General features: G+C 68.6%; 55 protein-coding genes and 2 pseudogenes (2 of these 57 running past the window's edge). 23 read left to right on the top strand and 34 right to left on the bottom strand.

Annotation, left to right across the window (positions count from 1 at the left end; all coding sequences use genetic code 11):
- Positions 1-259, bottom strand: partial view of a DUF6284 family protein gene (locus QFZ76_RS28135; protein WP_307676335.1) — the 5' portion only. Its footprint begins 5 nt before the window's first position; only the first 259 of its 264 coding nucleotides appear in the window; the start codon lies at positions 257-259; the stop codon falls past the left edge of the window.
- A 590-nt stretch (positions 260-849) separates the two neighbouring features.
- Between QFZ76_RS28135 and QFZ76_RS28130 the strand changes: the two genes are divergently transcribed.
- Both QFZ76_RS28130 and QFZ76_RS28125 read left to right on the top strand, forming a co-directional pair.
- The gene (locus tag QFZ76_RS28130) at positions 850-1,644 is read left to right on the top strand and encodes a GntR family transcriptional regulator (protein ID WP_307676334.1); all 795 of its coding nucleotides are present in this window, start codon (positions 850-852) and stop codon (positions 1,642-1,644) included.
- Positions 1,641-2,315, top strand: coding sequence for a YdcF family protein (locus QFZ76_RS28125; RefSeq protein WP_307676333.1), 675 nt, complete (start codon positions 1,641-1,643; stop codon positions 2,313-2,315). The genes QFZ76_RS28130 and QFZ76_RS28125 overlap by 4 nt, the downstream gene beginning before the upstream one ends.
- A 175-nt stretch (positions 2,316-2,490) precedes the next feature.
- On the opposite strand, the gene QFZ76_RS28120 is transcribed toward QFZ76_RS28125, so the two are convergent.
- The 4 genes from QFZ76_RS28120 to QFZ76_RS28105 form a co-directional block, all read right to left on the bottom strand.
- On the bottom strand, positions 2,491-4,815 hold the full coding sequence (locus QFZ76_RS28120) for a S8 family peptidase (protein WP_307676332.1): 2,325 nt from the start codon (positions 4,813-4,815) through the stop codon (positions 2,491-2,493).
- 37 nt (positions 4,816-4,852) lie between these two features.
- Entirely contained in the window at positions 4,853-5,917 is a 1,065-nt protein-coding gene (locus tag QFZ76_RS28115; protein ID WP_307680152.1) for an AAA family ATPase, read from the bottom strand.
- Positions 5,918-6,146: 229 nt separating this feature from the next.
- Entirely contained in the window at positions 6,147-6,521 is a 375-nt protein-coding gene (locus QFZ76_RS28110; protein ID WP_307676331.1) for a CU044_2847 family protein, read from the bottom strand.
- A gap of 838 nt (positions 6,522-7,359) precedes the next feature.
- Positions 7,360-8,148, bottom strand: a complete 789-nt coding sequence (locus QFZ76_RS28105) for a hypothetical protein (RefSeq protein WP_307676330.1) — start codon at positions 8,146-8,148, stop codon at positions 7,360-7,362.
- 209 nt (positions 8,149-8,357) lie between these two features.
- On the opposite strand from QFZ76_RS28105, the gene QFZ76_RS28100 reads away from it, so the two are divergent.
- Entirely contained in the window at positions 8,358-8,603 is a 246-nt protein-coding gene (locus QFZ76_RS28100; protein ID WP_307676329.1) for a hypothetical protein, read from the top strand.
- 337 nt (positions 8,604-8,940) lie between these two features.
- A complete protein-coding gene (locus QFZ76_RS28095) occupies positions 8,941-9,294 on the top strand; it encodes a hypothetical protein (protein WP_307676328.1) in 354 nt (117 codons plus the stop codon).
- Positions 9,295-9,488: 194 nt separating this feature from the next.
- Here QFZ76_RS28095 and QFZ76_RS28090 read toward each other — a convergent pair whose 3' ends face one another.
- Complete coding sequence (locus QFZ76_RS28090; protein WP_307676327.1) at positions 9,489-10,067, bottom strand: hypothetical protein; 579 nt, start codon at positions 10,065-10,067, stop codon at positions 9,489-9,491.
- Positions 10,068-10,648: 581 nt separating this feature from the next.
- Between QFZ76_RS28090 and QFZ76_RS28085 the strand changes: the two genes are divergently transcribed.
- Positions 10,649-11,683: a protein NO VEIN domain-containing protein gene (locus tag QFZ76_RS28085; protein WP_307676326.1), complete on the top strand. Its 1,035-nt coding sequence runs from the start codon at positions 10,649-10,651 to the stop codon at positions 11,681-11,683.
- 377 nt (positions 11,684-12,060) lie between these two features.
- On the opposite strand, the gene QFZ76_RS28080 is transcribed toward QFZ76_RS28085, so the two are convergent.
- From QFZ76_RS28080 to QFZ76_RS28020, 13 genes are all read right to left on the bottom strand, one after another.
- Positions 12,061-12,762 (bottom strand): HNH endonuclease, encoded by a 702-nt coding sequence (locus QFZ76_RS28080; protein ID WP_307676325.1) that lies wholly within the window; start codon positions 12,760-12,762, stop codon positions 12,061-12,063.
- 1,309 nt (positions 12,763-14,071) lie between these two features.
- Positions 14,072-15,238, bottom strand: a complete 1,167-nt coding sequence (gene xerC / locus QFZ76_RS28075; protein ID WP_307676324.1) for a tyrosine recombinase XerC — start codon at positions 15,236-15,238, stop codon at positions 14,072-14,074.
- Positions 15,238-15,426, bottom strand: a complete 189-nt coding sequence (locus tag QFZ76_RS28070; protein WP_307676323.1) for a helix-turn-helix domain-containing protein — start codon at positions 15,424-15,426, stop codon at positions 15,238-15,240. The genes xerC and QFZ76_RS28070 overlap by 1 nt, the downstream gene beginning before the upstream one ends.
- Positions 15,423-16,802, bottom strand: coding sequence for a replication initiator protein RepSA (gene repSA, locus QFZ76_RS28065; protein WP_307676322.1), 1,380 nt, complete (start codon positions 16,800-16,802; stop codon positions 15,423-15,425). Before repSA ends, QFZ76_RS28070 begins: the two co-directional genes overlap by 4 nt.
- Complete coding sequence (locus tag QFZ76_RS28060; protein WP_307676321.1) at positions 16,795-16,983, bottom strand: hypothetical protein; 189 nt, start codon at positions 16,981-16,983, stop codon at positions 16,795-16,797. The genes repSA and QFZ76_RS28060 overlap by 8 nt, the downstream gene beginning before the upstream one ends.
- 88 nt (positions 16,984-17,071) lie before the next feature.
- Entirely contained in the window at positions 17,072-17,377 is a 306-nt protein-coding gene (locus QFZ76_RS28055) for a SpdD-like protein (RefSeq protein ID WP_307676320.1), read from the bottom strand.
- A gap of 23 nt (positions 17,378-17,400) precedes the next feature.
- On the bottom strand, positions 17,401-17,556 hold the full coding sequence (locus QFZ76_RS28050; RefSeq protein ID WP_307676319.1) for a hypothetical protein: 156 nt from the start codon (positions 17,554-17,556) through the stop codon (positions 17,401-17,403).
- A gap of 11 nt (positions 17,557-17,567) precedes the next feature.
- Positions 17,568-17,759 carry a mobile element transfer protein gene (locus tag QFZ76_RS28045; protein ID WP_143614700.1) on the bottom strand — a complete coding sequence of 64 codons (192 nt, stop codon included), beginning with the start codon at positions 17,757-17,759 and terminating at the stop codon, positions 17,568-17,570.
- A gap of 5 nt (positions 17,760-17,764) precedes the next feature.
- Positions 17,765-17,947 (bottom strand): hypothetical protein, encoded by a 183-nt coding sequence (locus tag QFZ76_RS28040; RefSeq protein WP_307676318.1) that lies wholly within the window; start codon positions 17,945-17,947, stop codon positions 17,765-17,767.
- Between the two features lie 23 nt (positions 17,948-17,970).
- On the bottom strand, positions 17,971-18,639 hold the full coding sequence (locus tag QFZ76_RS28035; RefSeq protein ID WP_307676317.1) for a DUF2637 domain-containing protein: 669 nt from the start codon (positions 18,637-18,639) through the stop codon (positions 17,971-17,973).
- 80 nt (positions 18,640-18,719) lie between these two features.
- The gene (locus tag QFZ76_RS28030; RefSeq protein WP_307676316.1) at positions 18,720-20,075 is read right to left on the bottom strand and encodes an FtsK/SpoIIIE domain-containing protein; all 1,356 of its coding nucleotides are present in this window, start codon (positions 20,073-20,075) and stop codon (positions 18,720-18,722) included.
- Positions 20,076-20,077: 2 nt separating this feature from the next.
- Complete coding sequence (locus QFZ76_RS28025) at positions 20,078-20,431, bottom strand: hypothetical protein (protein ID WP_307676315.1); 354 nt, start codon at positions 20,429-20,431, stop codon at positions 20,078-20,080.
- Between the two features lie 139 nt (positions 20,432-20,570).
- Positions 20,571-21,350, bottom strand: coding sequence for a GntR family transcriptional regulator (locus QFZ76_RS28020; protein ID WP_307676314.1), 780 nt, complete (start codon positions 21,348-21,350; stop codon positions 20,571-20,573).
- An 18-nt stretch (positions 21,351-21,368) separates the two neighbouring features.
- Here QFZ76_RS28020 and QFZ76_RS28015 point away from each other — a divergent pair, with 18 nt between their 5' ends.
- Positions 21,369-21,833, top strand: coding sequence for an NUDIX hydrolase (locus QFZ76_RS28015; protein WP_307676313.1), 465 nt, complete (start codon positions 21,369-21,371; stop codon positions 21,831-21,833).
- A gap of 398 nt (positions 21,834-22,231) precedes the next feature.
- The gene (locus tag QFZ76_RS28010; RefSeq protein ID WP_307676312.1) at positions 22,232-22,687 is read left to right on the top strand and encodes a hypothetical protein; all 456 of its coding nucleotides are present in this window, start codon (positions 22,232-22,234) and stop codon (positions 22,685-22,687) included.
- 1,088 nt (positions 22,688-23,775) lie between these two features.
- Here the strand turns inward: QFZ76_RS28010 and QFZ76_RS28005 are convergent.
- Both QFZ76_RS28005 and QFZ76_RS28000 read right to left on the bottom strand, forming a co-directional pair.
- Positions 23,776-23,910, bottom strand: a complete 135-nt coding sequence (locus QFZ76_RS28005; RefSeq protein ID WP_307676311.1) for a hypothetical protein — start codon at positions 23,908-23,910, stop codon at positions 23,776-23,778.
- Between the two features lie 38 nt (positions 23,911-23,948).
- On the bottom strand, positions 23,949-25,097 hold the full coding sequence (locus tag QFZ76_RS28000; protein WP_307676310.1) for a hypothetical protein: 1,149 nt from the start codon (positions 25,095-25,097) through the stop codon (positions 23,949-23,951).
- Positions 25,098-25,775: 678 nt separating this feature from the next.
- Between QFZ76_RS28000 and QFZ76_RS27995 the strand changes: the two genes are divergently transcribed.
- On the top strand, positions 25,776-26,108 hold the full coding sequence (locus QFZ76_RS27995; RefSeq protein ID WP_307676309.1) for a hypothetical protein: 333 nt from the start codon (positions 25,776-25,778) through the stop codon (positions 26,106-26,108).
- Between the two features lie 580 nt (positions 26,109-26,688).
- Entirely contained in the window at positions 26,689-27,246 is a 558-nt protein-coding gene (locus QFZ76_RS27990; protein WP_307676308.1) for a DUF5994 family protein, read from the top strand.
- Here the strand turns inward: QFZ76_RS27990 and QFZ76_RS27985 are convergent, their stop codons facing one another.
- A complete protein-coding gene (locus QFZ76_RS27985) occupies positions 27,247-27,657 on the bottom strand; it encodes a DUF5994 family protein (RefSeq protein WP_307676307.1) in 411 nt (136 codons plus the stop codon).
- Positions 27,658-28,267: 610 nt separating this feature from the next.
- Here QFZ76_RS27985 and QFZ76_RS27980 point away from each other — a divergent pair.
- Both QFZ76_RS27980 and QFZ76_RS27975 read left to right on the top strand, forming a co-directional pair.
- The gene (locus QFZ76_RS27980) at positions 28,268-28,621 is read left to right on the top strand and encodes a hypothetical protein (RefSeq protein ID WP_266436114.1); all 354 of its coding nucleotides are present in this window, start codon (positions 28,268-28,270) and stop codon (positions 28,619-28,621) included.
- 255 nt (positions 28,622-28,876) lie between these two features.
- On the top strand, positions 28,877-29,032 hold the full coding sequence (locus QFZ76_RS27975) for a hypothetical protein (protein WP_307676306.1): 156 nt from the start codon (positions 28,877-28,879) through the stop codon (positions 29,030-29,032).
- A 34-nt stretch (positions 29,033-29,066) separates the two neighbouring features.
- On the opposite strand, the gene QFZ76_RS27970 is transcribed toward QFZ76_RS27975, so the two are convergent.
- Positions 29,067-29,666 (bottom strand): CGNR zinc finger domain-containing protein, encoded by a 600-nt coding sequence (locus QFZ76_RS27970; RefSeq protein ID WP_307676305.1) that lies wholly within the window; start codon positions 29,664-29,666, stop codon positions 29,067-29,069.
- Between the two features lie 91 nt (positions 29,667-29,757).
- Between QFZ76_RS27970 and QFZ76_RS27965 the strand changes: the two genes are divergently transcribed.
- The 4 genes from QFZ76_RS27965 (at position 29,758) to QFZ76_RS27950 (ending at position 36,536) form a co-directional block, all read left to right on the top strand.
- Positions 29,758-30,534, top strand: coding sequence for an MBL fold metallo-hydrolase (locus tag QFZ76_RS27965; protein ID WP_307676304.1), 777 nt, complete (start codon positions 29,758-29,760; stop codon positions 30,532-30,534).
- Positions 30,535-31,051: 517 nt separating this feature from the next.
- Positions 31,052-35,014 (top strand): WD40 repeat domain-containing protein, encoded by a 3,963-nt coding sequence (locus QFZ76_RS27960; protein ID WP_307676303.1) that lies wholly within the window; start codon positions 31,052-31,054, stop codon positions 35,012-35,014.
- A gap of 170 nt (positions 35,015-35,184) precedes the next feature.
- Positions 35,185-35,772, top strand: a complete 588-nt coding sequence (locus tag QFZ76_RS27955) for a UTRA domain-containing protein (RefSeq protein ID WP_373464364.1) — start codon at positions 35,185-35,187, stop codon at positions 35,770-35,772.
- Positions 35,769-36,536, top strand: a complete 768-nt coding sequence (locus tag QFZ76_RS27950; RefSeq protein ID WP_307676302.1) for a glycosyltransferase family 2 protein — start codon at positions 35,769-35,771, stop codon at positions 36,534-36,536. The genes QFZ76_RS27955 and QFZ76_RS27950 overlap by 4 nt, the downstream gene beginning before the upstream one ends.
- Positions 36,537-36,545: 9 nt before the next feature.
- Here the strand turns inward: QFZ76_RS27950 and QFZ76_RS27945 are convergent, their stop codons facing one another.
- From QFZ76_RS27945 to QFZ76_RS27935, 3 genes and pseudogenes are all read right to left on the bottom strand, one after another.
- Positions 36,546-36,722, bottom strand: a complete 177-nt coding sequence (locus QFZ76_RS27945; protein WP_373464363.1) for a ferredoxin — start codon at positions 36,720-36,722, stop codon at positions 36,546-36,548.
- 64 nt (positions 36,723-36,786) lie between these two features.
- A pseudogene (locus tag QFZ76_RS27940) lies at positions 36,787-37,790 on the bottom strand (IS5 family transposase).
- A gap of 104 nt (positions 37,791-37,894) precedes the next feature.
- Positions 37,895-39,142, bottom strand: coding sequence for an amidohydrolase family protein (locus tag QFZ76_RS27935; protein WP_307676300.1), 1,248 nt, complete (start codon positions 39,140-39,142; stop codon positions 37,895-37,897).
- A gap of 119 nt (positions 39,143-39,261) precedes the next feature.
- Between QFZ76_RS27935 and QFZ76_RS27930 the strand changes: the two are divergent.
- A pseudogene (locus QFZ76_RS27930) lies at positions 39,262-39,732 on the top strand (nucleotidyltransferase family protein).
- A gap of 144 nt (positions 39,733-39,876) precedes the next feature.
- Positions 39,877-41,289 carry a serine/threonine-protein kinase gene (locus tag QFZ76_RS27925; protein ID WP_307676299.1) on the top strand — a complete coding sequence of 471 codons (1,413 nt, stop codon included), beginning with the start codon at positions 39,877-39,879 and terminating at the stop codon, positions 41,287-41,289.
- On the opposite strand, the gene QFZ76_RS27920 is transcribed toward QFZ76_RS27925, so the two are convergent.
- Entirely contained in the window at positions 41,241-42,014 is a 774-nt protein-coding gene (locus QFZ76_RS27920) for an NAD(P)H-dependent oxidoreductase (protein ID WP_307676298.1), read from the bottom strand. The two genes, QFZ76_RS27925 and QFZ76_RS27920, sit on opposite strands and share 49 nt — an antisense overlap.
- A gap of 121 nt (positions 42,015-42,135) precedes the next feature.
- Here QFZ76_RS27920 and QFZ76_RS27915 point away from each other — a divergent pair, with 121 nt between their 5' ends.
- Positions 42,136-42,981 (top strand): helix-turn-helix domain-containing protein, encoded by an 846-nt coding sequence (locus QFZ76_RS27915; protein ID WP_307676297.1) that lies wholly within the window; start codon positions 42,136-42,138, stop codon positions 42,979-42,981.
- A 3-nt stretch (positions 42,982-42,984) separates the two neighbouring features.
- Here QFZ76_RS27915 and QFZ76_RS27910 read toward each other — a convergent pair whose 3' ends face one another.
- Positions 42,985-43,704: a TIGR03943 family protein gene (locus tag QFZ76_RS27910; protein ID WP_307676296.1), complete on the bottom strand. Its 720-nt coding sequence runs from the start codon at positions 43,702-43,704 to the stop codon at positions 42,985-42,987.
- The gene (locus tag QFZ76_RS27905) at positions 43,701-44,756 is read right to left on the bottom strand and encodes a permease (RefSeq protein WP_307676295.1); all 1,056 of its coding nucleotides are present in this window, start codon (positions 44,754-44,756) and stop codon (positions 43,701-43,703) included. The genes QFZ76_RS27910 and QFZ76_RS27905 overlap by 4 nt, the downstream gene beginning before the upstream one ends.
- A 200-nt stretch (positions 44,757-44,956) precedes the next feature.
- Between QFZ76_RS27905 and QFZ76_RS27900 the strand changes: the two genes are divergently transcribed.
- Positions 44,957-46,888 (top strand): NAD(P)-binding protein, encoded by a 1,932-nt coding sequence (locus QFZ76_RS27900; protein ID WP_307680150.1) that lies wholly within the window; start codon positions 44,957-44,959, stop codon positions 46,886-46,888.
- An 83-nt stretch (positions 46,889-46,971) separates the two neighbouring features.
- Here QFZ76_RS27900 and QFZ76_RS27895 read toward each other — a convergent pair whose 3' ends face one another.
- Complete coding sequence (locus QFZ76_RS27895; RefSeq protein ID WP_307676294.1) at positions 46,972-48,792, bottom strand: prolyl oligopeptidase family serine peptidase; 1,821 nt, start codon at positions 48,790-48,792, stop codon at positions 46,972-46,974.
- A 132-nt stretch (positions 48,793-48,924) separates the two neighbouring features.
- Here QFZ76_RS27895 and QFZ76_RS27890 point away from each other — a divergent pair, with 132 nt between their 5' ends.
- On the top strand, positions 48,925-49,299 hold the full coding sequence (locus QFZ76_RS27890) for a nuclear transport factor 2 family protein (RefSeq protein ID WP_307676293.1): 375 nt from the start codon (positions 48,925-48,927) through the stop codon (positions 49,297-49,299).
- 52 nt (positions 49,300-49,351) lie between these two features.
- The gene (locus tag QFZ76_RS27885; RefSeq protein ID WP_307676292.1) at positions 49,352-50,146 is read left to right on the top strand and encodes an SURF1 family protein; all 795 of its coding nucleotides are present in this window, start codon (positions 49,352-49,354) and stop codon (positions 50,144-50,146) included.
- Positions 50,147-50,259: 113 nt separating this feature from the next.
- Here the strand turns inward: QFZ76_RS27885 and QFZ76_RS27880 are convergent, their stop codons facing one another.
- The 4 genes from QFZ76_RS27880 to QFZ76_RS27865 form a co-directional block, all read right to left on the bottom strand.
- Positions 50,260-51,297, bottom strand: a complete 1,038-nt coding sequence (locus tag QFZ76_RS27880; RefSeq protein ID WP_373464541.1) for a hypothetical protein — start codon at positions 51,295-51,297, stop codon at positions 50,260-50,262.
- Between the two features lie 119 nt (positions 51,298-51,416).
- A complete protein-coding gene (locus tag QFZ76_RS27875; protein ID WP_307676290.1) occupies positions 51,417-52,091 on the bottom strand; it encodes a SigE family RNA polymerase sigma factor in 675 nt (224 codons plus the stop codon).
- A 396-nt stretch (positions 52,092-52,487) separates the two neighbouring features.
- Complete coding sequence (locus QFZ76_RS27870; RefSeq protein ID WP_307676289.1) at positions 52,488-53,558, bottom strand: aspartate-semialdehyde dehydrogenase; 1,071 nt, start codon at positions 53,556-53,558, stop codon at positions 52,488-52,490.
- Entirely contained in the window at positions 53,558-54,838 is a 1,281-nt protein-coding gene (locus QFZ76_RS27865) for an aspartate kinase (RefSeq protein ID WP_307676288.1), read from the bottom strand. Before QFZ76_RS27865 ends, QFZ76_RS27870 begins: the two co-directional genes overlap by 1 nt.
- A gap of 221 nt (positions 54,839-55,059) precedes the next feature.
- Here QFZ76_RS27865 and QFZ76_RS27860 point away from each other — a divergent pair, with 221 nt between their 5' ends.
- Together QFZ76_RS27860 and QFZ76_RS27855 are read left to right on the top strand one after the other, a co-directional pair.
- Positions 55,060-55,755 (top strand): response regulator transcription factor, encoded by a 696-nt coding sequence (locus QFZ76_RS27860; RefSeq protein WP_307676287.1) that lies wholly within the window; start codon positions 55,060-55,062, stop codon positions 55,753-55,755.
- Positions 55,752-56,398, top strand: partial view of a HAMP domain-containing sensor histidine kinase gene (locus QFZ76_RS27855; RefSeq protein ID WP_307676286.1) — the beginning only. The gene runs 706 nt beyond the window's last position; only the first 647 of its 1,353 coding nucleotides appear in the window; it begins with the start codon at positions 55,752-55,754; its stop codon lies beyond the right edge, outside the window. Before QFZ76_RS27860 ends, QFZ76_RS27855 begins: the two co-directional genes overlap by 4 nt.

Genomic DNA, 56,398 nt, shown 5'->3' with positions numbered 1-56,398 from the left:
CCCCGACCCCCGACGCCGTTGCCGACAGGTTGGTCAGCTCCACCCGGGCGGCCAGCGCCCGGCGGCGGGACCGACGCAACCGGCGCTGGTCCAGCTCGGTCGGCGTGCGGTCGATGGTGGAGACGTACGCGTCCAGCAGGTCGATGTCCGCGAGGATGACCGGCATCTCGGTCTCGATCGCGTCCAGCTCAGCATCCGTCGGCTCCAGCCAATCAGCGAACGCGGTAACAGCTTCCTGAACAGTGACGATGTGGCTCATTGGGTCGTGGTTCCTCTCGCAGGGTGAACGGCCCGAACAGCACCCCCGGAGGGCCAACTCCGGGGGTGCCCGCCGTTGCAGGGAATCCGCGCTTCATGCGCGGTGTGGCCGCGGGTCAGCGGCCGGAGTGCCCCGGACCGGACTTGAACCGGTCGATGCCTTCGGGGCCCGCGATCTTTGCCCTTGTGTCACCTGTGCGCGGATGGATCACGTGTCCGCTCCGTGAGGGGCGGCATGGGAAAAGGTGCGTGCTCAGTCGCACAGGCAGGGCCTACGGCTTATCGCTGTTGCCTGATCCCGGGTGACCAGAGGACGGGTCTTGTGACGCCCCTCCGCAGATCTCTTGCTCGGAGGCGCCGACGCGTCATGGCGCCGGGCAAGCTCTTCAGTTTTCAAGGAACCAGCAGTTCAGGGCCCCATACGAAGCGAGCAATCCCGAACCGCACACGACCTGGAGGCAGCCCGAAGAGGACCCTCCGGCTCGCAGTCCTAGGACTGCGAGCGGCTTGAGAAGAAGATGACACGCAGTCCTGGGACTGTCAACAGTCCTAGGACTGTGTTTCACTGGTTCGCGTCGAGAGGAGTTCTGCGTGGCACCGAAGTGGCGCGAGCTGGCGGACAGGTTCGCGGAGCAGATCAAGAGCGGTCAGTTGCCGCCGGGCGTCCAGTTGCCCCAGATCAGAGAGCTAGTCGAGGCGGGGGAAGGCTCAAAGGAGACAGTCCACAAGGCCTACAAGGCCTTGGAGGCTGAAGGCCTTGTGACGTCGACGCGCGGACATGGCACCGTCGTGCGTCCGCGCGCTGCGCTCAAGCGGCTGGGTATCGCCCGGTACGACAAGGCGAAGTGGCGCGACGGTGACGAAGTTGCGTTCATCGCCGACCGCGTCGCATCGGGACGTGCGTACAAGCGCAACGAGCAGACGCAGACAGTGAGCCGTGTCGAGGCAGACAGCCTCGTAGCGGAGGGGCTCGGTGTCCCGGTCGGTTCCGAGGTGTACGCACGCGCCCGACTCGTGAAGGAAGGGGTGCAGCCGACTCACACCCTGACCAGCTACTACAGGCCGGAGCACGTCGAGGGGACGCGCATTGTCGACCCCACCCCGGGGCCTGCCGGCCGTGGCGGCGGGTACCGGGTCCTCTACGACGCCGGATACGAGATCGACCACATGAGAGAGGCCCTGTTCGCCCGCGTCCCGACAGCGGACGAGGCGCAGCTCCTACAGCTCCCCGCCAGTGAGCCCGTAGTCGAGCTGCACCGGACCACGTACACCGCAGATGGCACGGTGGTTGAGTTCGCGGTGGGCATCCACGCGGCTTCTCGCTTCGCGTGGGAGTACGACTTCAAGGTTCCCGACTCGGCACAGGACAGGAAGGGGCAGGAATGATCTCGGCACAGGCATGGGCAGACGCTCGACTGCTGTGGGACTACCACTTCATGCACCATGACCCACGGCCGTGTTCGGTGGCCGTCGGGCTGGGCAGCCACGACCTTGGCGTGGCTGACGTAACAGCGGAGCTGTACCACCAGGGCATGGCGCCGGTCATCGTCTTCACGGGTGCCACCAGTCCGACGACCCGGGCGCGCATGCCGCGCGGTGAGGCTGTCCACTACCGAGAGCGGGCGTTGCAGCTAGGGGTGCCCGATTCCGCGGTACTCCTGGAACCGCGTGCCACGAATACCGGCGAGAACATCGAGTTCACGAAAGCGGTGTTGGCTGAGGCCGACGTCAAAGTCTCGTCCGTTCTGCTCGTGAGCAAGCCGTACGAAGAGCGGCGCTCGTACGCCATGGTGCGGAAGATGTGGCCCGAGGTCGAAGTCGTGTGCGCGTCCACGCCGATGGGCCTGGAGGAGTACGCCGACTCCATCGGAGACGCTCGCATGGTGATCGACATGATCGTAGGCGCCCTGCAACGAGTGCTCGTTTTCCCGAGGTTGGGGCTGGCCATCGAGCAGGACGTACCAGACACCGTTGTAGCCGCCTTTGAGCGGCTGTGCATCGAAGGCTTCACTAGCCGACTCATGCCAGCTGACGTTGCTCCCCGCCCCAGCACATGAGGTCAGGGCGGGCAGCAGCCCGCCCTGAGCTTCGTTCTGCCCATCCCCTGCCTCAGCAAGGTCCGTACGCGCCGCCGCTAGGCACGCATGCCTTCTGCCTTCGCCCGGACTGGCCGCACGCTAACGACCGCAGGACGAAGGCAGGAGTTCACCTCCGTCGGTGAGGCTGGTCAGTTCAGGTCTGCGTTCGCACCTGAGTTGTAACCGGCACAGGAAGCGCTGATAGAATCGGGAATTCTGACTGCGCCAGCTGGTAAACCGGAATACCAGAGAGGGACGTTACTGTCACCAGGAGAGTGAAGTCCACCGGTGCTGCGCCGCGGGTAAGGACACCTCCAGTCCGCGTCAGGTATTCGACGTCCAGCCTTGGAAGCCAGAGGCTTCCCGCTTGAAGCCGGTCCTGCCCCTGCATGACCGTTTCCCATTTCCCCCCTAGACGCCTGCTAGCTTCGGACGCTTTGGGCCCAATTTTCTGGGAACGGGACACTGGATTCTTGCTGCGAATCCAACCTTCCGCCGCCAACTCTGCAGCCTTCTCCGGTTCGTCGCGAATATTCACCTTCAAAGGACGCGAAGAACCATCCGGGTCTCGGAAGGAATACATCGCAGCGTGTGGCCTAAGTGTGAATTCGAGGCCCGATTCCGTATACTCGACCGCCTCAGTTGGGTCCGTGGGGGATGCATAGGCGAGAGTCCACCTAACCTTCACTCTTCCCCTATCGAGACCCTCAGGCACGGGAAGCTGAAACCCAAGTATCTGATCACGCTCGACGGACGCCTGATAGATGACGGTGACCTCGCTGCTGTCACACCACAGAGCCGAAGCATGGTCGCTAATGAGCCTTCCATGTCCGGTACTTAGGTTCGGGTCAGCGTGCGATTCTGCGAAGTGGACCGCAAACGCCTTGAGCGCTGAGGCACTGGCCCGGTCCCCAAGCTCGCCAGCTAACACAGCGAGCTCATGTGCGACGAGGGGTGCTGCATAGCTTGTTCCGCAGTCGTGCGAGATTCTACCGTCAGCCCTCAAACGAGCAAACGGCATTTGATCGTCGCCCCCGAAAGCTACGACCGCCGGCTGTATCAGGGCCCCAGGCCGACCAGGGCCGACAGCGCTGTATGAAGCTCGGGTCCATAACGCCTCGGGGTACGGACGATCACAAGCTCCGACGCTGAGGCCATTGACCATATCGGCCGGGACCATGATTCGATTTTCGTTGGTATCGCCGTTGTTGCCAACGGCAGTAACGAAGAGAATGTCCCTCTCGTAAGCCAGACTGTCGAGAACCGCAGTCCATCGATGCGGTTCACCGTCGTCGACGGTAACTTCCGGGCCCAGACTGAGATTGACGATCATGGCGTCGTCTTCCGTGACCTGCTTCTGGATCTGATCCAGAAGCCAATAAAGCTCAGTCCCATCCTCGGCGGGTCCGGGAATGCATCGATAGTGAGTAGCCCGAACTAGCGGCTTTGACAGCTGTTGCCCCGGCTGCACGTTGCCATAGAGAACGGCTCCCGTGACAGCACTACCGTGCTCAATGCAGCCGTACTCGGGATCCTCTGTCGTGAGATGCACCTGATTAGCAGAGCCCGTGAAGTAGTCGCCGCCCTCATCTATTCCGGCGTCAAATATCAGCACCTCAGGCGCAGTCGGGTCAGCGGCCGGAGGTGCAGGTCGCGCTACTCTCGGTGCCGATCGGAGCGGCGATGTAGGAACAGGACGAATCCGCGGCATACGCCGGATAGAGCGAAGAGGATTGAAGGCAGCTGCCTGCTCAGCCTGCCCTTCAGGTAAGAAGACAGGGACGAATGTCAAACCGCCGACAACATCGCGGCGCATTGCCGCCACTTCTCCGCCAAGGCTCACAATATAGTCTTCAAATTTGTGAAAGAGACTGCTAGCCATCGGCTGACGACCCGGTCCAGGATTGTCCGGATCAGGATGAAGTACTGCCTCGTAAACGACTCGGGATTGATCCGAATCATTGCCGTCAGCCCGCGAATCTCGTAACACCTCCTCGCGGCGAGGCAGGCGTATCTCTGAGAATTGGCGCAGCTCCTCTGCAGCGGCCTTTTCGGCGCGGTTGAGATCAACACCCTCAAGCATACTCGCCAAGCGAGCCAGGCTTGAATCGTCGCCAGCGACGATCAGCGACTTGGTGGGTACGTCAGGCGTAGTGCCGCTGCGGAGCGTGAAATCTGCAGTAGCCGGACGAGATCCGAGAGGGGTTAGTCCTAGCAGCTTCACGAGGCGGTCGGGAAAATAACTATTAGCGAGAAAGTTCGGTAACAAGGTCGCCTCGAATACTACATGCTCTGCTCGTAATGCAGAATCTATCCTCACTGCAGAGTCTCGGAGCGTACTGGCCTGTGGGCCAAGAATCTCCCTGGTTTGCTCCATTGAGAATGGGTAAAACTTGTTTCCTCCCCCTGAAACCCGATCCACCATTTCGGACATCTGCTCGCCTCCGACGAGAATTCGCCCGCCCGACTTCTGACTCATTTATCCCCCCGGGTAAATTACGGCTACTGCCCCTTTGTCACTTTTCACGTGACGCGAGAGCTCGACTCACTGTCGGGTGACTTACACCTAGGATGCTAGCGATCTTTCGTTGTGAGTAGCCGAGTGATTGATGCGCAAGACGAATGATTTGCGATCGAACTTCAGCATCCGTTTTCGCCAGCTCACTCAGCGAGATCATGGCATAATTCGCGATTCGCTCCGGAAATCTTTCCAGATTCCCATCTTCGACGATCATTTCACGCGCGAATCCATTCACGAGCTTAACAATGTCGGAATGTGACTTCCCCTCGGTCGCGAGCGCCAAAAGAGAGATGTAGTCCCCCTCAACGCGCGCAGCCGAAAGGAATGGAATTTGAGCGAGGAGGCTTCTCCGTTGTTCACATTCTGGCATCGGTAGTTCGATTTTCACGTCGAAACGCCTGGCGATGGCAGCATCAACCAGATCTAGGTGATTAGTGGCAGCTACCAAGAAGCTGTCGGCTGGCCAACGGTCGAGCTCCAACAGCAATACATTGACCAACCGCTTGAGTTCGCCAACATCAGTGTTGTCGTCTCGCCGTTTCGCCAAAGCGTCAAATTCATCTATGAATAGGACACACTCTGTCTCTGACGCATAATCAAGTACGGCCCGCAGGTTTCGCCCAGTCCGTCCCAGGTAGCTCGACATGACGGAGGCCAAATCCACTACAAGAAGTGGTTGCTTCATCTGCTCGGCGATGTACGCAGCTGTCATGGATTTACCCACGCCTGGGGGGCCACTCAACAGAACGCTTCGAGACGGCTGCAGTCCCGCTTCCAAGAGTCGCTCCCGCAGCGGCCTCTCAGCGACGATCCTGTCAACCTGAGCTCTACAGGATTCATCGAGTACAGGCCCCGGACTTGAAGACGTCTCGTGCAGGCGTAGCAAGGTTTGGTTAGTCTCTGGATCTCGGGGCAGATCGGCCGCGGCCGGCGGCCTCCACTCGTCGCTACGGACCGCACCCCCTCGCAGCGGGGACCGCTCAGGCAGAGCCGTGAGTAGGGCTCTTAACTCTGCCCGTAGGGCGACTGCATGCCCCGGGGCCGTGGGCGGCTTTCGCATCCACCGCCTGCACAGCTCCCTCACGGTCGGCTCGTCCGCCTTCAGGGCAGCCGACATTAGCTCAAGCAGTGCGCGTTCCGTGTCGCTTAGGCCCGACCAGCTGCCATCCTCCGGCTTACTCATGCCGGGCAGGTTACCAACTGGTTTATACGCCTGACCAGGCCACATGCGTCAACTGGTACATAGGGTTCACTCGCAGTGCGTACATGAACCACGGTTACGTCGCTGATCAGCGAGTCCAGCGCGCCCTCACTTCGAAAGTAGAGTCGGCTTTCACCTTGCCCACCAGAGGAACGCCACCTTCACCACTCAGAGATACCCCGAACTTCACCTCCAACTCGTCCGGAGCAGCTTCTGCGAAGCGCTCGCGAATCGCCGCTGACACGTCTTCGCAGGTCTGGACTATGGCGTCGCCTACTTGGCGAAGGTTGGTCAACGCCTGCTCTGGGGTCCCGCGCCCCCGGAGGATCTTCGACTGATCGACGTTGTCGACAGCAAGTGGAGTCACTTCCACCAGGAATACCGACTCACTGCCATCGATTCCCACCGCTTTGTACATGTCCACCCTCTGTGGTCGAACCATTGCTGCCTGATGATCGCGCATCTGCACTCTTCGGCGCAGGAGTTGGATCAATCCATTCTGGAGTTTTGGCTGGTTATCGTTCCTTTGGCTTGAATGCGTAGCCTGCGCCAATACCGCTGCTCTTGACCAACAACCGCGAAGGCCGAGGCAACTCCCACGGCCCAACCAGCCAGCTCACCGGAAGGCCCGTGGAATGCCGAAGCAAACCGGACCAAGGTTGGGCGTCATCCAAGTTGCTGCCGGACGAAGGAGTCTTCTGCCAAAGCTCGGCTGCTGTAGTCGATATTCGCGCTCAGGGCACCGTCTACAGACCAGATGCGCCGCACGCCCTCGGACGGCCCCACTCACTCCCCCGGCGGGCTGGGCCGCCCCTGGGCCGTCCGAGGGCGGCCAACGACGACAGCCGACAACAGTCGATGACAGCCCTCCCCCTGCTCAGCGAAGGTGCCGTGGACGCCGGCGCAGGTGCTCACCCCCAAAGGTGAGTTGAGGAACTCCAGAGGTAGTGGGCCATATGTGGGCCAGCAGCCTAGGGGCGGGTGGGTCATTCAATGTTTTCGCAGGTCAAACCGCAAGTTTGCAAGGCACGCGCGACGCTCTTGAAAGCCGTTCACAACACTCCGGTGATCACGCTGTGCGCAAAGGATCGAACATGTCCGGGTCGAGCCCTGACCAGCGCGGACAAACTGCAAAGCGAGCACGCGGGCTCAGTTCTCACCGCTGCCGGCACACCGGACATAGCCTCCAAGGCTCCGGACAAACGCTTCTTGACCTGCAAGAGCCCTGGTCAGCGCCTGTCGGCAATCTGCCGGCACGCCGGACATCCAATAATCTCCGCCGGACGTCTTCCGGATCCTGCTCAGTGCGGGCGAGCATGCCAAGCGTGGGTGAGAGCCTCTCCGATCCGGTCCTGCTGAGCGGCGGCCAGCTCAACCTCGCGATCAGTAACCGGACGGTACTGACGCATGACTTCCAGCGCTTTCTGCAGCCTTTCGCTGTAGGACGGTAGCCCCGTGCCGTTGAGCCACTCGCTGAGGGTGCTGCGCGTCACCGGAGCCTCCTTCGGCATGCGCTCTGCTATCCATCGGACAGGAGGCTGCCCCGCACTCACGTAGTAGTCGCGGAGTAGCTCAAAGAACCGCACCTCCTCCGGCAGGTTCCAGCGTTTCTTACGGGGGTTCCATCGAAACAGGGACGCTTCAAGCTCCGGTGGAACAGCGGGAGCGTCAGATGGCCGGACCTGCCCCTCAGCCCCACTGGCCGTAACCACTGGCTTTGCGCCCTCCGCGACAGGCAACCTGGCGGCGGGGGTGTCCAGCGGCGACTCCGACTGATCGGTGCGCATTCCAAAGGTCCGTTCGGCCACGGCGGCCGTCCATGCGACCAGCGACTCCTCCACCATCCTGCGGCGGATGTCTGCGCCGCCCTGTTCCGGGAACAGGTGCTCCACCAACGCCTTGACCAGGTCGCGGTTTGGCAGTTCCGGGCCGCGCAGGGCCTTGTGCCACGTCTGGCGCGACCACCCGGACTCCTTGCTCAGGGTTGCAAGTGATTTGTCCCCCTGATTCAGGACATGTCGCTGCATCAGTTCGAAGAACACATACTGCGGACCCTTTGGAGCCTGCGGTTTCCCTATGCGGCGCTTCACCGCGCTACCCCCACCTTGGATGCCGTCAACGACTTATCCCGCTCTTGTCACCAACTTATCCCCCAACAGGCCATTGGCGACCTGGGAGTTCAGCGATGCAGTACAACGGAGTACGTCGGACACCACCGGACACCGCCGGACACGAAGGCCCCTGGCTGCACACCTAAGCCGTCGTGGCCTGGCGGCGTCCTGACCTGAAAGCGAGCGGCATGCGCACTTTCCGGCGCTTCCAGAGTGCCTTACTCGGGGTGCTCAAGGCCAGGCAGCGGGGACTGGTCTCGGTCCTCGTCGCCCTGGCCGCCTTCGGGCTCGGCGCGTGGCTTCCTCAGGACCGGATACTCGGCGGCGCGGCCGTCGCGGCCACTGCAGTCGCACTGACCCAGCTGCTCCTCTACATCGCGGACAACCGTGGGAAGGGAGAGGACAGCAGCACTATCGCGTCGGACGGTGAGTAGCACCTTCGTACACAAGGGCCCTGCCAGTCCAGGCAGGGCCCTACCGACCGTAGCCTCAGGTGAGGAGGGGGAGGCTGTGTGGGCAGGGGCAAAGCGCCTCGGCGTCGCCCCCTCGTGCCTGAGCTGAGACCTCGGCTCTAGGTCGATCGTTGTCTTGGTCTTTGTCCAGTGCACTGAAGGCCGCCACCGTTCACGACCGTACGCGCACCCCATCTGACCTGCCGCGTGAACGCCACGGACACCCCCGTACGGCCACGCGGACAGTTGGAAAGCGTGTTGGTCTTCGGCTGTGGCTGGGCCCAGACACCACCGACCAGGGGGAACTAGGTTGTCCCTCGTGGAGGATGAAGCGATCAACATCAAGCTCACGCACGATCAAGCGTTCGTACTGTCGGACTGGCTCTATCAAGTGATGTTCCAGTCCGACGACCTTGAGGGGATCGTGCGCGACCGAGCCGTCTGGTCGCCGATCTACGCGATCTCGGGGACGTTGGACACGACGCTGAGCGACATCTTCATGCCTGACTACTCCGAGCGACTCGACGCGGCCAAGGAGCGCCTCCGCGTCAGCATGTACGGCGAAACCGCCGAGTTACCAGGCCCCGACGAGACCCCGACTGCCGCACCACGAGCGCACCAGATAGAGCAGGGAACAGCGGGGAATCACGGTGAAAGCGACCAAGGGCGATGACATCTCGTCTCAGGCCTTCGCCCAGGTCAGCGTACGAAGCCCCGGCCAAATGATCGCAGCTTCCCAAGCTGAGAGCTCTAACACGGCGCGCATCAGTCACTCCATGTCATCGAAGCCCAAGGTCGGCGCGACACCCCGGCACCTTTCCTGACGCGGTGATCGCGCGGTTCTGCGCGGCCACTCGGCAGGTTGTGTCAGTTGATAATGGGGAGGCTGGCACGACGTTGTGTCTGGTTAGGGCGGACGGGCCCGTGTAGCGACTCGCGGGCCGCTCCAGCGAATTCGTAGAGCCGACCGGTCATGTGGACCGCTGTCACGTGGGCGGACAGCATTTCAGTTTGCTGCTGTCCAGCTGGCCAGTTCAGGGCCCGCTCTCTCACTGACGACCCAGCGGCGTTGATGAACTCCAGCGTCTGATCGACGAATCGAAACGCGCTTTCTGTGACGGACTCGGGTCCTTCCACGGCAACAACCTGAGCAGCGCGGACGACGTCCGGCCGCAGTCCCTCTGCGGCGGCCAGGGCGGCGGCGATGGCGGGCTCGTCGGGCGGCGTGGAGAAGGCCAGCTCCTCCCACTTCTTGGCCTCGGTCCGGAAGGCGGTGCCAGCACCGAGGAAGGCGCTGTACGCGCTTCGGCGACCATCACGGCTGAACTGGGCATATTGTGCGTGGGCCTGCGCCCGGGTGGTCAGCAGAGTGGCAGTCAGAGTTCCGCCGGTGCCGAGTATGGCGCCAGCTAGACCCCCAACTAAGCCGGCCAGTGCAGCGTCCATGTAGATCCCTTTCGGTCGGTCGCCACGACGTGTACGTCGTGGCGGGCGCCAGATGTGCATCAGACTTTGATCTTGTCAATGCAACTGTATGGAGATCCAGGGTGCCGCGAAGGCCATTTGGTCCCAGGGTTATGAGCCATGTGCTGGCCAGCTGGCTAGCTCGGGTCACGAGCTCGCCCTTCAGCGCGGGTTAGAGTGTTGCGGTCACCAGCAGGGCGCCGGTCTTGAAAACCCCCCTTGAGCCTGTGACCGCGACCGGTGGAGTCCTCCACTGCAGCTCGCCGTGGACCATCGAGGAGGAGACCTTGACCGTCATCTCCTACATCCACCGAACCGGACTGTGAGGCGGCTGGCCAGCACGCGACTTCCTCCCCCAGGTGTCCCCCGGCAGAGGTCGGCACACGGAACTTCGCAGGTCGTATTAGCGGGAGCCCGCTGTAAATCCGCCGGCTTCCCACTCCGCCCCATCTGCGGTGGTTGGGTGGTGCGTTCAGATGCATGCGCGGCTGTGTTCGGCTTCGCGGCAGTGGTTGTGCCTGGCATGATCGGCAACGAGCCGAGTCGTTAACCAGGGTGGGGGCATGCCTGTAAACCGGTGGTGGAGACGAGATCCGAGCGAACGCTACTGGCTGGAGATCACAAACCGCGACGACATCGGCACCAATCTGCTTGCACCGCAGGTCAACGACCAGGGCGTGGAGTACTGGTCGTACGCCCTCGTCCGTGAGGTGCGGCCAGGCGACCTCGTCCTGCACTGGGACAAGAACCACGGGCCGGGCGTCGTTGGCTACTCTCACGTACTCGGCGAGCCTTTCGCATCCACCATCACCTGGCAGAGCCGGGGCACCTACGGCCGGCAACGGAATGCGTCAGGACCAGAGGCAGCCTGGCAGGCACCGCTCGGCGGGTACCGGCTGTTGAAGCAGCCGGTCACACAGGCACGTCTGCGTGAGATCGAATCGCACATCCGGTCCCTGCGGGACCACCTCGCAGAGTCAGTCGACGGCCCGGTCTACTTCCCCTTCGCCCTGTCTGAGACTCGGCCTCTTCGGGCAGCACAGGGCTACCTCACCAAACTTCCCCGGGCCTTGGTGGAACACCTTCCTGAGCTTCTGGAACTGCGCCAGACCGCGATCTCTGAACCCCACGAACCGGAAGTACCTGACCGTCCATCCGCTTCCCGGCCCAAGTCGGCGGGATCCACCGGGTACGGCCGCCAGCAAGACGCCCGGCGGCGACGGGCCGTGGAACGGTACGCGATGGATCTGGTGCTCGATCACTATCGATCGCTGGGCTACGAGGTCGAGGACGTGGGTGATCGCTCGCCATGGGACATCACCGTCCGAAGAGGCGGAACGGAGACGCACATAGAGGTCAAGGGCAGTACCACCAGTCGCGAAGCAATTGACCTCACCGAAGGCGAGGTCCGTCACGCCGAAGGTGTCAGCACCAACCTCATAGTGATAGATCAGATCGATCTCGACGACAACCTCCGCTGCCATGGCGGGCGTTGGCGCGCGTGGGCGGACTGGACGCCGAGACGTGAGGAGCTTGTGGCTACCGCCTACCGCTATCCCCTGCCGGGGGGCAGACAGGCAGAGCGTCCGCAGCAGTAGCCGTCTTGTGTGCCGTCAGAAGAGTGTGGGTGCCGGTTCGTGTTCCTCGCTGGTCCCGGGCAGGGCATCTTGCCAGACAAGCGCCTCGGACAGGGCCATGTGCTGCATGCTGCCTGCGCACAGAATGAGTGAGCGGCGGTCTTTCTTGTGATCATGAATGGTCCCGTAGCCCGGCCGTCGTGTCGGCATGAGGGCCACTGAGCGGCCGCATATAGGACATTGGGCTCTGGGTGCACGCATATGGCCAGTGTGCCGCAGGGGACTGACAAGACCGCCTGCTTCTCGGGGCAAGCTCCCGCGGGCCGGAGTGACTGCACCTTGCGGCACCGCCTGGCAGGCGGCCGTACTGCTCAACTGCCTGCCAGGCGGGGCGGCTATTAGCTTTCGAGTTCCTTGATGACCTGCTCGGCCAGTGCGGTCATGACCTGCACGCGTTCGGCTCCGGGCAGCCGGGACCACTCCTGAAACACCTTCTCGATGTCAGAGGGGGTACGCCGTCCGGCCTGCATCCAGCCGTAGAGGGTGCGCTTGTCCTTCAGGCTTCCGCGGGTGGCGTGGGTAAGGACCTGCTGGCCCGTGGGCGGGTCCACGGTGATGTCGCGGGACTCGTCGCCGCAGCGCTGGCACTCGGCGCGGAGGTTGTCATCGACGTTCTGGCCGCCGCGGTTGACCGGGACGATGTGGCCGATGGTCATGACGGCGGTCCGGCCGGGGGCGTCCGGGAACTCCTGCCCGGCGCGGATTCCGCAGACCTGGCACATGTGACCGTCGCGCTCCAGGATGCGCCGGCGCTTGGGTCCAGTGATGTTCTTGCGGATGGTCTTCGGCGGCGTTTCGCCGAGGTCGACCCGCGTTCCCATCTCGCGGACCAGGTACTCGTCCGGCTTGAGGTTCGGGTTGACCTTGTAGTTGTCGATCTTCCAGCCCATCGGCCGGAGGTCCCGCATACGGCGGTCGGCCTGTGAGACGTCCGGGACTGCCTCGAACAGCTCCAGCTTGCTGAACTTGCCGCCCACCCCCTTGGAAGCCACGAACTCGGCGACCTTCACCAGGGACGTCCTGCGTACAGCGGTGGTCAATTTATTCATTCCTCCCCTGCCGGTGCCCCCTTGCAGGGCGCCGGACGTAAAGATCCTCGCATTCGGCACACCCGGAGTCAAGCGCTGGCGCATTGTCCGGCGTCGTTCGGCGCAGCATCCAGCTTTGAGAAGGTGCGCGGGTTGGCTGCCTGCTCTGCGTCCGGGGCGTCAAAGGTTCGGCGGTAGACGCGTCTGTTCGCCAACATTCGCCACCCTTGAACCAGGGGCTGCGCTACTGGAGCACCCGTTAAGTTGCGATGGGCCCGAAGCATCTCTCTCCATGCACGTCCGCCGCACCGAGCGGGCGCCCAACTCCGTTGGGAACGCTGAGAGATGGGAGATCGGGTCTGATGGAGCGATCGACACGGCGAAGGCGCTGTCGCAGGCGGGGCCAGTTGCCGGACTGGATTCAGCTGGCAGCGCTGATCCTCACGGCGATCACTGCCATCGCGGGGTGCGTGGAGCGCTTTACGTGATGCGCCAGGGGCAGTCCGGACGGTTGGTTGGGCGACAAGCGAGCCCGGCCGCTTCCAATCCGGTCGGACTCGCCTGACGCCCCGCAGGTGAGCCTGGCTCCGGGATGCCGCCCGGAGCCAGACTCTCTGCGCAAAGCTGGAGCTTCTCGGCTCCAGGACGAGGAAACCGCAAAGCACCCCGGGCATCAAGAGTCCGTCACTCTCTCATGATCAAAAAAGGTGGCGGAAGCCGTTGCGAACCCCATGGCGTCAGGCATGGCGCGATGCAGTTTCAGCGGTGATCATTTATAACTTGCTGGTCAGGGCCTCGTGAGGGGTGGCGAATACTGGCGAATCGCGTCTGCTGCCGATGGTCGAGCCAGCGGGAGGGGACGTGTCAGCGACGTGCAGCGCGGCGCCCCCTGATGGTCGCAGTGCTCTTGCTTCAGACGGGGGAGGCCTCAAGTGCTACAGCGACTGCTTCCCACGGGGCAGTTGGGGGGTACCGGGCGGTGGTCCAGAAGTAAGGCATGGTCAGGCGCTGTAGTGCCCACGCCCTGCAAATCTGCCGATCCCGACTCTCGCCCCTGACCCACTCCCTACGGGCTTGGGAGAAATCTGGGAGAAGATCTTCTCCCAGTGCCTCCCAAGCCCTCGGTGAGACCAAGCCATACCAACGGCCTGACCTGCTCAAATACCCACGAGGTCAGGTGCGGATCTTGCCCTGACCTTATTCGGGACGAAGAGGTCGTGGGTTCAAATCCCGCCACCCCGACAGGGAAACACCAGGCCAGAGGGTGACTACTGACGTCAGTAGTCACCCTCTGGCTTGTGGTGCGTGTCTATGTGCGTGACTAACGCTCCAGATGGCGCTTGAAGATGCCGTCCATGACCACGGCGCCGGTCTGGATCACGGGGCGGATCTGCTTGCGGTATACCTCCTCGGTCACGGCGGTACCGGAGTGGCCGACGAGACGGGAGATCTCCTCCAGCGGGACGCCTCGGTCGGAGAGCAGAGACACGAAGCTGTGCCGGAGCTCCCGAGGAGTCCACTCGTCGGCGTTGATCCCTTCGGCATCCTTGAGCGCCTGGCGGAAGGCACGCCGGACGTTGGTGGCGTCGAGCGGCTTGCCCACGGCCGACGAGAAGACCAGCCCGTGTTCCTCCCAGCTATCGCCAGCAGCAAGCCGCTCCCAGCCCTGATCTTCGAACTGCTGCCAGAGGACCTCGACGCAACGTGCCGGCAGAGCGAGCGTGCGCCGAGACTTCCGGGTCTTGGTGTCCCCGCCGCGCCGGACCGAGCGCCACACCGCGATGTGCGGAGGCTGTGGCGGGTCTGCGTCTGGCTTGCCCTTCAGGAACACGTGGTCCCAGGTGAGCGCGCGCAGTTCCTCCGTGCGTGCGCCGGTCAGCAGGGCCACGACGATGTACGCGTGCATCGAGGTCCCCTCGGCCGCCTTCAGAACCGCCTCGGCCTGAGCGAAGGTGAGCGCCTTGGACGGGCGCCCTGTCTGCCCCTCGGGGACGGAGCAAAGCTCGACGACGTTGCGCTTGACCTTGTCCCGGGCCATGGCTCGCTTGACCGAGCGGTTCAGGCAGGAGTGGACAGCCTGAAGCGTGCGAGTGCTGAGGATCTTGGCCTTGGCCGCCAGCCAGCGGTCGACGTCCTCCGCGCTCAGGTCCCGCAGCTTCCGGGCGCCGAGTGACGGGATGACGTGCTTCTGGCTCAGGTAGGTGCAGTTCTCGACCGTGCGCTGATCACGGCCCGCCAGGCCGTACGCAAGCCAGTCGTTCACAGCGTCGGCGACGGTGTAGTTCGTGGGGGCGATGGCGAGACCGTCCTCGTAGTCCCGCAACACCTCCTTGAGCTTGTTCTTCGCCTCCGTTTTGGTTTTGCCACTCCCCCGCCGGACGATGCGCTTGCCGCTCGGATCGAAGCCGAGGTTCGCCGTGGCAATCCAACGCTGTCTCTTCTCGTCCCAGTGCAGCCCGCCGTCACCACGGCTCCGACGCATGGCCATCAGGCCGCCTCCGCCAGCTGGTTCTGGATGAAGTCGCGTACGGCGTCGGCAGGTATGCGGCGAGCACCGTCGATTTTGATGGAGGCGAGCCGGTGCGAGCGGATCAGGTCGTAGACCTTGGAGCGGCCGACCTTGAGCCGCGCCATGACGTCGGACACGGTCAGCAGTTCAGGGGTGGCAGTGGTCATGCTGCGGCTCCTTCCAGGGCGAGTTGATCGCGTAGGGCTTCGCGGGCGGTTTCGCGGTTGAGCTGTAGGTCCCGGGCGATGGTGGCGGCGAGGGCGGATTCGCCGGGGGTGTGACCGTGTCCGGCGTACTGCCAGTCGGCGAGGACGAGGACGGTGTCCGACTCGATGTCGTCCAGGCCGAGGGCTTCGCGTTCCTGTGCGGCGCGGAAGTCGGCGCGGGCCTGGCGGAGTTCGCCGAGGGTGGTCGAGTAGCGGCGGGACTTGGAGGAGAAGTGGCCGCGGAAGCCGAGCATGTGAGCCCAGGCCCAGAGGCGCCGGTCCGGGTAGAGCGGATCGAGGATCTTGCACGCTTCGATCAGGCGGCGGGTGTGGTCGGGGACCTGGTGGCGGTCGAGTTCGGAGAGTTCGCCGATGCGCCGGTCGAGGGTGCCGGTGTTCTCGGCGGCTTTGGTGGCGTACTTGGCGACGTAGGAGGCCACGGCCTGCTCGGTGATGTCGGACCCGTCGCCGAACGCTTTGACGGGGCGGACATCGAGCTGGGTGCCCCAACGGAAGGTCCGGGCGGGCTGGTCTGAAACGGCCGGCACCGAGACCGAGGTGTACGAGTGCGCAGCAGCGGCGCGGATCGCGTCGGCGAGGAGGTCGACCGTGGCCCAGGACGGAGGAGCAGTCTCGGGTCCCTCGGGACCGTCGATCCGGATCACGGCGTGGAAGTGCAGAGCACCGCGCTTTTGGAACTCGGCGACCTTGCCGTACGAGATGCGGGCGTGATCGGTCAGTTCGCGGCGGGTGAGTCCGGCGCGGGCGGCGATCTCACGGCGGAGGCGAGTCGTGAACCTCATCCACAGGTTGCCCGCATGGTTGTTGAAGAGGACGGCGGCGGCGTAGTCGTACGTCGCCGGGTCGAGTGCCGTGCCGAGCGCCGGATCATCGGGTGTGTGCTGGGCGCCGCAGCGGCAGGTGCCTCGGTCAGGGCGGTTGTGGACTGGGCCAAAGGAGGGGGCGGTGAGGGTGGCGAAGACGCGGGGGTGGTCGCGGACGGTGGCGGGGATGTCGCGGCGATCGTCTCCGGCGAGCCCAGCGCGGATGAGGTGGTAGGTGTCTCCGGCGTAGGTAAAGGCGCAGGAGGGGCAGCGGGAGGCGCGGCGGTTGCCGCAGGCGACGCGGAGGCGTCCGCCGGGCTCGGTCTCGGTGGAGTAGTGGTGCAGCGTCTCGCCGGTGGTCTTGTCCTTGGTGAGCGTCCAGCCGGTGAGGTGGATGGGGTCGGCGCAGCCACCAGTGCGGCGGACCTGCTCTTGCCAGCGGTCGAAGTCGTCGGCCGAAGCCACCCTCAGCAGATCGCCGAGGGTGGTCGGGTCGAGCAGCGTGTCAGGCACGGGCGCCCTCCTGAGTGCGAGCGGTACGGCGAGCGGAACCGGTGCCGTTGCAGGCCGGGCAGTGGGCGGTGACGGTGCGCAGGTGGCCGTGCCGGTCGCGGCCGCCGAGGGTGATGGAGGCGGAGGCGAAGCCGTCGCAGTTCGGGCAGACGCGAGACGACGGGCGGGTGCGGTCGGTCATGCTGGGGGTTCCTTCCGGTTGAGAGATCGGAGTGGGGCACGGCTCCCGGGCGGCGCAGACTTGGCGGTTAAGGCCGCCCGGGGGCCGGTTAGTGGCGCTTTGCCTCGCTGTTGATGAGCGAGCGGATGACCAGAGCGCAGATGGCGACGGACGCGCCTGTGATGGCGACGGCGAGGAGCATCGAGACCAGGACGGCGCCGACGACCAGGACCACGGCCGTTCCACCACCGACGAGGGCGATGACGGCGCCGGGGGTGAGCTGGACGGTGGGCCGCGCCGGAGCCGGAGCCACGGGCGCGGAGGCCGCCGGGGTGACGGTGGTCGGCTCGACAACGGCGGGCGGGGTGACGAGGCCGGTCGGCTGGGGCATGGTCGGGATCTTGGGGTGGAGCATGGTGGATCTCCTCTCAACGGTGGTTACTTGACGGCGGTGTTGATCACGGGGGCGAGGAGGCTGTCGGCGAGGAGGTAGCCGCCGAGGAGCAGCACCAGGACCAGCCAGAGCGGCGGGCGGATGAGCTTGCAGCCGAGGTAGCCGACGACGATCAGGGCGAGCCAGAGCGGGACGTCCACGGGGCGGGCTCCTATCGGGCGGTGCAGCGGTGGGTGCGGGCGGCGAGCTGGGCGGCGCTCTGGCTGGAGTAGTCGGCGGACCAGCCGCAGCGGTCGTTGGTGCACACGGCGGCGTGCTTGGTGCGGCCGTGGCGGTCGCGGTGGGTGCCGATCTGTACGGGGCCGATCCGCATGACGGAGTGGAAGTGGTCGCGGGCGGGCATGTGGGTCAGTCCTTCCGGGTGGGGGCGGGGAACTGGGCGCGGATGCTGCGGGCGGTGGCCGGGTCGGTGGTTCGCTGTGCGGCTTCCTCGGCGAGGAGGTAGGCCAGGTACGGGCGTCCGGCGGCGTGCATCTCGCGTGCGCCGTCGAGGTAGTCGGCGCTCGTCAGGTCGGCCGGGTTGCTAGTCATCCGGGGCTTCCTTCCGGTTGTGGTCAGGCGAGTTGGGCGGCGATGGCGTCCGCGAGCTGAGGCGGGACGCCGAGGCGGGCGCGCAGGGTGTCGGTGTCGATCGGCGAGCCCGTTCGGGCCTGGTGGTCGTCGGCGACCTTGCGGGCGTGATCGACCAGCGCGGCCGGGACCGATGGCGCCGAGTCGGCGACGGGCAGGGCCGGAGTTTCTTCAGCCGCGGGGATCTCGGTGGGCTCCGGTTCCGGGGCCGGGGCGGTGGTGGCAGGTTCCGGGATCTGCGGTGCGGTTTCGGGGGCTGCGGGTGCCGGCGGATCCGGCACCCGGTCTTGGGCCGTGGGCGAGTGGGCGAGGAGGGTGCCGCCCATGAAGGCCAGCGCGGGCCAGGCCGCCACGAGGATGCGCAGCCAGGCCGGTACCTCGTTCAGGTCGAGGAGTCCGGCGGTGGCGACGTTGGCGCCGAGTGAGGCGACCAGGGCGATCAGGAACCAGCACCAGGCCAGCCGGGACGGGCCATCCGAGCGGAGCCGTCGCCAGGCGGCGACCAGGAGCAGGTCTACCGAGATGGGGTAGGCCCAGGCTTTCCAGCCGGTCTGTCCGGCAGCGGAGGCGAGGTCGTGCAGGTGGGCGAAGGACAGCGCTCCGGCGATGACGGCTTGCACGAGGACGGCGTCCGGGCGGATCGAGCGGGTCATGGAGTCACCTCCTGTTTTGGGCAAGGGGCGGGTAGGGACCCGGCGCGAAGCGGTCGCGCCGACCGGTGGAGCGGGAGTCGTCAGGCCGTGACGGGCGCGGTCTTGGACAGCGGCACGCGAGCCGAGGGCAGCGGAGCGACGGCGGGCCGGAACGCGGCGAGTGCGGGCAGGTCCGGGGTGCGCTCGGCGTGCCGGTTACAGATGTTCACGGCCTCGCGCAGCGAGGTGTGCGGGGCGCGGATACGGGCCCAGCCGCCGGACGAGTCGCCCGTGACGGCGATTCCGGGGGTCTCGGTGGGGATCTGGATCGCGGCGAGGACGGCGTCCGGGGCGATGTCGCCGAAGGCCATGTTCGCCGAGGATTCGTCGTTGACGCGGTGGGCGGTGCGGCCGGTGAGCTGGGCGCGGAGCATGGTGATGCCCTTGCCGAGCTCGGAACCGAAGCGCTGCCCGCAGATCTCCAGGTAGATCCCCGCAGCGCGGCCGAGCTGGGCGAGGCGCACCAGGGCAGTGACGATCCGGTCCCGGCGCTTCTCCTCGTCCTTGGTGGCGAACAGGGCGAGTTCGGCGACCTCGTCGACCAGCACGACGACCGGGACGGGGCGCAGATCGGCAGGCAGGTCCCAGATGTCAGCGGCGATCTCGGCGTCCGGGACGCTCACGCTGATGCGCTGCTGGGCGCGGATGAGTTGGTAGACGTCCTCCATATGGGAGACGAGTGCTTCAAGGAGGTCGAGGGCGGTGTCCGGGTTGTCGGCGAGGGCGGAGAAGCGGCGGGCGAGCGGGAAGAGTTCGACGCCCTGCTTGCAGTCAATGCCGACCAGGGCGACATCCTGCGCGGCGAGTCCGGCGACCAGATTGCGCTGATAGACGGACTTGCCCGACTCGGTGGCGCCGAGGGTGAGCCCGTGCGGGACGGTGCGGTAGTCGCGGTAGTGGATCGCGCCGTCTTCGCGCAACGCCACCGGGATGCGCATCGGTGCGCGGTCGGTCTTGGTGGGCATCTGCACCCGCTTGAGGACGTCGTAGCCAGTCATCCTCAACTCGACGACGCCGGAACGCAGTTCGCGGGAGGTCACTCCGTACATCCCGAAGGAGTGGCGCAGCCGGTCGGTTGCGGCCGAGACGTCGAAGGCGTCTTGTCCGGGGCGGAGCTTGAGCCGCAGGACCAGGCCGGTCCGGGTCAGGCGGATGCGCAGGATGCGGGGCGGGCGGGATTCAGGGACCGGGCGGTTGGTCATCCGGGCGAGGGCGAGGCGCCAGCGGGAGGGCGGAACGGTCAGGCCGCAGGCGTCCATGACGGAGGCGTACCGGAAGGCAACTCGCAGGGCGGCGAGGGTGACGCCGAAGGTCAGCCAGTACCAGGCGGGGCGCCGCCACCGCAGGATCACTGCGGCAGCGACGACCAGCACCAGCGCGACCGTGAACCAGGTCATGGTCAGGCCGCCTTGGGCTTCGAGGCACCGGCGGCCAGCGAGGTCACGGCGACCGCGCGGAAGGCGATGCCGTGGCGCTTCTGCCCGTTGAACTCGTTCTCCCACGCCGAGGCGACCAGGCCCGTCAGCGCGACCGGGGTACCCATGGTCAGGTCCTCGGAGACTCCGGGCTGCGGGACGGTGAGCTTGAGGATCTCCACCTCGTCCGGCGTGGAGAACATGACCTCCACGGTCATCAGCGTGACGCCGTCCTTGTCGGTGGCGATCTCACCGGTACGACGGTCCTTGACCTTCGGCTGCGGAGCCTTGGCGACCATCACGGTGGCGTTGGCGGTGTCGACGGGAATCTGACGCACAGCAGATCACTCCTCTATAGAGGCTGGACTCCGTCACTCATGTATATGAGTGACATGAAGAAGAGTGCCTGACTCCTGTACATGAGTCAACCCGCCGCGAAGAGGAACTCACGACGGGCTGCGGGGAGTTGAGTGCGCGTCAGTCGGCGGCGGGGATCCGGTACTCGAAAACGAACTGGTCAGCGGCCATGAGGGTGTCGCAGACCTCGACCACGCGCCCCTCGGTCGTCCTGGCATCCCGGATCAGGTGGACCACCGGGGCTCCAGGGCTCAGCGCCAGCTCCGACGCCTCCGCCTTGGAGGCCGGGCGCGCCTGCAGCGTCTCGACGAACTCGGCGAACTCATGCCCGTTGTCTTCGAGTCGGGCGTAGATGCCACCGCCGCCAGGGTTCTCGGCGAACAGCTCGGGGATGTCCTTCACGACGTCCCACGGCAGATACGAGGTCGCAGTCTCGACAGGCGTGCCGTTGCGGAAGTAGAGCCGCCGCCGGGCGAGGACCTGAGTGCCGGCGGAAACGCCCAGCCGCCGGGCCGCATCCTCGGGGGCTTCCATCGGGCCGATGTAGAGGACGCTCACCTTGGCGGTGGCGCCGGACTGCGCGGACTCGGCGAGGTACGCGGCTTTGCCGCCCTGCCGGAGCGAGCGCCGGAAGCGATCGGAGGAGCGATGCCGTACCGGCGGCCGATCCTTGACGATCGAGCCCTTGCCGTGACGTGTCTCGACGAGTCCGCTCGCGCGTACTTCGACCATGGCCTTGCGGATCGTCCCACCGGATACGCCGTAGCGCTCGACGAGGTCCGACTCGCTGGGCACCATGTCACCAGGCTTGAGGATGCCTGCCCGGATCTGCTGAACGATCTCGTCGGCGATCTGCACGTACCGAGGTACGGACCTCTGCCCTCCTACCGCTGTTTCCATAGTCCTTCTCTTCCTCCTATGCTCCTGTACATGAGTACATCACAGGAAGCAACGTCGACACCGCTGCACTCCGTATCTGTGGCTGGAGTAGTGGTGCGCGAAGATGGCCGCCTCCTGGCGATCCGCCGCGCCGACAACGGCACTTGGGAACTTCCCGGCGGAGTACTCGAACTCAGCGAGGCCCCCGAGACCGGCGTAGCCCGCGAGGTCCTGGAGGAAACAGGCATCCACGTCGAGGTAGACGAGCTGACCGGGGTCTACAAGAACACGACCCGCGGCATCGTCGCCCTGGTCTTCCGCTGCAAGCCGTCCGGCGGCATGGAGCGCACGTCGAGCGAGTCGACCGCGGTTTCCTGGCTCACGCCCGAGGAAGTCGCGGAGCGCATGTCCGAGGTCTACGCGATCAGGCTCCTGGACGCCCTGGACGGCAACGGCCCTCACGTGCGGAGCCACGACGGCAAGCGCCTCATCCCAGCGGGATAGAACTTTCCCTACTTCATCAAGGCCCGCGCACGGCGCGGGCGCGCGCCGCCTCTGCGGCGCGGCCTGCCTCCTGTCTGCGCCCCGGCTGGCCGCGCCCGGCGGCGCGCTGGCGAGCTGCGGGCATGAAGTGGGAGACACCCTCTGTGGCTGGGGCGGTCGGCTCCACGGCTTTAGGCAGCCACTTTGGGGCGAGCCTCTAAGATCATGGCCCCAACGTCGTGCTTTAACGGGCAGGTCCACAGACTGCCCGACTCGCCGGAAGCTTACGGGGCCATGATCACTCGCCCCAAAGCAGCTCCAGCCCAAAGCCGCTCCGCCGACCGCGCACGCCCCTCGGAGTATCACTCGAACGGCACTCGGTGGATGCTGGCGGAAGGTGCACCGTTTACCGTTGACGCATGGAACGGCGTGAGCATCTAATGCGTATTACGCACGAACGAGCTATGCACCTCGAAAGTGATCCACCCCCTCCTCTGATTGCCTTCGCTGGCCCGGCTGTCGCCCTTCTTCTGTCGCTAATCGCAGCCGTGACCGCGGTCGTAATTAGCGATGCCTACACGGCGAAATCACTGACAATTTTTGCGATCAGCGGTGCCGTGATTCTTTGCAGTGCTGCGATCCTTGCAGCCGGTCTCAACCGGCGCCGTCGTTACATTTATGAACTCGTCGACTCCGGCCTGAAAGTCGCCGCCTACCTGCGCCAGGATTCGATGGTCAGTGAAGCCCACCATGGTTCTGAGTCCTCACCTGAAGAGGACCTGTTCGAAATCCAGCACGCGCTCAGCAGAGCTGGAGCATATCGCGAAGCGTTGGAGGTCGCTAACGCTTACCACCGATTCCCGCTGTGGAGGTGACGGGGATGGGGAGGCGGGCAACGCGACGCTGGTACATCCAGTACGTAGCGGTCCCGGTTATCGGCTTTGTGATAGGTGCTGGTGGTATGGCTTGGGGGGCATCCAGCTCTAATGACGAGCCAAGTAAGACCATCAACTGCGTCACCATTTACAGGGAGGTTGGTGATATTGTCGACAAACACCCAGAGATCGCCTCACGAATCTCTACTTCCGGGGATCCAGAAGCTGACCGAGTGTGCGGAATTCCCCAATACGTGAAAGATCTGAAGCCTAAACACTGAAAGTTTTGGAGCTGGTCCCACTGCGGCCTGAGACCGGACCAGACACTGCGGCATCGTTAAGAGCCGAGAGCAGCACCGAGTGTCTAACTGCGTGACAACGCCCACGGACAGTGGCGGACACGCACGGACACCTACGGAGCATCACAGCAAGTCAGATGAGCAACTACCCAAGGTCAGCAGCCCGCCCAAGTTGCTTCGGGACGAAGAGGTCGTGGGTTCAAATCCCGCCACCCCGACGCTGGTCAGAGGCCCATTCGCATGATCGCGAATGGGCCTCTGACATGCTCGGGGGCCAAACGGGGGGCCAAACGAAAGCACCCTCGCTATCCGAGCTGTCACCCGACGGCCGGAGGGCACACCCGCTCAGGCACGCGCTCGCCAAGCTGGCGGCCAACTACTAGTGCGCTCAGCGATGACCCGCCCGGAACCTGGAAGTTTGCCCGCGCTTTGTCGTAGAAGGTTTGCCTGGCCATCCTGTACTCGCGATACGCCTGATCCCAATTGGACGCGTCCCCCGTGAGCCGCCCCCTCGCCATCCACTCCAGATGCCAAACAGCATCGTTCAGCTTGCGGACAGCTGCGGCTGTAGTGGGATCGGCCAGCAGACGGAGCGGTCACATCTCGACCCTCCAGTCTCGGATGTTCAGCACCGTCAGCGCCTTCCTCGACGATCACGAAGGGATGACCATGCGACACGACGGGAGCGGCGGCGGGATGCACATCACCGGCAGCGGCAACCAGATCAACACGGGGGAGAGTCGGCGGAGACAGCGACAGATCTACGTCAGCGGCAGCACCGATGACGCCTCACTCCTCCTGGCCGCGCAGACGAAGTTTGCCGAGCTGAACGCCGCCCTTGAGGAGCACGCCGCCGAGCTGAGCAACCCGGACCTCACTCGCCGCACTGCATCCCGGATCGGCGAGGCGTTTCGCGCCCTCCATGCCCCACGGCTCCTATTGATCCTATTGAGCGGAGGGCGTCACTGTGCCGCCGCCTCGGGTTCGTCCGCTGCTGATGGGTGGATGTATCTGCCGTCGTGGAATGGGGTGAACCATGAGCTGAAGGGCGTGGGTGCGACTCCGAGGGCGGCGCCTGTGGGGGGTTCGTCGGTTTCGTCTGTCGAGTCGTCGTAGAGCCACTCGTGGTCCATGTCGTCGTAGACGTTGTCGGTGAAGGCGTCGAGGGCGGTCGAGACGTCGTCGTCCAGGAGTTCGTGGAGTTCCAGGGTCGTGGTTGCCTGGCTCAGGAGGAATCTGAGGGCGAGTTCTTCGGCGACGCAGCTGAGGCGTTGGAAGCTTCCGTCGGTGAAGCGGGTGGTCAGGGCGATCACGGTTACCAGGAAGCGGCGGGCGAAGTGGGCGTCGTACTGGAGCGCGTAGCGGTCGGGGAGGCGTTCCAGGTGCCACAAGGGGCCCTCGCATTCCGCGACGCTTGCTTCTTCCTGTGTCAGGACCTGAACGTCTTCGAAGAGTTCGTCCACCAGGATGTCGGTCGCGTAGACCAGGGCGCCTGCGGCGAGTCTGGCGCTTGCCGGTGGGACGGTGGATTCGTCGTTGTCGGCTTCCCGCTCGGCTTCGTCGTCCTTGGGTGCGCCGAACATGGTCAGGGGGAACGAGCGCAGTTCGTCCGCCAAGTCCAGCATCTGGTTTCGCACGGTGGCGGCTTTGGTCGGTTCGGTGTCGTAGGTCTGGCCAGTGCCGGCTTCGGTTGTTGGGCTCTCGGTGTGGCGGGCCTTGCGGGCGGCCGGGTCCGCGGGCGGGGCGTGGGGGCCTTCCGCCGCGTCGAGGCTCTTCTTGGCCAGGTCCTCGTGCAGCTCGACCTCGCACCGCTCGATCGTCCAGTCGGCCAACAGCTCGGAACGTTCCAGTAGTTCGTCCACGAGTGCCTGCACCGAGTCCTCGGCGAATTCCAGTGCCGGGGCGTCCACGATGACCTTCAGCAGGGCGCCGCCGGGATGGACGGACACGATGGTGTCGAGCAGATCTACTTGCACTCCGTCGGGGCCCTCGACGGCCCTGACGGAGTCGAATCCGTCCTCGATGAGTGCCACGGCGCCGGCGCGCTGAAGCGGGTCCATCTCCGGAGTGTCCTCCGGGATGCTGGTGTCCACGGTCACTACGTACGTCACGTGTCCGAGCCTGGCAGGAAGATGCGCCCCGCGCGACGGAATGACCACGTCCGTTCAGCCGACTTGGCCGGTGCGACCTGCGTTGACGGCGAGAGCGCCCCACCCCGCCCCCGCCGGTGGGCGTTGCGTGGCGGCAACGCTGGTGCAGCGTTCAAGTTTTCCGGCGTGCCGCTCCCGGTGATCCGCTCTACGTTGAGAAGGGCCGGTGTCTTCGCTGGAGAGCGGGATGTGGGCGGGATGACCACTGGGAAAGATTTCAACGTCGGAGAAGACGCGAGAAGGCCCAGAGGAAAAGCGGTCCTTCTTATTCTCTTGTGGGTTGCTTCGCACATGCTTCCGCGTCTGCCGACGCCGGGTCGGTCGCATCACGATGACGATGACGGTGATGGGGCGGGGCAGCGGGGGCGGGGGCGGGCGGAACGTCTCCGTGAGCAGGGCAGGGAGCTGTTCAGAGAGCACAGAACTGCCTGGCGTGAGCGCGCCGGCGCTCGGATTCTCTTTCTGAGGCAACAAGCGAGCATTGAGGCATGTCGAGCGGGGAGGGACTCCGCCGATGAATGCCGGCGTGAGAAGACACTGGACGGGATCGGGCAGCATCTGGAAGAGGCGGCCCGTGGTACCTGTCACCGGCGCCGTCTCTTCTCTGGAGCGGCTGCTCTTGAACGTACGTGGGCCAATGTGCGTGCAGCCGATGTCATGCTGCTCTCGCTGTGCTCGGACGTAGATCTGATGGGCCGAAGTATCGAGGTCCTGAGGAAGACCGAACAACATCTCGACAAGGACGACCCACTTCGAGTGAAGGTCAAGGAGGTCGCGGAGCACATAGGGGAACGAGGAGTTCAGCCAGGAGACCGCGTCCTCTTGATGGATGCCCTGGATACGGCTTACGACGCGCTGGATGCTGAATACAGTCGAGTGCGCAGCCTCAGTGGGATATTGCGGATTGCGACCTTCTTCGTGCGCAAATCATCGCCTGGGCCGTCATATTCGGTGCTGCCCAGCACCTGGTGACGCGGTTTGTCGACGAACGGGCCCGTGTGACGCTTTCGGATGTCGGACGCCCGCCCAGCGAATCGGAATCAAACCTTCCGAAGAAGGGGTAGCGTTTTTCCGTGCAGGGCGCGTGTTCCGGGCGCATGGCCATACTGCGGTCGCTGCGGCCGGGACGGTGATTCGGGGCAGGCGTGTGCGCGGTCGCCGCGGGCCGAGGGCGTCGCGCTGTCGCTGCTCATCGGTGACCGGCGGACGGCAGGGCCGGTGTGGTGTCATCCCGAGTTGAGCGCGCGGTTCGAGGAACTCCAGTACCAGCCGCGCCCTGTTCTGAACAGGCCAAGGGTGTGCCGGCGGAGCGCTGAGGCACCTCCGTCGACGAGGCCTTCGCCGCGTTCCGGTCGTACGCGCGCGCCCGTACGACACCGCGCGGGGAGCAGGGCGGCTGAGCGTCCTGGAGCGGTTCCTTCCGCCTGTTCGGGGAGTAGCGTGAACCCATCGGGAGCATTTCGCGCACCGGCCCCGATGCCGGTGTCGTTCCCGGTGAGCAACGGCGCCGGGCAACTGCCCACCCGCAAGGGCCCGGAGACAGGTTCGCGCGATGTCCGCGACCACCCCCCGTCCCCCGCTGCGGTCCGTGCCCTTCAGGGAGCCGACCGCGCGCCTCGCGCTCAAAGCCGTGAGCCCTTCCGGAGTGCCCGCCGAGCTGGACGGCGCCTGGTGGCCTCGTTCACGTGACCTGACGAGCGAACTCTCCACTCTGGCGGACGTTCTGGATCCGCTCTGGGGACGGATCACGCGGATCGCCGTCAACCCCAGGTACTGGCCGATCATCCCGCCCAAGGTCTTCGTCAACGGCCATGTGGTGAAGGTCGGTTGGTTCACCTCGGAGCTGGATCCGCACAAGATCCTGTTGCTGTCCTACACCGCTGGCCGCTGGGACCTCCTGGTGATCCCCCCGGAGACCGGCGCCCTCGCGGCCGCCCGGCTGATGGCCGCCGCGAGCGGGACCGCCGACCCGGCCATGACCGCGAGCGCGCTCATGGCGGCGGAACCTGCCGACGAGACCTGCCCGAGGGACGAGGCATACGAGGCATACGGGGCGTATGGGGCGTATGAGACCACCGGTCGACCGCCTCGGCTGATCATGATGATGTGATCAGACCTGGTGGCCCACCCCTGCCCTTGCTGCCGCTGCCATCAGCGCTTCGGCCGCCGCCGCGGTCGCATCCGGAGGTATGACCAGCAGATCCCAGCGCCCCCGCCCCGGCGCGAGGAGGACCACGGTGTGCGGGGCGGACGCCGTCACGGTCCTGTGCAGCCCCACGACCTGGTTGGAGACGAGCATCCGGCCGGGCGCCGCCGACCACTTCGCCCCGTTGACCGTGACGCTGGTGATGTGGCCCCACGCCCGCGGCAACCCGGCGAGGAGCCGCGGGAGTTCGGCGAGCAGGTCATAGGAGCGGGGCCACCACGCCCCGTCGATGGGCCGGGGCAGGACGCCGTGGGGTGCCAGGCGCAGGCGGAGTACGGGGTGGGAGGGGATCGGGGACTGCAGTGCGGTGGTCATGGAGGCTCCTGGTGACGTTCGACTGACGTGCTGAAGTTGGAAGACTGCCGCGCTGACGTGGGAGGACTGCCGTGAGATGTGGGAGGGCCGGGTCAGGCGCGACCGGCGGCGATCCGGTCCGGGGTCGTTCGGCGCACGTCGTGCATCCGGTCGAGGCGTTCGAGGAGGCGTATGGCCGCGGCTGACGGATCCGGCCGACCGCCGTCCACGCCGTGGCGGACGCTCGTGCGGTCGGCGTGTGGTGGAGTACGACGATCGCCGCTGTCACCGTGACGGGGGGGGACGTTCCGTCGTAGGACGACGGGATCATCGTCGTGAGCGAGGGAGAGGGAGAACGGGGCGCCATACGGAGCTCCTCGGCCTGGATGCGGATGGCGCGGCCGGGGTCACGGGCTGCCCCTGTAAGAAGGGTGCTGTGCGGTGGAGAAACGGGCGGTGGGCTCGTACGAAGAGTCCTCGCCTTGTTCACCGTACTCCCGCACCGAGTAATAACAGCCTCCGGCGCAGGGAACCGCGTTGACACGGGCCGACGCCGGACGTTGACTGGCGGCACGGCGCAGAGCCATGCCGCTCCGGAACACCCGGCACCACACACAGGAAAGCGGCACACATGATGTACGACCAGACACGCGCCCAGCAGCCCGCGGACCAGCCCCGGGGCGTCGCCGGACGCCGCGCCACGGGGCCGGAGCCGCTGGTCCCGGCGGACGAGCGGGAGCAGATCGCCACGCGTCTCGGGCATGCCGTCAACGCCTTCGCCGACACCCCGCGTGAGGCACTGGAGCAGGCCGAGGGCGCGTTCGACGAAGCCACCGCCCAGCTCGTGAACTCCCTCGCCGAACTGCGGCGGGTCCTTCGCGAGAACTGGCAGGACCGGGACCCGGAGGCGGAGGGGGAGTCGACCGAGCTCCGGCTGGCGCTGCGGCAGTACCGGGAGCTCACCCAGCGGCTGCTGCGCCTCTAGGACCGTCCGGGCGGGTGCGGTGGTGATCCGGGCGCGGCGGCCTGCCGCGTCGAGCGATCGGGCTCCGGGCACACCGTGACCAAGGCCGTGCTGTTCCGACCTGTGACGGACGGCTCACCAGGCCATACGCGCCTGTCTCGCCGGGGCGGGTCCGGGCGCGGGGCGGACCGTCGTCGCCGTGGGAGTGGCCGGGCACGGCGACGGTCTGTACGCCGTCGAGGAGCGGGCCGGCCGGTACGGGCCGCGATCGTGGCGATGGACACGCACGCCGAACCGGTGCCGGAGGAGTGGCGGGGCACGCGGGTCTGGTCGCGTGCCCCGGCGTTGTCGGGCACGGTGCCCTTCGCGGGGTCCCCGGCCGCGCTGCCGGCCTGGTGGACCGCCACGAGCCGGATGCTGGCGGGGTACTGAGGCAGACGCAGAGACCCCGCCCCCCGTCCGCCGTCTAGTCCGTTTCGCGCCCCGTACGCCGAGCGTACGCGCGGGCCGCGCGGGCGCGGTCGCCGCAGCGGGTGGAGCACCAGTGGCGGCGGCCGTGCCTGAGGAGGTAGCGGGTGCAGGGCGGGGAGCCGCAGGCGGTGAGGCGTTCGGCGTCGGGGCCGGTGAGCAGGTCCGCCGTGTTGGCGGCGAGGGTGGCCAGGGCGTGGTCGACGATCTGCGTGGTGGGGTGCGGGGCGGCGCGGTAGGGGCCGTTCTTCTCGTCCCAGTGCAGCAGGGCGGCCGTGGGCACCCTGGTCAGCGCGTCGTTGACGGCGGAGAGGGCCGGGGCCAGGGCGGGGAGCCCGGCGACCCGGGACGCGAGCAGCGCCCTGACGTTCTCGCGCAGTGACCGCAGCTGTGCCGCGCACATCTCCCGCATGCCGGCGTCCACCGGGGCGAGTCCGCGTTCGGTCAGCCACTGGTTGGCGGTGGCGGGGGTGCCGAGGAGGTCGAGGAACTGGCCGCCGGGCAGGGCGATGGCGGTGTTGGCGAAGTCCAGGGCGAGGTACCGCTCCGCGCCCGGTGCGGGCGGCGGTGCGGGCTCGGCGGTCACGGTCTCCTTCATGGATCTCATGGTACGGATTGCCGCCATCCGTGAGACACGACTACTGTCTCTCACGGATAGAGTCGCTCCCATCCGTGAGGTGTGTGCCTTCATGACGACCCCTGCCGACGCCCAGCTCCCCGTCCGCGTCCTCGGCGGCCCGACCGCCCTCTTCGAGTACGGCGGCCTGCGCTTCCTCACCGACCCCACTTTCGACGCGCCCGGCGACTACCCGAACCCCGGCCGCCCGACGCTGACCAAGACCGCGCCCTCGGCCGCCGCCCCCGGCGAGCTCGGCCGTGTCGACGTGGTGCTGCTCTCGCACGACGAGCACGCCGACAACCTCGACCGCTCCGGCCGTGCCCTGCTCGCCGACGTCCCGCTCACCCTCACCACACCCGCCGGCGGACAGCGCCTGGGCGACGGTGCCAGGGGGCTGCGGGACTGGGAGTCCGTCGAGCTGGACCGGCCGGGCGGCGGCACGGTCACCGTGACCGGCGTGCCCGCGATCCACGGACCCGGGACGCACGAGGAGGTCGTGCCGATCGCCGGACAGGTCGTCGGCTTCGTCCTGACCGGCGAGGGCCTGCCCACCGTCTACGTCAGCGGCGACAACGCCTCGCTCGACGCGGTCCGGCGGATCGCCGAGCGCTTCGGGCCCGTCGACACGGCCGTCCTGTTCGCCGGAGCTCCCCGTTTCCCGGTGCTCTTCGACGGCGAACCGCTCGTCCTGGACAGCGCCGGGGCCGCCGAAGCGGCCCGGATTCTCGGCGCGCGCCGGGTGGTGCCCGTGCACTGCGACAGCTGGGCCCACTTCACCGAGGGCCGCGACGACGTCGTGAAGGCGTTCACGACCGCCGGACTGGCCGACCGCCTACAGCTCGGCTGAGCAACCCAAACGCCCCAACGCGAACCCCATAACCCAACCCGCACCACGCGTCGTCCGGCACCGGTCCCTCCCCTCGTGGGGACCGGTGCCGAACCATGCGGGCGGCGTCGATCCGTGCCGTGACGGCGTGGATCGTGAAGCGGCCTGGCCCTTGGTCGGTGGAAGCGCGGTCCGGTCGGAACAACCGGCTCTGGGTGGGCTCTGACGCTCAGGGAAGAAGACCGGCGCGCCGTGTCGTGATTCCGGCGTAAGTTGACCGAGAACATACGGCGGCATGAGTGGTCTCTCCGAGCGCTGAGCTGGTGGCCGGTCCGGACGACGTCCCGTTGCTGCGCTGTTGCGTTGTGATCCTGCCAGCAGGGGGCCCCGCTGGGGAGGTTCCGGTCCCGATCCGGATCCTTAACCGCAGGTCAGCCGTATAAAGTGAGTTTTCCGGTCCGGATGGTCCAGAGGCCGGACGGTCCGGACGGTCCGGTGAAGCGATGGTCCGGATGTCCAAGCGCGGAGGAAGTAAGGGGTGGACGCCTTGAGTTCCGACTCAGGGGCACGCACGGCCTTCGCCGAACGCCTCGCGCTGCTGTACCGGGAGGCCGGGAACCCTCCCCTGAAGAGCGTGTCCGAAGCGGTCGTACGGCTTCAGCGGGTCGACGAACGCGGGCGGGCCGTACGGGTGTCCGCCCAGCGGATCAGCGACTGGCGGCGGGCCAAGAACGTACCGGCACAGTTCGCCGCCCTGTCCGCCGTCCTGCACGTCCTGATACCCCAGGCCCGCCGCGAGCGGCCCACGCCGGTGGCCCCCGGGCTGTACGACCTGGCCCACTGGCAGCGGCTGTGGGAGCGGGCGGTGGCCGATCCGGCCGGCGAGCGGCCCGCCGCCTCTCCGGAGGCGGACGAGGAGCAGCGGGCCGGCGTGTGCCCCTACCGCGGGCTCGCCTCGTACCGTCAGCAGGACGCCCGCTGGTTCTTCGGCCGGGAGCGCAGCACCGAGGCCCTCGTCGCCCAGCTGCGCACGGCGGAGAAGACGGGCGGCCTGGTGATGCTCGTCGGCGCCTCGGGGGCCGGAAAGTCCTCCCTGCTCAACGCCGGCCTGGTGCCCGCCCTGCGGCAGGGCGGGCCGGGCGACGACGGCGAGGCCCCGGCGCGGGAGGTGCTCCAGCTCGTGCCGGGCGCCGATCCGCTCGCGGAGCTGACCGGCCGGATCCCCGGGCTCGCGGACGTCAGGGCCGCCGCGGAGGAGTCCGAGGCGGTCCGGGACGCGGTCGCCGCGTGGGCGGCGGGCTGTGAGAACCCCGCGCCTCCGGTCGTCATCGTGGACCAGTTCGAGGAGGCGTTCACGCTCTGCTCCGACGAGGCGGACCGGCGTACGTTCATCCAGTTCCTGCACGCCGCGTGCACGCCCCCCGGTCCGGGTGAGCCACCCCCCGTGCTCGTGGTCCTCGGGATCCGGGCCGACTTCTACGAGCAGTGCCTCGGGTATCCGGAACTGGCCGACGCGCTCCAGCACCGGCACATGGTGCTCGGGCCGCTGACCACCGCGGAGCTGCGGGAGGCGGTGACCGGGCCCGCCAAGGCCGTCGGGCTGGAGATGGAGCCGGGGCTGGCGGAGCTGATCACCCGGGAGGTGAGCGCCGACGGGCCGCGCGGCGCGCACGACGCGGGGATGCTGCCGCTGCTGTCCCACGCGCTGCTCGCCACCTGGCAGCGCCGCAAGGCGGGCCGGCTGACGCTGGCCGGATACCGTGCGGCGGGCGGCATCCAGGGAGCGGTGGCGGCGACCGCCGAGCGGGCCTGGTCCGCGCTGGACCCGGCGGCGCGTACGGCCGCGCGGCTGCTGCTGCTCCGGCTGGTGCGGCTGGGTGAGGACACCCAGGCGACCCGGCGGCGCGGGACCCGACGGCAGTTGGCGGAGGAGTCGAGGGACCCCGGCAAGACGGAGGAGTCGCTCGAGGCGCTGGTGCAGGCGCGGCTCGTGACGCTCGACGCGGAGACCGTGGAGATCACCCACGAGGCCCTGCTGACCGCCTGGCCCCGGCTGCGCGACTGGATCGACGAGGGCCGGGGCGACCATCTGCTGCGCCAGCGGCTGGAGGAGGACGGCCGCGCCTGGGAGGGCTCGAACCGCGACACGTCCCTCCTCTACCGGGGTTCGCGGCTGGAACAGGCTCACACCTGGGCGAAGGCCGCCGGCGAGACCTTCCTGACCCGCAGCGCGGTGGATTTCCTGGCCGCCTCGGTCAGGCTGCGCCGGCGCACCGTCTGGATCAGCCGCGGCGCGGTGTCGGCGCTGGTCGTGCTGGCCATGGTGGCCGTCGGCGCGGCGCTGATCGCGTGGCAGCAGCGCAACGAGGCGGTGTTCGAACAGGTCGTCGCCGAGGCGGACCGCGTCCAGTACACCGACCCGTCGCTGTCCGCCCAGCTCGACCTCGTGGCCCACGACCTGCGGCCGGGCAACGAGGGCACCAACAACCGGCTGATCTCGATCGTGAACGCGCCGCTGGCCACCCCGCTGCTCGGCCACACCGGCGCCGTCTACCTCACCTCGTTCAGCCCGAGCGGGCACACCCTGGCCACCGCCAGCTACGACCGGACCGTACGCCTGTGGGACGTCCGGGACCCGACGCACCCGAAGCCCCTGGGCGAGCCCCTCACCGGCCACACGAGCTGGGTCAGCAGCGCGGTCTTCAGCCCGGACGGCAGCACCCTCGCCACCGCCGGCGACGACGGCACCGTTCGCCTGTGGGACGTACGGGATCCCGTGCACCCGATCCCGCTCGGCAAGCCCCTGACCGGTCACGAGGGCACGATCTACCTGCTCGCCTTCAGTCCGGACGGACGGACCCTGGCCTCCGCCGGCGAGGACCGGACCGTACGCCTGTGGGACATGGCCGACCCGGACCGGCCGAAGGCGCTCGGGGCGCTCACCGGGCACACGGCCGCGGTCCGCGCCGTGGCCTTCAGCCCCGACGGACGGACGCTGGCGACCGGCGGCGACGACGACACGATCCGGCTGTGGAACACGGCCGATCCTCGTCGTCCCAAGCGGGTCGGCCCGGTGCTGACCGGCCACACGGGCCTCGTGCACTCCGTGGCCTTCAGCCCCGACGGACGGACGCTCGCCAGTGGCAGCGCCGACGACACCGTACGGCTGTGGGACGTGGCCGATCCCGGTCGTGCCGAGGCCCTCGGCGGGCCGCTCACCGGCCACACCGGTGCCGTGTGGTCCGTGGCCTTCAGCCCCGACGGTCAGACGCTCGCCGCCGCCAGCGCGGACAGCACGGCGAGCCTGTGGAACGTCAGCGATCCGGCCTACCCGGCGCAGGTCGGCGAGCCGCTCGCGGGCAGCAGCGGCGAGATGTACGCGCTGGGCTTCAGCCCGGACGGCCGCACCCTCGCCACCGGGAGCGGCGACAACAAGGTGCGCCTGTGGTCGGTTCCGACCTCGGACATGATCGGCCGGAGCGGGGCGTTCCGGCCGGACGGGCAGGTGCTCGCCACGGCCGCGCGCGACGGGCGGATCCGGCTGTGGAACGTGGACACGCCCGACCGGCCGGTGTCCCTGAGCGAGCCGTTCATGCCCGGCGACGAGGGCCAGCGTTCGCTGGCGTTCTCGCCCGACGGCCGCACCCTCGCGGTGCTGACCGGAAGCCGGGCCGTGTACCTGCTGGACGTCACCGACCCGACCCGGCCGGTCTCCCACGGCCCGCCGATCACCCTGCGCACCCGGTTCATGGGCCCGGACGCGCTGGCCTTCAGCCCGGACGGGCGCATCCTGGCCACCGCCTACGACGACCGCACCATCCAGCTGTGGAACGTGAGCGACCCGTCCCGCGTCACCGCGTTCGGCGCGCCGCTCACCGGCCACAGGGGCTACGTCAACGCCCTCGCCTTCAGCCCGGACGGCCACACCCTCGCCAGCGGCAGCGCCGACGGCACCGTCCGGCAGTGGGACGTGACCGACCCCCGCCGCACGAAGTCCCTCGGCGCCCCGCTCACCGGCCACCTCGGACCGGTCAACGTGCTCGCCTACAGCCGGGACGGCGACACCCTGGCCAGCGGCAGCGACGACGACACCGTGCGGCTGTGGAACGTCACCGACCCCGCCGAGGCGATCCGGCTGGGCTCCCCCCTCACCGGCCACACCGAGGCGGTCGTGTCGCTGACCTTCAGCGGGGACGGCGACACCCTGGCCAGCGGCGGCAACGACAACACCGTCCGGCTCTGGGACGCGGGCGACCCGGCCCACGCCTCCCCCATCGGCCAGTCGATGAGCCCCAACGCCAAGACCGGCAACTTCCTGTCCTTCAGCCCCAAGAGCCACATGCTCGGGGTGTCCAGCGGCACGGACACCGTCCGGCTGTGGAACCTCGACGTCGACGACGCGATCGACCACATCTGCTCGACCACCCGGGGCGTCCTGACGAAGGAGAAGTGGCACGAGTACCTGCCGCGGCTGTCGTACGAGCCTCCGTGCGACCAGTGATCCCGCTCACACCTGCTTGCTACGGCTCAGCAGTCGTCTCCCGCCGGGGAGGCAGCCTTGTTAGTCTTGGCCATAGCCCGATCGCTGGTGCATCCCCCGTCGCCAGCGGTCGGGCCTTTCCGTGTCGCCGCCACCGGGCGGGCACGGGCCGGGAGTCGTACGCTGACCTGGTGCGGAAGGCGTACCAAGTGGTCCGTGACAACCGGCGGCACCAGTGGGAGAAGAACCGGGTGCACGCGTCTTGGACCGAGCGGGCCGGGACCGGGGCCACGGAACGCGACACCGGGTCCGAGCGCCGGAATCTCGTCTTCCACGCGGAGTACCGCGAGATCGCGGCGCCCCCGGACCTGGCCGAGGCGTTCGGCGTCCCGCCGGCCACCCCCCTCGTCGAGCGCACCTACCGGACCCGCCACGCCTGCGAGAGCACCCCGGTCAGTCTCACGACCTCCTACCTCGTCCGCCGCATGATCGCGGCGAACCCCGCCCTCCTGGACCACACCAACGAGCCCTGGCCCGGAGGCACCCAGCAGCAGCTGCACACCGTCGGCATCGAGGTGGGCCGCGTCGAGGAGCGGGTCACCGCGCGTGCGCCGACCCCCGAGGAGCGTTGCGAGCTGGAGCTCGCGGTCGGGACCCCGGTGATCCTGCTGCGCAAGACGTCGTACGACATCGACGAACGCGTGGTGGACATCTGCCGCGTCACGCTCCCCGGCGACCGTACCGAGCTCGTCTTCACCACTCCCCTGGAAAGGTGGTGAGTGCCGCCGTGCCCCGGCGCGTCACCATCGTCACTGCCGTCCACGCCCCCTCGGCCCGCTTCCTCCCCGAGGCCCACGCGTCGCTGTGCGCACAGGAGTTGCCGGAGGGCTGGGAGTGGCACTGGGTGATCCAGGAGGACGGGCGCACCGACGCCGTCGCCCCCTACGTCCCCGACGACGCCCGGATCACCTTCCGGCAGGGGCGGCCCGGCGGCCCCGGCGTCGCCCGCACGATCGCGCTCGCGCACGCCGAGGGGACGTACGTGAAGATCCTGGACGCCGACGACCAGCTCACCCCCGGCGCCCTGGCCCGCGACCTGGCCGCCCTCGAAGCCGACCGCACGCTCGGCTGGGCGACCTCCCGCGCCCTGGACCGGCTGCCGGACGGCTCGACCGTGGGCTTCCCCGGCGACCCGGCGACGGGGCCGGTCGAGCGCGGAGCCGTGCTCGACTTCTGGCGGGCCAACGGTTTCCGCGCCCAGGTCCACCCGGCGACCCTCTTCGTACGACGGGATCTGCTGCTGGCCCTCGGCGGCTGGATGGCGCTGCCGGCGTCCGAGGACACAGGGCTGCTGCTGGCGCTGAACTCCGTGAGCCGCGGGTGGTTCTCGGCCGAGGTCGGGCTGCTCTACCGGAAGTGGGAAGGGCAGGCGACCGGGCAGGCCGCGCACGCGGACACCGCCGAGCGGGCGGCACGGATGGCCGTGGCGGAGGCGCGGGCGCGGGCGCTCGCGGGGTCGGGGTGGAGCTGGCCGGCGTCCTAGTGCCCGGCACTAGTCGGTGAGCTTGACCGCCTGTGACGGGCACAGCTCGGCCGCCTCCCGTACGTCCGGATCGTCGCCGGTGTTCTCGCGGCCGGGTATGACGGCGCCGAATCCGTCCGCCACCGTGAAGACGGACGGAACGCGGTAGACGCATTCGCCGGAGCCGTAGCACAGGTTGGAATCCACGGAGACCTTCATGTGCAGTGCCTGCCCGTCCGACGCCCCTTCTAGGGCCTGTGTGATGTCGTGATCAACCAGGTGTCTTCAGCAGGTCGTTGATCCAGATCATGGCGGCGCGGAGGTGGAGGCCGGCGAGGTAGCTCTCGGGTGTCTTGTCGTATCGAGTCGCGATGCCCCGCCAGGCCTTCAACTTGTTGATCAGGCGCGCGACGGTGTTCCGCTCCTTGTAGAGATCGGCATCGTGGCGTGTGGGCCGGCCGCCGCGACTGCCCTTCTTCTTCCGGTTGGCGGCCTGGTCCTTCTTCTCCGGGATGACTGCCTTGATGTTGCGTCTGCGCAGGTAAGAGCGGTTGGCGCGCGATGAGTAGGCCTTGTCCGCGGCGACAGCGTCAGGCCGGGTCCGGGGACGTCCGACCGGCAGAGGGATCCGCACCTTCTGCAGCACGGGGACGAACTGCGGGCTGTCGGCTGCCTGTCCCGCAGTCAGGACGAACGACAACGGACGGCACCGGCGGTCCGCGGCGAGATGAACCTTGCTCGTCAGCCCGCCACGGGACCTGCCGAGCAGGGCTTGCTTCAAGCGGAGCTTGCGCCTCCGCCTGATGTGCCGCCGCTCTTCCCCCTCGGGGTCGTGACCTGCGTCCTGTCCGTTCTGTTCTGGCGGGCCGCCCCCTTTTGCCGGGCCTCCTCCTGCTCGGCGGCGGCTTCCTCGAGGGCGTCCATGATCTCCTTGCCGATGCACATCCCGGCGGCGTCGTGGTGGGCGCGGGCGGTCGTGGAGTCCACGCTGACCAGGGACAGGTCCGTCTTTCCCTGGCGGGCTGCCTCGGCGATCACGCCTTCCAGCAGCGCGGTGAAGACGCCGGCGTCCCTCCATACCCGGAAGCGGCCGTAGACCGTCGGCCATGGGCCGAACTCGCCTGGCATCTCCCGCCACTGGCTGCTGGTGCGAAACCGCCAGATCACCCCCTCGAACTGATCCCGCAGCCGCTCGGGATACGGGCCGTACTCGCCTATCGGCAGGAACGGCTGGATCAACTTCCATTGCCTGTCGGTGAGTTGCCTGCGCGTCACGATTGTCTTCCTACCGGATCCGCCTTCCATGCGGATCCGGATCGGCAAGATTGATCACGACGTCACACAGGCCCTAGGCGCCCTTGTCTCTAGCGCCCTTGTCTCTAGGCGCTCTTGTCGAAGGGCAGCTCCAGCATCCGGATGGCGTTGCCGCGCAGCAGCTTGTACGTGACCTCGTCCGAGAGGCCGGCCACGTGCTCCTCGGCGACCTGCTTGGTGTGCGGCCAGGTCGAGTCGACGTGCGGGTAGTCCGTCTCGAAGGTCGCGTTGTCCTCGCCGACCGTCTTGATCGCCTCGATGCCGTGCCGGTCGCGGAAGAAGCAGCAGAAGATCTGCCGGTAGTAGTACGTCGACGGCGGCTCCGGGATCAGGTCCTTGACCCCGCCCCACGCCCGGTGCTCCTCCCACACGTCGTCGGCGCGCTCCAGGGCGTACGGGATCCAGCCCATCTGCCCCTCGCTGTACGCCAGTTTCAGCCGCGGGAACTTCACCAGGACGCCGGAGAAGAGGAAGTCCATCATCGACGCCATCGCGTTGTTGAAGCTCAGCGCGGCCTGGACGGCGGGGGGCGCGTCGGGGGACGCCGCCGGCATCTGCGACGAGGACCCGATGTGCATGTTCACCACGGTCCCGGTCTCCTCGCAGACCGCGAAGAAGGGGTCCCAGTAGCCGGAGTGGATCGACGGCAGCCCCAGATACGTCGGGATCTCGCTGAACGTCACGGCCCGTACGCCCCGTTCGGCGTTGCGCCGGATCTCCGCGACGGCCAGGTCGATGTCCCACAGCGGGATGAGGCACAGTGGGATGAGCCGGCCGCCGCTGTCGCCGCACCACTCCTCGACCATCCAGTCGTTGTACGCCCGCACGCAGGCGAGTCCGACTTCCTTGTCCTTGGCCTCCGCGAAGGTCTGCCCGCAGAAGCGGGGGAAGGTGGGGAAGCAGAGCGAGCCCTCGACATGGTTCATGTCCATGTCCTCCAGCCGGGCCTTCGGGTCCCAGCAGCCCCGCCGCATCTGCTCCCGGGTGATCCCGTCGAGCGTCATCTCGTCCCGCGAGAAGCCGACGGCCGCGATGATGCGCTTGTACGGGAAGAGCTCGCCCTCGTACTCCCACCAGTCGGTGATCTGGCCGTCGGGGTCGGTGGTGAACCGGTACTTCCCCCCGACGTACTGGAGGTCACCGATACCCGCGGTGAGCGGCTTCGGCCCCCTGTCCCGGTACTTCGCCGGGAGCCACGTCTCGAAGAGATGCGCGGGCTCGATCACGTGATCGTCCACGCTGATGACCTTGGGCAGTTCCCTGCCACCGAGCCCGCTACCGCTACCGCTGCTACCGCTACCGACACTGACCACTGCGTGCCCCTTACTGTCTGCCGACACCCGGCACGAATCTGACGACCCATCAGATAAAGCGTAGGGGGAGGCTCCTGCGGCAGCAATACACGCCGCCTTGATCGTGGTAGGGAGGGGGCATGCCCGGCCGACTCCCTCTCACCGAACAGCTCACGGCCCTGCGCTCCGCGCTCTCCCGGAGCGAGGTCCTGACCGACGTGCTGACCAGGGCGGCGACACTGGAGCTGCCCGGCTGGTACCTGACGGCGGGCTGCCTGTTCCAGACCGTGTGGAACGTGGTCACCGACAGGCCCCGGCAGCCGGCATCAAGGACTACGAGGCGGTGTTCGCCGCGGTGCCGGGCGAGGTGGAGATCCGCAACGAGGCCCGGGTGCACCTCTGGTACGAGGAGAAGTTCGGGGTGCCCTGTCCGCCGTAGGAGTCCACCGAGGCGGCGATCGACTCCTTCGCGGCGACAAGTGGTCCGGCCCAACCCGGTCCTCGCCCCGCGCGAGGTCTACAAGGCCAAGACGCGGCGCTGGCAGGAGCAGTGGCCGGAACTCACCGTTCTGCCGTGGCCGGGACGGATCAAGGACGACCCCTGTGGGTGAACACCGGGCGGTCGTGCGCCGGTAGGCTGGGTCGGCTGCGGCACCCCCCACCATCACCCGCCTCACCGTGGGTTGTTGAGTCCTGCGGCGGTCGAGACGTCATTACGGCAATCACTGCAATCACGGCATGAGGATGAAACACAGGTGCTGATCGCGGGCCGGTACCGGCTGCACGACCCCATCGGACGCGGCGCGATGGGGGAGGTCTGGCGGGCGTTCGACGAGACGCTCGGCCGGACGGTGGCCGTCAAGCTGCTCCTTCCCCACGACTCCGACCCGACGGCGACCTCCCGCTTCCGGCTGGAGGCCCAGACCGCCGGGCGGCTCAACCACCCGCACGTGGTGGGCGTGTACGACTTCGGCGAGTACGACGGCCGGCTCTTCCTGGTGATGGAACTGGTCGAGGGCGACAGTCTCGCCCGCCGGCTCAGCACCGCGGGACCGCTCCCCGTCGAGCAGGTGGCCCGGATCGCGGCGCAGGCTGCCGCCGGGCTCGCCGCCGCCCACCAGCAGGGCATCGTGCACCGCGACATCAAGCCCGCCAACCTGCTGCTGGACCCCGACGGCACCCTGAAGATCGGCGACTTCGGCATCGCCCGCTTCGTCGACGACCCCTCCGGCGCGCTCACCACCACCGGCCAGATCGTCGGCACCAGCCTCTATCTCGCCCCCGAGCGCGCGCTGGGGCAGGCCGCCGGTCCGGCCTCGGACGTGTACGCGCTGGGCTGTCTGCTCTACCAACTCCTCACCGGGCGCCCGCCGTTCCAGGCCGACACCGCCGTCGCGATCCTCCACCAGCATCTCGACGCCACCCCCGTACCGCCCCGGCAGACCCGCCCCGAGCTCCCGCCCGCCTTCGAGAACTTCCTCCTCGGGCTCCTCGCCAAGCGGCCCGAGGACCGTCCCGCCACGCAGCAGATCGCCGAGTGGTTCGGCGGCGGGGCCTGGCAGGGGCGGTCGGAGCCCTTGCCGGAACCGGCACCCGCACGGCAGGCGGCGACCTCGCTGGTCCCGCCGCCGACCGGACCCGGTGTCCCCGGCGGTTCGGAGGCCGGCCCCGCGACCACGTACGCGCTGCCCTCCGCCACGGTACGGCCGTCCCGCTCCCGCACGACCGGGTCCCCCGGTGCCCGCGGACTGGTCGCGCACCGGCCGAGGGTGATGGCGACGGCCGCCGCGGTCCTGGTCTTCCTGGCCGCAATGCTCGCCGGGATGCTCTGGTTCTCGCCGGGCAACAGCTCGGCGGAGAGCCCCGGGAACGGCACGCCGGGCGCTACGACGCCGGGAGCGTCCGGTGGGTCCGGTTGGTCCGAGGGGTCAGACGGATCCGATGGGTCCGCCGGGTCCGAGGCGCACGAGGGATCCGGAGAATCCGGGGGATCCGCGACCAACCTGTCCGACACCCCCGAGGCCTCCCCCACGTCCTCGTCTCCCACCCCGACTCCCACACCCACCGCCACCCCCTCCAGGACGGATGACGGGCAAAAGGGCAAGGACGGTCAGGACGGTCAGGACAAGGGCAAGGACGAAGAGGACGAGCCGGACGAGGAGGGCTGAGGCCCGACGGTCCGCCCTGTCCGCGCAGGCGCCTCGTGCGGGACCGGGTCGCCCGTGAAGAGGGTGTCGAGGCGGTGCGCGTACGCCTCCCGGGCCGCGGCGAAGTGTTCCGCCGGGAGGGCGTTCGCCTCGGACAGCGTGAACGGCTCCAGCGGGGTCATGCCGGTGAAGCGGAACAGGCCGTGCTGGAGCGGGTGGAGGACGTCCGTGAGGCGGCCGTGGATGCCCCGGTCGGAGAAGGACCGCTCGCGGGCGCCGTACGTCACCGACAGCAGGGCCCGGCGGCCCGCCAGCGGCGCGTCCTCGCCGTAGGGCGGCGCGACCCGGGGGCCGTACGCGAAGCCGCTGGTGAAGACGCGGTCGATCCAGCCCTTCAGGATCGCCGGGGCGGCGAACCACCACATCGGGAAATGCAGGATCACCGCGTCCGCCCAGAGGAGCTTCTCCTGCTCGGCGGCGATGTCCGGGGCGAGGTAGCCGGCGAGGGTGGCCTCCTCGGAGACGTCCATCACGTGCAGGCGGCGGTCGGTGCCGTGCTCGGGGAAGTCGTCGGCGTCCACCGTCGCCTTCCACTTCATCGCGTAGAGGTCGCTGAGCCGTACCTCGTGCCCCGCCGCGCGGAGGTGGTCGACGGCGAAGGCGGTGAGGGAGGCGTTGAGGGAACGGGGATCGGGGTGGGCGCTGACGACGAGGACGTTCTTGCCCGGGTCGGTGCTTTCCGTCATGCCCTTCACGGTGTCGCGGGCGCTGACGAGTAGCCAGAACCTTGTGGAACCGGCGGATTCGGAATCCTGGTATTGCCAGGGCCACCCGTACGGGATGCGGGCGCCGCGCATACTGGAACGCATGGACGGCGTGCACGGGGTGGGGGAAGGCAAGGCACTCGGCGGCTTTCTGCGGGCCAGGCGGGGTCGGGTGGCACCGGAGCGCGTCGGGCTCGCCGGCGGCGGCCGGCGTCGCGTGCACGGGCTACGCCGGGAGGAGTTGGCCCAGCTCGCCGGGATCAGCGTCGACTACTACGTCCGTCTCGAACAGGGCCGAGCGACCCAGCCGTCCGCCGAGGTCCTCGACGCGCTCGCCAGGGTCCTCGGGCTCGACACCGCGGAGCGCCGGCACCTCGACACCCTGGCCACCGGCAGGCCCGAGCCCACCCCCAGGCTCCGCGTCGGCCCCGTGCTGCTGCGGGCCCTCGAGGCCATGGCTGAGCTGCCCGCCTTCGTGACGGACCACCGCCTCGACGTCGTCGCCTGGAACGACCTGGGCGCCGAGCTGATGGGCGGCCTGGCCGACCCCGGCCGCCGGGACCGCAACAACGCCCGCTTCCTCTTCCTCGACCCCGCCTCGCGCGAGCTGTACCCCGAGTGGGAGGCGAGAGCGGCGGAGGCGGTCGGGCAGCTCCGGGTGGCCGCGGGACGCTATCCCGACGACACCGAACTGGGCGCGCTCATCGCCGAGTTGTCCAGGAGCAGCGCCGACTTCCGGCGGATCTGGGACTCCGGCGAGGTGATGATGTGCGCGGCGGGACGCAAGCGGCTGCGGCACCCCGCCGCCGGACTGCTCGACCTCGACTACGAGACCCTGCACGTGCCGGCCGCGCCCGGTGAGACAGGCCTGATCATGCACGTGTTCAGCGCCGGGGAGGGCACGGCGGAGGCCGCCGCCCTCGAACGGCTGACGACCGCCCTGGTCTGACGGTCAGTTGTTCCAGGTCTCGTCGTACGGATCCTTGGGCGCCTCGACCGGTACGGCACCGGTGACCTCGATGAACGGGATCGGGCCGCCGTTGACCGGGTCCTTGGTCCGCTTGGCCGTGTACGTGCCGGTGACCTCCAGCCAGGTGTCCGGTTGCAGCACCGGCGGAATCCGGCCGGTCAGACCGACCTTGACCGGCTGGGCGTCCGCGGCACAGCAGTTGAGAGCCATCCGGACCAGGTACGGCGTCCCCGTGCGGTCCAGCGCGACGAATCCGGCGACCTTGACCTGCCGGTCGCCGAGGGAGCGCCCGTGGCCGTAGGCCGCGCGGCCCGCGTAGTCGACGAGGTTGAGGCGGAGCGGCCCGTCGGCGGGCAGGGCGGCGTAGCCGTACGGCTGTTGCAGTGCCGTACCGGTGCGCAGGGCGCTGTACGAGCCGAGGGCGGGCGGGGCGACGAGGATCAGGGCGAGGAGGGGGAGGACGAGGAGCCAGGAGACGCGGGGCTCGGGATGTGCGTGGCCCTTGCCCTGGGGCTGCTGCTTCCCGGCCCGCCACTCGTACCAGACGGTCGCCACCGCCGCCGCGATCAGGACGACGCCGGAGGCCAGCAGCATCGGACGCAGCCCGGCCTTGACGTACCGCAGATAGAGGTCGGTGAGCCCGGCGTGCAGCAGGGCCGCGCCGAGCAGGAACAGGACCGCCGCCTGCGCCTGCCGGTTCACAGCAGCACCGCCCCGGTCAGCACCGACACCGCGATGGCGAGGACGAAGGTCGTGGGTGCGAACCGCAGCGCGAAACCGCGCCCGAACGTCCCCGCCTGCATCGCGAACAGCTTCAGGTCGATCATCGGCCCGACGACCAGGAACGCCAGCTTGGCGGTGAGCGAGAACTGCGTCAGCGAGGCCGCCACGAACGCGTCCGCCTCCGAGCAGATCGACAGCAGTACGGCGAGGATCGCGAGCGCCAGCACCGAGACGACCGGATGGTCGGCCGCGGCCTGCAGCCACTCCTCCGGCACGACCGCCTTGAGGGTCGCGGCGGCCATCGCGCCGATGACCAGGAACCCGCCCGCGTGCATCACGTCGTGCCGGACCGAGCCCCAGAACGCGGCGCCGCGGCCCTGACCGTCGTACGTCTCCCGGGCGGGCGGCCGCAGCCAGTCGGTGCGGCCGAGCCGCAGCCACAACCAGCCCATCGCGCACGCCACCAGCAGGCTCGCGACGAGACGCGCGAGGACCATCTCGGGGTCGTTGGGGAAGGCGACGGCCGTGGCCGTCAGCACGATCGGATTGATCGCCGGCGCGGACAGCAGGAACGTCAGCGCCGCGGCCGGCGTGACCCCCCGCCGCACCAACGCCCCCGCCACGGGCACCGACGCACACTCGCACCCCGGCAGCACCACCCCGGCCGCCCCGGCCACCGGAACCGCCAGAGCGGGCCTCTTGGGCAGTGCCCGAGCGAAGAACGAGGCCGGCACGAACACCGCGATCGCCGCCGACAGCAGCACCCCCAGCACCAGGAACGGCAGCGCCTGCACCATCACGGCGACGAAGACGGTCGTCCAGCTCTGCATGACGGGCGCGGCGAGCGCGCCTCGGATGGGCCCCTGGGCGAGCACCATCACGACCAGCAACAGAGTGAGGGCGAGCGGAGAGCTGAGCCGCCACCGCTCTTCCGTCTCCTCCCTCGCTTCCCTCGCTTCCCCCTCTTCCCCGTGCACCGGCGGGCGCGCGTCCTCGCCCGTCCGCTGCGGGACGGTTCTGGTGATGGCCACGGGCGAGGTACCTCCGGGCGTCGGGGTCGATCCCTTTTCTCCTGTACGAGGATTCTGCCGCCGTTGTTCAACTCCGCGCAGGATCATCTGCGGTTCCGTCCGGACCCGGCCGTGCAACCGCCGGTACCGGTGAGGCAGTCTTGCCCCTTGTGGTGAGCGTTCCGAATCAGGTTCCGGCGGGTGCTGCGGCTGCCGCGCACATGGTGGTGTGCGGTGACGACGGGCTCGCGCACCGGCTGGCGGCCGAGCTGCGCGGGGTGTACGGCGAGCAGGTCACGCTGGTCGTGCCGCCGGCCGAGCGCACCGTGCGCCCGCCGGTCGTCGGACGTGCGCGTGCGGCCTCGGCGCTGCTGGACCGGGTGGTGAACGCGGCCGTCAACCGGGCCGGGGGCAACGCCGCTTCGGTCGAGCCGGCGGGGAGCGAGCCGGTGCTCGTGGAGGCCGCCGAGGCGACCGAGAGTGTGCTCGCCGAGGCGGGTGTGGAGCGGGCGGCCGCCCTCGCCCTCGTGTACGACGACGACGAGACCAACATCCGCGCCGCCCTCACCGCCCGCCGCCTCAATCCGACGCTGCGGCTCGTCCTGCGGCTCTACAACCGGCGGCTGGGGCAGCACATCGAGGAACTCCTCGATCAGGCGGCCGCGTTGGCGACCGGTGGGACGACGGGGCCCGCCGCGGTGTTCGACGCCTCCACGACCGTGCTGTCCGATGCCGACACGGCCGCACCCGCGCTGGCCGCGAGCGCCGTCGCCGGCACCAGCAAGGTCGTACAGACCGACGGGCTGATGCTGCGCGCGGTGGAACGGCCGGTGCCCCGGCCCGGCGAGACGGCCGACCCGGGGCTGGCCACGCTCGCGCTGCTGTCCGCGACGTCCAACGACCCGGCCGGCGACGCGAACGGTCCCGAGAGCGGGGAGCAGGGGCCGCTGCTGCTGCCCGACGCGGCGACGGTACGGGACGCCGCCGGGCGCGGAACCGTCGTACTGGAGCAGGTGTCGTACTCCGGGCCCGCGCTGTCCTCCGGGCGCGGGATCGTGCCGCCGTTCGCCTCGCTGTTCTCGCGGCGGCTGCGGTGGTCGCTGGCCGGGCTCGTGGGGTGTGTGGTCGCGCTCGCGGTCGCGTTGAAGCTGGTCACCGGTGACCATCCGCTGCACGCGATCTACCTGACCCTGCTGGATCTCTTCGCCATCAACGACCCCGCCATCGGCGCGGACACCGGCCGCCAGGTCCTCCAGCTCCTCTCCGGTCTGGTCGGGTTGCTGCTCCTTCCGGTGCTGCTCGCCGCGGTGCTCGAAGCCCTGGGCACCTTCCGCAGCGCCTCCGCACTGCGCAAGCCGCCGCGCGGGCTCGGCGGGCACGTCGTGCTGCTCGGGCTCGGCAAGATCGGCACCCGGGTACTGACCCGGCTGCGCGAACTGCACATCCCCGTGGTGTGCGTCGAGGCCGACCCCGAGGCGCGCGGACTCCCCACGGCACGGCGGCTGCGGGTGCCCGTGATCCTCGGCGACGTCACCCAGGAGGGCGTCCTGGAGGCCGCCAAGATCCACCGCGCGACCGCGCTGCTCGCGGTGACCAGCGCGGACACCACGAACCTGGAGGCCGCGCTGTACGCGCGATCCGTACAGCCCGGTCTGCGGGTGGTGCTTCGGCTGTACGACGACGACTTCGCGACCGCCGTGTACCGCACCCTCCGGGCCGCGCACCCGGGGGCGAGCACGCGGAGCCGGAGTGTGACGCATCTGGCGGCGCCCGCGTTCGCCGGGGCGATGATGGGGCGGCAGATCCTGGGGGCGATCCCGGTCGAGCGGCGGGTGCTGCTGTTCGCCGCCGTGGAGGTGCGCGGGCATCCGCAGTTGGAGGGGAAGACGGTCGGGGAGGCGTTCCGGGCGGGGTCCTGGCGGGTGTTGGCCTTGGACACGGACGCCTCCGGCGGACGGCGAGGGGAGTCGGCCGCGGAGGAGGCCCACGAGGACGAGCGGGCTTCCGGGCTGGTGTGGGACCTTCCGGACACGTACGTGCTGCGCGACTCGGACCGGGTGGTGCTGGCGGCCACACGAAGGGGGCTTGCGGAGTTGCTGGGGCGGCGGGCTCGGCAGGAGCGGGGAGAACGAGGGGAACGGGCCGGGGCGTAGGGGCTCTGCCCCTACAACCCCGCCAGGGGCCTCCGCACCCCTGGACCCCCTGCCTATGACCACCCACCGCCCGACTCGGTCACTTACCAGCTCCCCAAGTGCCTCTCCGCGAAGTCCAGCTCCAGCCTCACCTGCTTGATGCGCTCGTCCACCACCAGCGAGCCGTGTCCCGCGTCGTACCGGTACACCTCGTGCACCGCGCCCCGCGCCTCCAGCCGCTTGACGTAGTTGTCGATCTGGCGGATCGGGCAGCGCGGGTCGTTGACGCCCGCCGAGATGTACACGGGGGCCTTGACCTGGTCCACGTACGTCAGGGGGGAGGACGCCTCGAAGCGCTCCGGGACCTCCTCGGGGGTGCCGCCGAGCAGGGTGCGGTCCATCGCCTTCAGGGCTTCCATCTCGTCGTGGTACGCCGTGACGTAGTCGGCGACCGGGACCGCCGCGATGCCCAGGGTCCAGGCGCCGGGCTGGGTGCCGAGGCCGAGGAGGGTGAGGTAGCCGCCCCAGGAGCCGCCGGTGAGGACGAGGCGGGAGGGGTCGGCCAGGCCGGAGGTGACCGCCCATTCGCGGACCGCCGCGATGTCCTCCAGCTCGATGAGGCCGACCCGGTGCTTCAGGGCGTCGGTCCAGGCGCGGCCGTAGCCCGTCGAGCCGCGGTAGTTGACGCGGACCACCGCGTACCCGTGGTCCACCCAGGCTGCCGGGCTCGCCGCGAACGCGTCGCTGTCGTGCCAGGTCGGGCCGCCGTGGATGTCGAAGACCGTGGGGAGCGGGCCGGTCGCGCCCGCCGGCCTCTGGACCAGGGCGTGGATGCGGCCGCCCGGGCCCTCTACCCACACGTCCTCCACGGGGACGGACCCCGGGGACTTCATGCCGGGCGGGTCGAGGACGACCTTGCCGGTCGTCGAGCGGACGGTCGAGGGCTCGGCGGAGGAGGACCAGAGGTACTCCACGCTGCCGTCCGGGCGGGCCGTCGCCCCGGAGACGGAGCCCGCCGGGGTCGGGACCTTGACCAGGTCACGGGTCGCCAGGTCGTAGCGGAAGAGCTCGCTGCGGGCCTCGAAGCTGTGCGCGATGAGCAGCCCGGTGCCGTCCGGGTACCACTCGGCGCTCACGTCGCCGGGCAGGTCCAGGGCGAGGTCGCTCTCCACGCCGCTCGCCACGTCCCACACCAGGGGCTCCCAGCGTCCGCGCCGCTGGTGCCCGATGAGCAGCCGGGTGTCCCCGGCCACCGGCGCGAAGCCGAGGACCTCGAGACCCAGCTCCTTTTCACCGCCCTTGGTGTCGTCGAGTTCGGCCACCGGCGTGCCGTCGGGGCGCAGGACGCGCAGCGCCGAGTGCATCGCGTCGCCGTGCTCGGTGTGCTCGATCGCGATCAGCGTGCCGTCGTGGGAGAGGTCGCCGACGCCCGCCGACTCGCGGTGCCGGTAGATCTCCACCGGGTCCTCGCCGGTGCGGGCGACGTAGATGGTCGTGCCGTCCTCGTCGGTCGAGCGGCCCACGACCGCCGTACGGCCGTCCCGCCCGAGCGCCAGGCCCGCTGGGTACGAGGCCTCCAGGCCCGGCGTGGCGAGCTCGTCCTCACCGCCCCCGAAGGGCTGGCGGCGCCACACGCCGAACTCGTCGCCGTCCTTGTCGTCGAACCACCACACCCAGGTGCCGTCCGGGGAGAGCACTCCGTCCGTCGTGCCGTTCGGCCGGTCGGTCACCTGGCGTTGCTCGCCCGTCGCGCGATCCCAGGCGTACAGCTCGTACGTCCCCGTCGCGTTCGACACGAACAGGGAGCGGTCCGGTGCGTCCTCCGCCCAGTCGGGCAGCGACACCCGGGGCGCCCGGAAGCGCTTCTCCCAGTCCGGCATCTCCTCGTTGCGCTCGGCCGCGGCGGACCCGTTGCTCTCAGTCATGACCCCATACTGCCCGCCCGGACCGACAATGCGCTGACCAGGTCCCCAGCCTGTGGATAACTTCGACCGAACCCCACGGCCGGGCACCATGGCCGAACCCGATTGTCAGTGGCACGGTGCAGACTCTTCGGCATGACCGATCTGCGCAAGACAGTCGAGACGTTCTGGGCCACCGCCGAGGCCCGGGACTGGGGTGCGTTCGAGGAGACCCTGGCCGAGGACATCGTGTACAAGCTGCCGCAGACGCGGGAGCGGATCAGCGGGCGGGAGCGGTTCGTCCGGTTCAACCGGGAGTATCCGGGCGACTGGCACCTGCGCGTCGAGCGGATCGTCGCCGAGGCGGATCAGGTGGTCACCTGGGTCCACTTCACGGTCGGGGAGGAGGAGATGTACGGCATCGGCTTCTTCACGGGGGACGAGAGCGGCCGCATATCCGCCTTCACCGACTTCTGGCCGGAGCCCTACGAGCCGCCGGCCGGCCGGGAGCACCTCGTCGAGCGGTACTGACCGCGCGACCCCGCGCCCCGGCCCTCCGCGGCAGCCACGTACCTTTGAAGGCGTGTACCGGTTTCTGCTGACGCCCCGTTGGTGGGGGATCAACGTCTTCGTGCTGCTCGCCATCCCCTTCTGCATCTTCATGGGGTCGTGGCAGCTGAGCCGCTTCGAGGACCGGATGCAGGACCAGCAGACCGTCACAGCCCAGGCCGAGTCCGGCAAGCAGGTTGCCGCCCGTCCACTGGCCGAGCTGCTGCCTGTGGACAAGGCGACCTCCGGCAGGCTCGTCACCGCGACCGGACACTACGACCGGCAGCTCCTCGTCCCGGACCGCGAACTGGACGACAAGGCGGGCTACTACGTCCTGACGCTGCTGCGCACCGACGGCGGCAAGGCCCTGCCCGTCGTCCGGGGCTGGCTGCCCGGCACCCCCGACCCGGCGAAGGTCCCGGCCGCGCCCACCGGCGAGGTCACCGTCACCGGTGCGCTGCAGGCGTCCGAGACGCCCGGGAGCAACGGCGTCAGTGCGCAGGGCGGGCTGCCGGCCGGGCAGACCGGGGCGATCAGCGCGGCGTCGCTGGTGAACCTCGTGCCGTACGACGTGTACGACGCCTGGGTCACGCTCTCCGAGGCGGACTCCGGGATGACGGCCGTGCCGGCCGCGGCGCCGGCGGACACCGGGCTGGACCTGAAGGCGTTCCAGAACCTCGGGTACACCGGGGAGTGGTTCGTGTTCGCCGGGTTCGTGGTGTTCATGTGGTTCCGGCTGCTGCGGCGGGAGATCGAGTTCCTGCGGGACGCGGAGCTGGGGCTGGTGCCGGACGAGGAGCCGGTTGCCGTCGACGTCGGGAGCAGGTGACCCGGGGCCGGTGCTCGGGGGTGGGTCGCACAGCGGGGCGCACGGCCCGGCGCTGACGGCGTGCCGCCCGCGCCCACCGGGGCGGCACGCAGGCCCGCGAACCAACGGCCTCCTTACGAAGCCGCCAGCACGCCCGTCCAATAGACCGTCCCCGCACAGGCGTTGGACACCGTCGCCGAAACCGACGGCGCTCCGCCCTCCGCCGTGTTCGTGACCGTCACGCTGCCGTCGGCCGTGCCCTCGGTGACCAGCTGGGGCGAGGTGCCGGTCTCGCCGCCGGTGGTGGTGCCGCCGTCGGTGGTGGCGCCGTCGGTGGGCGTCGGGGTGGGTGTGGGGTTGCCCGTGTCGCCGGTCGAGGTGTCGCCGGTCGTGGGGCAGGTCTCCGAGGGCACCCAGGCGAACTTGACGTCGTAGGCCGAACCCGGCTTCAGCACCAGCGAGGCGACCTCGAGGGCCGGGTCGGGCAGCGCTGCCGCCGCGTCCCCGGCGACATGCCGGGCCGTGCTGATCTTGGTGGCGTCCGCCGCGCCGGCCGCGGTCGGGGTGACCGTGCCGGGGCCGACGACCGTGCAGTCGGCGGTGGAGGTGTTGGTGATGCGGAAGGTGCCGTAGACGGTGCCGACGGAGTCGGGGGCGTCGACGCTCTGGGTGGCCGAGCCGAGTTCGGCGGCCGTGCAGACGGGGACGCCGGCCGTGCTGGTGGCGGTGGGGTCGGCGCCGCTGCTCGCCCCGGCGCCGCTGCCAGTGCCCTTGCCCTTGTCCTGTTCCGTCTGCTCGCCCTTGCCCTTGTCCTCGGTCTTCCCGGCGGAGCCGCCGGAGGTGCTCTCGCCGCCGTCGGGGCCCTTGCCCTCGCTCGCGCCGCCCTGCGTCTGGGAGTAGTGACCGGCCATCGACGGGTCGGCGTCCACACCCGTGGAGTTGGAGACGTGCAGGAGGGCCGGAACGGCGGTGCCGACGAAGAGGGCCGCGGCCGCCATGCCGACGACGGCCTGCCGCTTGCGTGCGCGCCGGGCGGGGACCGCCTTGCGGAGGTGGTCCAGCGTGCCGTCGCGCGGCTCGATCTCCTGGACCGCCTGGTGCAGCAGGCCGCGCAGTGCCAGCTCGTCCGAGTCGAGCCCGGTGGGGCTCTGGTCGTCGGGGCCGTGGTTCACAATTCCGTTCCCAGCGTGCGATTGCTTCGGCGTCTGCTCGTCCGACGACTCTGTCGGCTCGCGCCATTCATAGGGCTCGTGGGGGACGTGCAGATGACGCCGCCCGTTGTTGTCTCGGCTCATACCGGGGCCTCCATGGCAACCCGCAGAGCGGCGATGCCGCGCGAGCCGTACGCCTTGACGGAGCCCAGCGAGATCCCGAGCGTCTCGGCGACCTGGGCCTCGGTCATGTCCGCGAAGTAGCGCAGCACCAGGACCTCGCGCTGGCGGCGCTGCAGGCCCTTCATCGCCTTGATCAGGGAGTCGCGCTCGAGCAGGTCGTACGCCCCCTCCTCCGCGCTCGCCATGTCCGGCATCGGCTTGGACAGCAGCTTCAGGCCGATGATGCGGCGGCGCAGGGCGGAGCGGGAGAGATTGACGACGGTCTGGCGCAGGTACGCGAGGGTCTTCTCCCGGTCGCGGACGCGTTTGCGCGCGGAGTGGACGCGGATGAAGGCCTCCTGGACGACGTCCTCGCAGGAGGCGGTGTCGTCGAGGAGGAGGGCGGCCAGCCGCAGCAGCGAGCTGTAGTGCGCCTGGTAGGTCTCGGTGAGATGGTCGACGGTCGTGCCGGCGGTCACGACATCTTCGGCGCCGTCACGCTGTCCGGGGATGCGGGCGGGCCGCGCTGCGGGCATGGGGGCGATCACCGGCATGCCACCGGACGTGCCGGGCATGCGGGGTCGTAGGGACGGCCGGGGCGGCCGAAGGGCCGTGCCGCGCGTCGCCGCTCTGAACTCGAGAACCTCTGCCACGCCAGTTGGACACGCTCCTCCCCGTCAGGGTTGTACGCGGCCGGCCGTCTTCTGCCAGGCGGCACAACTGACCGTGCGTCAAACGCGCTCATGCCCTACCCGCTCTTCCCCTGTGTCCTGAATGGCCAGGGCGTCCCCACGCCCTGTCAAGCTTCCCCGCGCCCCCGGAGGGCGTTCGCAAAGACGCTCCCCGCCCTCCGCGCGGTTGCGGAGGACGGGGAGCCAAATCTTCGGACGCCGAGGCGGCTCGGTTCAAGTGGTCCGGACCATCGACCGGCTCACACTTCTCATACAGATCCTACAAATGTACGCGGTTTCAGCCAGGACTTTTCCGGCGGTAACCCTTTACCTCAACACACGTCACACGTCAGACCAGCGCACGAGGCCGCTCAGGCGTCACCCGAACTCCGCCGCCACCAGCTCCGCGATCTGCGCGGTGTTGAGCGCCGCCCCTTTGCGCAGATTGTCCCCGCACACGAAGAGTTCGAGCGCCGTCGGGTCGTCGAGCGCCCGCCGCACCCGTCCGACCCAGGTCGGGTCGGTGCCCACGACATCGGCGGGCGTGGGGAACTCCCCCGCCTCCGGGTTGTCGAAGAGGACGACTCCGGGTGCGGTGGCGAGGATCTCGCGCGCCTTGCCCACGGTGACCTCGCCCTCGAAGCGGGCGTGGACGGTCAGCGAGTGGGTGGTGACGACCGGCACCCGGACACAGGTCACCGCGATGGGCAGCCGGGGCAGTCCGAGGATCTTGCGCGACTCGTCGCGCACCTTCATCTCCTCCGAGGACCAGCCGTCCTCGCGCAGCGATCCGGCCCACGGTACGACGTTCAGCGCGACCGGCTCCGGGAACGGCCCGGTGTTGTCCCCGACCGCCCGGCGTACGTCACCTGGGCTGGTCCCCAGTTCCGTACCGGCGACCAGGGACAGCTGCTGACGCAGGGTCTCGACACCGGCGCGGCCGGCCCCGCTCACCGCCTGATAGGAGGAGACGACCAGCTCGCGCAGCCCGAACTCGGCGTGCAGCGCACCGAGGGCCACGATCATGGAGAGGGTCGTGCAGTTGGGGTTGGCGATGATGCCCCGCGGCCGGACCCGGGCCGCGTGCGGATTGACCTCGGGGACGACGAGGGGCACCTGCGGGTCCATCCGGAAGGCGCCCGAGTTGTCCACGACCACCGCGCCCCTGGCGGCGGCGACCGGCGCCCACTGGGCGGACACGTCGTCGGGTACGTCGAACATGGCGACGGCGACCCCGTCGAAGGCCTCCTCCGTCAGGGCCACCACCTCGACCTGCTCACCGCGCAGGGCCAGCTTGCGGCCGGCCGAGCGCGGTGAGGCGATCAGCCGGATCTCGCCCCAGATGTCCGCGTGCTGGGACAGGATCTGGAGCATGACCGTGCCGACGGCTCCGGTCGCCCCCACGACCGCGAGCGTCGGCCTGCCGGTTCGCCCGGCACCCACGGTCATCAGCGGCCGGTACCCCCGTAGACGACGGCCTCGTCGCTGTCGGAGTCGAGCCCGAAGGCCGAGTGCACGGCGCGGACGGCCTCGGGCACGTCGTCCTGGCGGGTGACGACCGAGATGCGGATCTCGGAGGTCGAGATCAGCTCGATGTTCACGCCCGCGTCGGACAGCGCCTGGAAGAAGGAGGCGGTGACGCCCGGGTTGGTCTTCATGCCGGCGCCGACGAGCGAGATCTTGCCGATCTGGTCGTCGTAGCGCAGCGACTCGAAGCCGATCGCGCCCTTCGCCTTCTCCAGTGCGTCTATGGCCTTGCGGCCCTCGGTCTTGGGGAGGGTGAAGGAGATGTCCGTCAGACCGGTGGAGGCCGCGGACACGTTCTGCACGATCATGTCGATGTTGATCTCGGCGTCCGCGACGGCGCGGAAGATCACCGCGGCCTCACCCGGCTTGTCCGGGACGCCGACGACCGTGATCTTGGCCTCGGAGACGTCGTGGGCGACTCCGGAGATGATGGCGTGCTCCACCTGCTGGTCCCCTTGCGACTCGGGCTTCTCGTTGCTGACCCAGGTGCCCGGCAGTCCGGAGAAGGACGAGCGGACGTGGATCGGGATGTTGTAACGGCGTGCGTACTCCACGCAGCGGTGCAGCAGCACCTTGGAGCCGGAGGCGGCGAGCTCCAGCATGTCCTCGGAGGAGATCCAGTCGAGCTTCTTCGCCTTCTTCACCACCCGAGGGTCGGCGGTGAACACGCCGTCGACGTCGGTGTAGATCTCGCACACCTCGGCGTCGAGGGCGGCGGCCAGGGCCACGGCCGTGGTGTCGGAGCCACCGCGGCCCAGCGTGGTGATGTCCTTCTTGTCCTGGCTGACGCCCTGGAACCCGGCGACGATGGCGATGTTGCCCTCGTCCAGCGCCGTCCGGATCCGGCCGGGCGTGACGTCGATGATCCGCGCTTTGTTGTGGACCGAGTCGGTGATGACGCCTGCCTGGCTGCCGGTGAAGCTCTGGGCCTCGTGGCCCAGGTTTTTGATCGCCATGGCCAGCAGTGCCATGGAGATACGCTCTCCGGCGGTCAGCAGCATGTCGAACTCACGCCCGGCCGGCATCGGGGATACCTGCTCGGCGAGATCGATCAGCTCGTCCGTCGTGTCGCCCATCGCGGAAACGACCACGACCACCTGGTGGCCGTTCTTCTTCGCTTCCACGATTCGCTTGGCGACGCGCTTGATGCCCTCGGCATCGGCTACGGAGGAGCCTCCGTACTTCTGCACGACAAGGCCCACGTGCGCTCCTCGCTCATTCCGTCTGTGTATCCACAGCCCACACATACGCGTGTGTCCTGCGGTCGGCTCAGTCTATCGAGCGCCCGAAATTCGCCCCTGAGGTATCGCATCGTGAGATTCGGGCGCCCAGGTCAGCGCATGCCCAGAACGGCCTCTCGGGAAAAGTGCCAAGCGTCACAGGCGACGCATGTGAGTCAACTTTCAAGCACTAGGGTTCGCGTGTGCACGTACTCCTGGTGGAAGACGATGAGCCGGTCGCCCAGTCCCTGCGCCGCGGTCTGACCCGCTACGGCTTCGAGGTCGACTGGGTCACCACGGGCGCCGCCGCCCTGGCCCACCCCGAGCCCTACGACGTCGTACTCCTCGACCTCGGCCTGCCCGACACCGACGGCCTCGACGTCTGCAAGGCGCTCCGCGAACGCGGCGACGTGCCGATCATCGTGATCAGCGCGCGCAGCGACGAGACGGACCGGGTGGTCGGCCTGGAGCTCGGCGCCGACGACTACGTGTCCAAGCCGTTCGGCGTACGGGAGGTCATCGCGCGGATACGAGCGGTGATGCGGCGGATGCAGCCGCGCACGTCCGCCGCCGACACCGGCCCGGACCGCTACGGCACCCGCCTCACCGTCGACCGCAAGGCCGCCCGCGTCCGCCTGGACGGCGAGGAGGTCGCGCTCGCGCCCAAGGAGTACGACCTGCTGGCCTTCCTCACCGAGGAGCCGGGCGCGCTGATGTCGCGCGAGCAGATCATGGAGGCGGTCTGGGACGCGAACTGGTTCGGGCCGACGAAGACGCTGGACGTGCATGTGGCGGCGCTGCGGCGGAAGCTGACGGGTGCGATCACGATCGAGGCGGTAAGGGGTGTCGGCTTCCGCCTGGAGATCGCCAACGGCGATACCGGTGACGGCGTCTCATGAACCGCCAGCTCATCCGCAGCTACATCCTGCTCGTCGCGGTCGCGATCTTCCTGTTCACCGTGCCGGTGGCCTTCACGCTCACCAAGCAGCTGCGGGACGACACCGCGGTGTCCGTCCTCCGCGAGGCCAGGACCATGGCGCTGCTGCTGGGCAACGGTGACGGGACCTCGTGCGACGCCCTTGAGCAGATGGCCGAGGCGTACCGCACCCAGACGCCCGGCAAGGTCGAGGCGACCCCCACCAACGGCTGCGTACCGAAGCTGCCCCGGCCCGGGAGCGACGCGGCCCTGACCCAGGCCCTGAAGGGCGAGGAGCCCGAGCCCGACTGGGGTGCCGACTTCATCTGGGGCAAGGAGCTGGTGGTCACCGTCCCCGCCCGGGCGTCCGGCGAGGGCGGCGCCGTACGGATCGTGTACTCGACGAAGGACATGACCTCCAGGCTCTGGCAGATCTGGGGCTTCCGGGCGGGCCTTGCCGTCCTCGTCCTGGCGGCAGCCGCGGCCATCGGCGCGGTCGCCGCCCGCCGGATCACCGCGCCCCTGCGCGAACTCAACGACATGGCCAGCAAGTTCAGCGACGGCGACCTGACCGCACGGTCGCCGGTGACCGGCCCGCCGGAGACCCAGACGCTGGCCCGCACCCT

Source organism: Streptomyces sp. V4I2, assembly GCF_030817655.1.
Lineage (GTDB): Bacteria > Actinomycetota > Actinomycetes > Streptomycetales > Streptomycetaceae > Streptomyces > Streptomyces plumbiresistens.
This window is presented reverse-complemented; position numbering and strand designations above follow the sequence as displayed.

Coding starts and splice junctions, on each gene's coding strand:
- QFZ76_RS28125 (WP_307676333.1), top strand. CDS start 1,641: ATGATCTCGGCACAGGCATGGGCAGACGCTCGACTGCTGTGGGACTAC.
- QFZ76_RS28120 (WP_307676332.1), bottom strand. CDS start 4,815: ATGAGTCAGAAGTCGGGCGGGCGAATTCTCGTCGGAGGCGAGCAGATG.
- QFZ76_RS28115 (WP_307680152.1), bottom strand. CDS start 5,917: ATGCGAAAGCCGCCCACGGCCCCGGGGCATGCAGTCGCCCTACGGGCA.
- QFZ76_RS28110 (WP_307676331.1), bottom strand. CDS start 6,521: ATGCGCGATCATCAGGCAGCAATGGTTCGACCACAGAGGGTGGACATG.
- QFZ76_RS28100 (WP_307676329.1), top strand. CDS start 8,358: ATGCGCACTTTCCGGCGCTTCCAGAGTGCCTTACTCGGGGTGCTCAAG.
- QFZ76_RS28090 (WP_307676327.1), bottom strand. CDS start 10,067: ATGGACGCTGCACTGGCCGGCTTAGTTGGGGGTCTAGCTGGCGCCATA.
- QFZ76_RS28085 (WP_307676326.1), top strand. CDS start 10,649: ATGCCTGTAAACCGGTGGTGGAGACGAGATCCGAGCGAACGCTACTGG.
- xerC (WP_307676324.1), bottom strand. CDS start 15,238: ATGGCCATGCGTCGGAGCCGTGGTGACGGCGGGCTGCACTGGGACGAG.
- QFZ76_RS28070 (WP_307676323.1), bottom strand. CDS start 15,426: ATGACCACTGCCACCCCTGAACTGCTGACCGTGTCCGACGTCATGGCG.
- QFZ76_RS28060 (WP_307676321.1), bottom strand. CDS start 16,983: ATGACCGACCGCACCCGCCCGTCGTCTCGCGTCTGCCCGAACTGCGAC.
- QFZ76_RS28055 (WP_307676320.1), bottom strand. CDS start 17,377: ATGCTCCACCCCAAGATCCCGACCATGCCCCAGCCGACCGGCCTCGTC.
- QFZ76_RS28045 (WP_143614700.1), bottom strand. CDS start 17,759: ATGCCCGCCCGCGACCACTTCCACTCCGTCATGCGGATCGGCCCCGTA.
- QFZ76_RS28040 (WP_307676318.1), bottom strand. CDS start 17,947: ATGACTAGCAACCCGGCCGACCTGACGAGCGCCGACTACCTCGACGGC.
- QFZ76_RS28035 (WP_307676317.1), bottom strand. CDS start 18,639: ATGACCCGCTCGATCCGCCCGGACGCCGTCCTCGTGCAAGCCGTCATC.
- QFZ76_RS28030 (WP_307676316.1), bottom strand. CDS start 20,075: ATGACCTGGTTCACGGTCGCGCTGGTGCTGGTCGTCGCTGCCGCAGTG.
- QFZ76_RS28020 (WP_307676314.1), bottom strand. CDS start 21,350: ATGGAAACAGCGGTAGGAGGGCAGAGGTCCGTACCTCGGTACGTGCAG.
- QFZ76_RS28015 (WP_307676313.1), top strand. CDS start 21,369: ATGCTCCTGTACATGAGTACATCACAGGAAGCAACGTCGACACCGCTG.
- QFZ76_RS28010 (WP_307676312.1), top strand. CDS start 22,232: ATGGAACGGCGTGAGCATCTAATGCGTATTACGCACGAACGAGCTATG.
- QFZ76_RS28005 (WP_307676311.1), bottom strand. CDS start 23,910: ATGGAGGGCGCGAAACGCCTCGCCGATCCGGGATGCAGTGCGGCGAGT.
- QFZ76_RS27990 (WP_307676308.1), top strand. CDS start 26,689: ATGTCCGCGACCACCCCCCGTCCCCCGCTGCGGTCCGTGCCCTTCAGG.
- QFZ76_RS27985 (WP_307676307.1), bottom strand. CDS start 27,657: ATGACCACCGCACTGCAGTCCCCGATCCCCTCCCACCCCGTACTCCGC.
- QFZ76_RS27980 (WP_266436114.1), top strand. CDS start 28,268: ATGATGTACGACCAGACACGCGCCCAGCAGCCCGCGGACCAGCCCCGG.
- QFZ76_RS27975 (WP_307676306.1), top strand. CDS start 28,877: ATGGACACGCACGCCGAACCGGTGCCGGAGGAGTGGCGGGGCACGCGG.
- QFZ76_RS27970 (WP_307676305.1), bottom strand. CDS start 29,666: ATGAAGGAGACCGTGACCGCCGAGCCCGCACCGCCGCCCGCACCGGGC.
- QFZ76_RS27965 (WP_307676304.1), top strand. CDS start 29,758: ATGACGACCCCTGCCGACGCCCAGCTCCCCGTCCGCGTCCTCGGCGGC.
- QFZ76_RS27920 (WP_307676298.1), bottom strand. CDS start 42,014: ATGACGGAAAGCACCGACCCGGGCAAGAACGTCCTCGTCGTCAGCGCC.
- QFZ76_RS27915 (WP_307676297.1), top strand. CDS start 42,136: ATGGACGGCGTGCACGGGGTGGGGGAAGGCAAGGCACTCGGCGGCTTT.
- QFZ76_RS27900 (WP_307680150.1), top strand. CDS start 44,957: ATGGTGGTGTGCGGTGACGACGGGCTCGCGCACCGGCTGGCGGCCGAG.
- QFZ76_RS27895 (WP_307676294.1), bottom strand. CDS start 48,792: ATGACTGAGAGCAACGGGTCCGCCGCGGCCGAGCGCAACGAGGAGATG.
- QFZ76_RS27890 (WP_307676293.1), top strand. CDS start 48,925: ATGACCGATCTGCGCAAGACAGTCGAGACGTTCTGGGCCACCGCCGAG.
- QFZ76_RS27870 (WP_307676289.1), bottom strand. CDS start 53,558: ATGACCGTGGGTGCCGGGCGAACCGGCAGGCCGACGCTCGCGGTCGTG.